Genomic DNA, 48,413 nt, shown 5'->3' with positions numbered 1-48,413 from the left:
GGCTTCGGCCTGCTTGAGGATGGCGATGATTTGGCTGTCGGTAAAGCGGGACGTCTTCATGTAGAGCTTTCTGTTCGTAAGTAGAAAATTCTACTTCTAAACACGCTCTTTTTGCGGGGGGATTACCCAGCTGCGTCATCACGTGTTCGTCATCCTCGTCCATCCCCACATACGTAATGTTCGCATCGGACTCGCCGATTTCGGCCGCCACGCGCGCCAGGATGCCTTTTTCGTTGTTGATCAACAGGCGGATGCGGCAATCGAAGCGGCGGTTCAGTTCCGTGCCCCACTGGACCGGGATCCAGCGGTCCGGTTCCTTGGCGCGCAGGCGCTTGGCCGGGATGCAGTCGGTGGTGTGCACCACCAGTCCCTGGTCGCGGCGCAGCTGGCCCATGACCTGGTCGCCCGGGATCGGCAGGCAGCATGCGGCCAGCTGGACCGACACGCCTTCGCTGCCGTAGATCGTCACCGGTTCCAGTCCGGTCGCGCCAAGGCTGGCGGCCGGCTGCATGCCGCTGAATTCGTCGATCAGGCCGAAGATATGGCGTGCCACCAGCGCGGCGACGCGCTTGCCGATGCCGATGTCGGCATACAGTTCTTCCATCGACTTGGCCGACGACTCGTTGAGCAGCTTTTCGATGGTCGGATCGGGCAGGTCGGGATTGATGTTCAGCTGCGTCAGCGCCTGCGCCAGCAGTTCCTGGCCCAGTTCGACCGACTCGGTCAGGTTAATCGTGCGCAGGTGGTGGCGGATCGCCGAACGCGCCTTGCCGGTGCGGACGAACGCCAGCCAGGTCGGGCTGGGCTGCGAATCCGGATCGGTGGCGATTTCGACGATGTCGCCGTTGCGCAGTTCGGTGCGCAGCGCCGCCGCTTCGTTGTTGATCTTGACCGAGACCGTATGGTCGCCGATGCCGGTGTGGATGGTGTAGGCGAAATCGAGCGCGGTGGCGCCGCGCGGCAGCGCGATGATCTTCGACTTCGGCGTGAACACGTAGACGGAATCGGGGAACAGGTCGACCTTGACGTGCTCGAGGAATTCGGCCGAGTCGCCGGTCTGCTGCTGGATGTCGAGCAGCGACTGCAGCCACGCGTGCGTCTTCTGCTGCAGGTCCGACATGTTCGAGTCGCCGGTCTTGTACAGCCAGTGCGCGGCCACGCCCGATTCGGCGGTGCGGTGCATTTCCTGGGTGCGGATCTGGAATTCGACCGGGGTGCCGTACGGGCCGATCAGGGTGGTGTGCAGCGACTGGTAGCCATTGAGCTTGCGGATCGCGATGTAGTCCTTGAACTTGCCCGGCATCGGCTTGTACAGGCCATGCAGGGTGCCGAGCGCCACATAACAGTTGGCGAAATTGTCGACCACCACGCGGAATCCGTACACGTCGAGCACCTGCGAGAACGACAGGTGCTTGTTGCGCATTTTCTTGTAGATGCCGTACAGGGTCTTTTCGCGGCCGTAGACTTCGGCCTGGATGCCCGCGCCGTTCAAGGTGGCCTTGACCGATTCGAGAATTTTCTTGACCACTTCGCGGCGGTTGCCGCGCGCCGACTTGACCGCTTTCGCCAGCGTGCGGTAGCGCAGCGGATACAGGTGCGAGAACGCCAGGTCCTGCAGCTCGCGGTAGATGTTGTTCAGGCCGAGGCGGTGCGCGATCGGCACATACACTTCCATGGTCTCGGCGGCGATGCGGCGCTTCTTGGAAGGCGCCATGTGCTCGAGCGTGCGCATGTTGTGCAGGCGGTCGGCCAGCTTGATCAGGATGACGCGCACATCCGACGCCATCGCCAGCAGCATCTTGCGGAAGTTCTCCGCCTGCGCTTCGATCAGGCTCTGGAATTCGATTTTTTCAAGCTTGGACAGGCCGTCGACGAGGGACGCGACCGGCGCGCCGAAGCGTTCGATCAGCTCGTCCTTCTTGACGTCCTGGTCTTCCATCACGTCGTGCAGCAGCGCGGCCATGATGGCCTGGACGTCGAGCTTCCAGTCGGCGCAGATTTCTGCGACCGCGATCGGATGGGAGATATACGGTTCGCCCGACTTGCGGACCTGGCCGAGATGCATCTCGTCTGAAAAACGATATGCTTCCTTGACCTTCTTCAGTTCGGAGGGGTTGAGGTACTCGGCCAGTTTGGCCGACAGCTGGGTAACCGATGCAACGCCGGGCGCGGGGGCGGGCGTTGCAGGTTCGTGCTGCTTGGAGCCCGGGCGCGGAGCCCGGGTAGTGGGAGTGCTGGTTTGTGTCGAATCCGGTGTAGTCAGGCTCATACGCAAGTTCAATCAGCCGCGATAGTGATAAATGGATAACATGATGGCGGTTGACGATGTCCAGGCACGCCCAGAGACTTACATTGGGACTTTCTTCAGCATTTCGATACCGACTTTGCCGGCAGCGATTTCGCGCAGTGCGACGACGGTCGGCTTGTCCTTGGCGTCGACTTTTGGAGTGTGGCCTTGCAACAACTGACGAGCGCGATAGGTCGCGGCCAGGGTCAGCTGGAAGCGGTTAGGGATATTTTTCAAGCAATCTTCGATAGTAATGCGGGCCATGATAACTCCTAGATTTCGGTCTGTACGGGGGGTGTGCTGCCGTGTCACGCTTGCTGCGCGTGGATGCCGAGTTGGGCAAACAGCGAGGCGTTGCGCGCCGCTTGCTGGGCAAATCGGCTGCGGGTGGCTTTGACGATCGCGCTTATCTCTGCCAGGGCGACGTTGAACTCTTCATTGATAATAACATACTCGAACTCGGGAGCGTGAGCGATCTCGCCGCCGGCGGCCAGCAGGCGGCGCGTGATGATGTGGGGTTCGTCGGTGCCGCGCTTGTGCAGGCGCTCCTCCAAAGCGGCAATCGATGGCGGCAAAATGAAGATGCCGGCCGCGTCGGGGAACTGCTTGCGCACCTGGCGCGCGCCTTGCCAGTCGATCTCCAGCAGGATGTCGGTGCCGGTCTTCATTTCCTTCTCGACCAGCAGGCGCGAGGTGCCGTAGTAATTGCCATGCACTTCGGCCCATTCGAGGAACTCGTCGCGCGCGGTGCGTTCGACGAAGTCTTCCGGGGTGGTGAAATGGTACTCGCGGCCATCCACTTCGCCCGGGCGGGGCGGGCGGGTGGTGGTCGAGATCGACAGCTTGATGCCCGGCTCCTGCGCCAGCAGCGCGTTGACCAGGGTAGATTTGCCGGCGCCGGAAGGCGCTGCGACCACGAACAGGCTGCCGGAGAAGCCGGAGGAAGCTTGCATGGGGATCCTTTGAGTATTCCAGGGGTTAATGCCTAGTATACCGTTTCCGCCCGATTGCGACGATGATCTTTTTGCCACTGGTCAAATGTTGATGGGTTTTGTCGGTGCGTCGTCCCGGTTTTTGCAGAGTTGTCTTGTCCGGTGTCACATCTGCTTGACGACGTGCTTGCAACGCATATCATGCGATGATACGCTTTGACATGGATGCCAATTCCCCAGCCAATCAAGACCTATCGGGACAAGATACTGGGCTGGATTATCTTTTGGCACTCGATGGCGAAATTCAGGGAAGAGGTTTGCCTTCGATCACCGGCATCGACATGCAACCGATGAGGGTGTGCTGTATGAGTTCGACACAGCGTATAAGCTTGTCGAGGACTTCTATCTCGAAGTAGATCGCGTATTAAAGGAAATACTGTGTTGAAGCAGCTTAAATTTGGTATTGCCTCGGTTGCCAAACAGCGTGCTCGATCACTGGCCATCGCCGCGGGCACCTTGCAGCGCGCCGAAGATGATCCCAATGTATGGTTCCCCTCGGTCAGCGCGGCGATGCGCGTGCTTTCAGATGAAAACATGGCCTTACTAAAGTACATCCGCGAGGAGCGCCCTGAATCCGTCAGCAAACTCGCGATCGCATTAGGCAAACAACCACCGAATGTCTCGCGTTCGCTGCACACGATGGAGCAATTCGGTCTCGTTCGAATGGTGAAACATGGACGCGTAGTGAAACCAGAGGCGCTGGCCGAGCGCGTTCTGGTGGCATTTGCTTAGTGTGTCGAGCCTATCCGCAGTGGCCTTAGAAAAATGGCCGCAAATCATGCGGCCATCAACTTAGGATTACTCCAGATTCTGGACTTGCTCGCGCATCTGCTCGATCAGCAGCTTCAGCTCCATCGACGCATCGGCCAGTTCCTTGACCGACGCTTTCGCGCCTAATGTATTGGCTTCGCGGTTCAGCTCCTGCATCATGAAGTCGAGGCGCTTGCCGACCTGGCCGCCTTTTTTCAGGATGTGACGGGTCTCCGTCAGGTGCGCGGACAGGCGCGACAATTCTTCGGACACGTCGATGCGGATGCCGTACAAGGTCACTTCCTGGCGGATGCGCTCGAATACTTCCTGGCGCGTCAGGGTCGGCGGGTTGCAGTGGCCGGCCATGCCCAGCGCATCCTGCATGCGCTCGATCGCTTTTTGCTGGAACTGCGAGATCACTTGCGGGATCAGCGGCGTGATGCGCTTGACGATGACGTCCATTGAATCGATGCGCGACACCAGCATCGCTTCCAGCGCGGCGCCTTCGCGGCGGCGGCTGTCGACGAAGGCGGCGACCGTCTTCGCGGTCAGCACGGCGACGTCGGCCTGCAGCGATTCCTGGCCAACCTGGGCTTCTTCGATGACGCCCGGCCAGCGCAGCAGCTCGGCGACCGTCATCTGCGACGCCGCGGCAAAGTGCTGGCTCACTTCCGACTGAAGCCGCGCGAGGTCGGCCAGCAGGGAGGCATTGAGCACTTGCGAGCCGCCCGCGACCTTGCGGCCGAACGACAGGCGCGCTTCGACCTTGCCGCGCGTGATCGCGCCCATGATCGCGGCGCGCAGGTCCGGCTCGAGCGCGCGCAGCTCGTCGTTGATGCGGAATTGAAGATCGAGGAAGCGCGAGTTGACGCTCTTGATTTCGATCGTCAGGGTGCCTGCTGCGCACTCACTCGTCGCGACTGCGTAACCTGTCATGCTTGAAATGCTCAATGGAGTCCCCGTTTTTTTATCTTTTCTTTACAAAGCAGTGATTTATCCACACAATCGCCGTGTTAAGCAAGGAACTCTATGGCTGCACAAAATAACGCACCCTTGCCGGAAGGGATGGAAATTGCGGGATATCGCATTGTAAAGAAAATTGCGTCCGGCGGGTTCAGTATTGTTTATCTGGCATACGACGCCGATGGCAGCGCAGTCGCCATCAAGGAATACCTCCCCAGCGCCCTCGCATTACGCCAGCCCGGCGAGCTGGTACCGGTCATTTCAACCCCAAACCTGCCCGTTTTCCGCATCGGCCTGAAGTGCTTTTTCGAGGAAGGGCGCGCGCTGGCGCTGATCTCCCATCCGAATGTGGTGCGCGTGCTGAATTTTTTCAGGGCGAACGACACTGTATATATGGTGATGGGCTACGAGTCCGGCCAGTCGCTGCAGGAGCACATCGCGCGCCTCAAGGCCAGGGACAACCGCCTCGGCGAAGCCGCCATCCGCCAGATATTTACGGGTGTATGCGGCGGACTGCGCGAGGTCCATGCCAACAAGCTGCTGCACCTCGACCTGAAGCCGGCCAATATCTACCTGCGTACCGACGGCACGCCGATCCTGCTCGATTTCGGCGCCGCGCGCCAGACGATTAATAAGGATGTACCCAAGCTGACGCCGATGTACACCCCTGGCTTTGCGCCGCCCGACCTCTATTCGAAGTCCGCGACGCTGGGGCCGTGGTCGGATATTTACAGCATCGGCGCCAGCATATACGCCTGCATGGCCGGCGCGCCGCCGCAGCCGGCCGACCAGCGCCGCTCCGAAGACAAGATGGAAAACCAGTTCGCCAGGCTGGCCGACTATTCGCCGCAGCTGGTCAACCTGGTGCGCTGGTGCCTGGAACTCGATCCGCTGGCGCGGCCGCAAAGCGTGTTCGCGGTGCAGAAGGAGCTCCGGTCGCCAATGCCTGCGCCCGTGGTGGAACCCGCCGGTCCGATCGACACGCTGCGCGGCCTGGTGGGACGTCTTGGTGGCCTCGGGCGCAAGAAATTCGCCGGCAAGAGCTAACAGGAGCAGGGCATGCAATTTTCGGTGTACCAGGAAAGCCATATCGGCGGGCGCAAGGTCAACCAGGACCGCATGGGCTACAGCTTCACGCGCGACGCGCTGCTGCTGGTGCTGGCCGACGGCATGGGCGGCCACCTGAGCGGCGAGGTCGCCTCGTCGATCACGCTGCGTACGATGTCGACGCTGTTCCAGAAACACGCCACGCCCTACGTCAGGAAGCCCGAGCGCTTTCTGGAAGAAGCGCTGCTGGCCGCGCACCAGGAGATCCACGCGTACAGCGCGGCCAACAAGCTGCCGGAAACGCCGCGCACCACGGTGGTGGCCTGCCTGATCCAGCATAACAGCGCGATCTGGGCGCATTGCGGCGATTCGCGCCTGTACTGGCTGCGCCGCGGCCAGGTCCTCGGGCGCACGCGCGACCACTCGCACGTCGAGCACCTGATCGCCAAGGGACTGGCCGACCCGTCGGAACGCGCCACCCACCCGGACCGCAACAAGCTGTATAACTGCCTGGGCGCGTCGTCGCTGCCGAAGGTCGACGTATCGCGCCCGGCCAGCCTGCAGTTGGGCGACGTCGTGATGCTGTGTTCCGACGGCCTGTGGTCGATGCTGCCGGACGAGGAAATCACGCACCGGCTGTCGACTCAGACGGTGGTGAGCGCAGTGCCCGACATGATCGCGATGGCTACCGAGATCGCCGGCAAAGGGAGCGACAACACCACGGCACTGGCGATCATGTGGCAAGGCTCCGCCGATGGCGATGGGTTTGACGTCGACGAATCCATGATCTCGACTATGATGCTGCCCGAGAACGCAGTCAGCACCACCATTCTGGCCGTACCTGAACCGGAAGCGGTGCGGGAGGTGGACGCTTTCAGCGACGACGAGATTGAAAAAGCGATTGCCGAAATTCGCGGCGCGATAGAAAAATCATCCCAAATACTAAAGTAAAGGTTAACCATGACATTTGAAACCCGCCCGAGCGGCCGTGCCGTCGACCAACTGCGCAACATCATCCTGACCCGCGAGTACACCAGGCACGCCGAGGGTTCGGTGCTGATCGAATGCGGAGACACCAAGGTGATCTGCACGGCCAGCATCGAAGACAAGGTACCTGGCTTCCTGAAAGGTAAAGGGCAGGGCTGGATGACGGCCGAATACGGCATGCTGCCGCGTTCGACCCACACCCGCATGGACCGCGAAGCGGCGCGCGGCAAGCAGTCCGGCCGCACGCAGGAGATCCAGCGCCTGATCGGCCGCTCGCTGCGCGCGGCGTTCGACCTGGAAGCGTTCGGCGAACGCACCTTGAACATCGACTGCGATGTGATCCAGGCCGATGGCGGCACGCGTACCGCGTCGATCACCGGCGCAATGGTCGCGGCCTACGACGCGTTCTCGAAACTGGTCGCACGCGGCGATATCGGCGCGGTCCCGGTCAAGCATTTCGTCGCCGCGATTTCGGTCGGCGTGTACAAGGGCATGCCGGTGCTGGATCTCGATTACGTCGAGGATTCGGGCTGCGACACTGATATGAATGTGGTGATGACCGATGCAGGCCATTTCATCGAAGTCCAGGGCACGGCTGAAGGCGCGGCATTCGACCGCGACGGCATGAACCGATTGCTCGACCTGGCGCATGCGGGTATCAATGACCTGGTTATGCTGCAGAAGAAGGCGCTCGGGCTGCTCTGAATGAAAACGGCGAATGCGTGACAGCTATCGGATAGTGATCTTATAGCGATTCGGCGAACTACAACATCAAGCGGGTGACGCCGTCCGGCCAGATCGACATCGTCGCCGAAAAAATTGGGCCGGGAATGACCAACTATGTCATGGAACTGGGAATGCTCGGTACGGACACGCTTGTCGTCGCGACGAACACCAGCGTCGACAAAGGCATCCTTTCGGCAGAGCCGTCAACAATGCGAGACTATCACGTCACCCTGGTCACAGCCTGACCACGACGCTCTGGAAGGTCTGCTCCTTCTCGGGGATATCCTTGCAGTGATCGCCGCCGTCGTCGCTCAGTATCTGCACCATGTGCGTCCCCGGAATCGCAAACAGCGCTTCCGGCCGCGCCTCCCTGAAGTCCACGTGGCCCAGCTCCAGCGGCGCCTCCGCCGGGTCGCCCGACCAGCGGTACAGCGCGAAGTCGCCCGTTTTCCCGGGCGGTCCCGCCACGATCATGTATGCCAGTCCCACCAGCTCGATGCTGCGAATGGCGCGCCCGGCCAGGTCCAGTTCCGTCACTTGTCCGAACCGCGCCTTCGCCCCTTCGATCACTTCCGTCGGATTGCGCAGGTGGATCACCAGCGCCTTGCCTTGCGGCGCAGGGTTGCGCATGCCGATCAGGAGGTCGCCCTCCGGCGTCGCCGACAGTCCTTCAATATTGAAGGCGCCGTCTGATTTCGGGCTGCGCATCGCCGCCTCGGAGAGCTGGTACGGCGCCAGTTCCTCGGAGGCGATCAGGTCTTCGAGCATTCCCGTGTATGGCTGCGCGACTGGCGTGACCCACGGCCTGCGCTTGTGCGCATCGGTCGCGAAGAACCGGTAACGCCGTTCCCGCTCTTCGCCCTTGCTGTTGCGGCCGTGCGAGGAAATCCAGTAAATCCGGTTGCCGATGGCGGCGGCGCCTTCGAGGTCGGATTCCTTGTGCGGTTTGGTGCCGAGGAACGGCGCGAGGTCGACGACATCGACCGGATCGGGCGTGCCGCGCCTGTAGACCTTGAGCTGGTTGCGCTCGTCGTTGGCGACCACGAAATGATGCTCGTCGAGCGCCGCGGCGGCAGAGGCGTCGCACATGCCGCGGTAGATAAAGTCTTCCTCAACGTGCGAGTGGGGGAGGTGCGCTACCAGTCCGGCGGCACCCGTTAGCGGCGTATGATTGTGCATTGTTGTTGGATTAGTGAGTAGTCGGTGTTGTCGATGTAACACCGATCTGTCGGATTTTGTCGCACGCTTGCTGGATTGGCGACAAAGCTTGCTGACCGCTATGTCAGAACGCTCCGTAAGTGTAGAATCACGAACATAAAAAATTTCCCAAGGGAAAGAGGTGAGACATGGGTTGGATCGGTAAATTGTTCAATGGCGACGAGGCGAAGGAAGCGCCGGGCGTGACGGCAGCACCGGTCGCGGAGAGCGCGGGTGAACCGGCCAGCGCCGCTGAAGTGGATGCGGCTTACTACCGCTGGCTGGCTGCGGCCGGGTCGCAGCAGGCGACGGCCGACACCGAAAAGCAGATCCTCGACGAGCTGACGCGCCTGGCGCAGTCGCCGGTTGACGGCGCCGCGCTCGTGCCACGCGTGCCGGCGATTATTCCGCAGCTGATGCGCACCTTGCGCGACGACGACATGAACGCGGCCGAGCTGTCGCGCCAGTTGGCGCAGGACGTGGTGCTGGTCGCCGAGGTCTACCGCGAAGCGAACAAGCCCTGCTACCGCCCGCGCTACCATTCCAGCCCGCCGGTCGATACCATCGAAGGCGCGATCATGCTGCTTGGCCAAAACGGCATGCGCATGCTGCTCGCGCGGGTCGCGTTCCGACCGATTATCAGCATGCAGAGCGGGGTGTTGGCCAAGCGGACCGCCCCGCTGATCTGGCGCCAGTCGGAGAAATGCGCACAGGCCGCGAGCCTGCTGGCCCCGTCGATGCGCGCGAATGCGTTCGAGGCCTATCTCGCGGGCCTGATGGCCAACGTCGGTATCGTGGTCGCGTTCCGCCTGATCGACCAGATGTACAAGGACGAGGCGCTGCCGCAATCGGATGAATTCATCGCCGGGCTGTTCGCACAGGGCCGCATCCTGTCGGCCCGCATCGCCGAACTGTGGGAGTTCCCGGCCGCCGTCACCGAGGCAATCGCGGACGCAGGCCAGCCCGATGCACCCGCGCTGGCGCAGACCCTGGCGCTCAGCGACCGCGTGAGCAAGCTGCGCATGCTGGTCGACGCCAGCAAGTTCGTGCACGACGATCCGTTCGTCGTAGATGGCCTGGGCAAGGCCGCGCTGGCATGCTTCGACAAGCTCGAGGACGACGAGGACGAGTGATGGCGCCGGGGTTCAAGTAAAATGAGGGTCTTCGCCTCATCACTTTCCAATCCCCATGACCCAGCGCCTCGTCCTCGCGTCCAATAACGCGGGCAAACTCAAAGAATTCAGCGAAATCCTCGGACCGATCGGCTTCGCCCTGCACGCGCAGGGCGAATTCAACGTTCCGGAAGCCGAGGAACCGTACGCGACTTTCGTCGAGAACGCGCTGGAAAAAGCACGCCACGCATCGCGTCTCACCGGTTTGCCGGCGCTGGCGGATGACTCGGGCGTTTGCGTCAACGCGCTGGGCGGCGCGCCTGGGGTCTGGTCGGCGCGCTATGCCGGCGAGCCGAAGTCGGATGCACGCAATAACGAAAAACTCATCGCGGACCTGGCGCAGCATGCCGACAAGTCGGCCTATTATTACTGCGTGCTGGTCTACGTCCGCCACGCTGACGACCCCCAGCCCGTGATCGCCGACGGCGTCTGGGCCGGCGAAATTGTCGCTGAAGCGCGCGGCAACGGCGGCTTCGGCTACGACCCGCACTTCTGGATTCCATCGCTGGGCAAGTGCACCGCCGAACTGGCGCCATCCGAGAAGAACGCCTTGTCGCACCGCGGCCAGGCCTTGCGCGCACTGGTAGAGAAACTGAAATGATCCCGATTAAAGTCGTCAGCGGCGATACGAAGCCGGCGCCGCGTTCACCGGCCGCCAGCGCGCTGCAATACCTGAAGCCCGGCGCGCTGAACCTCGCCGCGCTGCCGCCGCTGTCGCTGTACATCCACTATCCATGGTGCGTGCGCAAATGCCCGTACTGCGATTTCAACTCGCATGAGGCGAAGGGCGAGCTGCCGGAAGAAGAATACCTGGCCGCCGTCCGGCTCGACCTCGAACAATCGCTGCCGCTGATCTGGGGCCGCAAGATCTACACGATTTTCATCGGCGGCGGTACGCCGAGCCTGATGTCGGCCAGGGGCCTGGACCGGCTGATGTCCGATGTGCGTTCGCTGCTGCCGCTCGACGGCGACTGCGAAATCACGATGGAAGCCAATCCCGGAACGTTTGAAGCCGAGAAGTTCCGGTCGTACCGCGAGAGCGGAATCAACCGGCTGTCGATTGGCATCCAGAGCTTCAACGCCCAGCACCTGAAGGCGCTGGGCCGCATCCATGACGACGGCGAAGCACGCCGCGCGGTCGAGATCGCGCACGCCAATTTCGATAATTTCAACCTCGACCTGATGTACGCGTTGCCGACCCAGACGCTGGCTGAGGCGAAGCAGGATCTCGACACCGCGCTGTCGTTCGCGCCGCCGCACCTGTCGCTGTATCACCTGACGATGGAGCCGAATACGGTGTTCGCCAAATATCCTCCGGCGCTGCCGGACGATGACGCCAGCGCCGACATGCAGGACATGATCGCGCAGGTGATGCCGGCCGCCGGATACGAGCACTACGAGGTGTCGGCGTATGCGCAGCGGGGCCGCAAGGCGCGGCATAACCTGAACTACTGGGAGTTTGGCGACTACCTCGGCATCGGCGCAGGTGCGCACTCGAAGATATCGTTCCCGCACCGCGTGCTGCGGCAGGCGAGGTTCAAGCAGCCGAAGTCGTTCATGGAAGCGGCGCGCAACGGCAATCCGGTGCAGGAAGAATACGAGATCGCGCGCGAAGACATGGGGTTCGAGTTCATGCTTAACGCGCTCAGGCTGACCGGCGGGTTTGAACCGAATTTGTTCGGCGAACGGACGGGGATGGGGATTAACGCGATCGAGAAGCAGCTTAATGCGGCGGAAGCGAAGGGGCTGATCTACCGCGATCACAAGCTGATCAAACCAACCGAATTGGGGATGCGGTTCCTGAACGATCTGCAGCAAATGTTCCTGTAGCCGCTAATACGTAGGGTGGAATGCGCCTTCGCTTTTCCACCCTACGGTTTACTGGGTAGTAGTCCAGCCGCCACCAAGCACGCGATACAAGGTCACCTGGTTCTGCAAGCGCTGCAGGTTCGCCTGCACCGCGGCCTGCTGCGCCGCGAACAGCGAGCGCTGCGCGTCGAGCAAATCGAGGTAGCTGGACGCGCCGCTGCGGTATCGCAAATCCGACAGGTTGAAGCGCTCGGCTTCAGCCGCCGCCACCGCACGCTGCGCGCGCAGCTGCTCGCTGAAGGTCGCCTGTCCCGCCAGTCCGTCCGCCACTTCGCGGAATGCCGTCTGGATCGACTTCTCATACTGGGCTACCGCAATCTCGCGGCCCGCCTTTGCGCTGCCCAGGGTGGCGCTGTTACGGCCATAGTCGAAGATCGGCAGCACCATCTGCGGCGCAAACGACCATCCGAACGAACCGCTCTTGAACAAGCCGCTCAGCTCCGAACTGACGCTGCCCGCGCTGCCAGTCAGCGATATGCGCGGGAAGAAGTTGGCGCGCGCGGCGCCGATGTTGGCGTTGGCGGCGACCAGCTGCTGCTCCGCCGCGCGGATGTCGGGGCGCACCGCCAACCGATCGGACGGCAGTCCGCCCGGCAGTTCGCTGAGCATCGTCTCGGCCAGGGTCGTGCCCGGTGCTAGCGTCTCGGGAAGCGTCTGGCCAACCAGCAGCGTCAGCAAGTTGGTGTCCTGCGCGCGCAGGCGCTGTTGCTGCGCCAGCGTGACGCGGGCGCTGTCGACCAGCGACAGCGACTGCTGCAGGTCGAGCTTCGACACCACGCCGTTGTCGTACTTGAGCTGGACCAGCTTGAGCGATTCGAGGCGTGCATCGAGCGTCTTTTGCGTCAGCGCCAGCAGTTCTTCGTCGGCCAGCAGTTGCAGGTAGGCGTTGGCGACCGAGGCCACCAGGCTGATATGCGTGGCCTTGCGCGCTTCCTCGGTGGCAAGGAACTGCGCCAGCGCGGCGTCCGACAGGCTGCGCACGCGGCCGAACAGGTCTAGCTCGAAGGCCGATACCACCAGGCCAGCCGAATAGGTGCTGCGGATGCTGTCCTCGCTCTCGACCGCGCGGCTGCCGCTGACGCCGGCGCTCACGCTTGGCAGCGTGTCGGCGCGGCGGATCTGGTACTGGGCGCGCGCCTGCTCGATGTTCAGGATGGCGACGCGCAGGTCGCGGTTGTTGGCCAGCGCCAGTTCGATCAGCTGTTTCAGGCGTGCGTCGGCGAAGAACTGCTGCCATGCGATGGACGACGCCGCGGCGCCGGTGGCGGCGCCTGGCGTCAGTTCAGGGAAGCTTGCGGCCACCGGCGCGGCCGGACGCTCGTACTTCGGCGCGAGCGACATGCAGCCTGCCAGCGCCAGTGCGAGCGCCAGCGGCGTGGCGGTTCGTGTGAATCGTTTAATCATGTTTTACCTCGATTGCTGCAGGGGGAGCGTCGTCTTCATGCGCATATTTCTTGCGCTGGCGCTCGCTGCCTGCGAATAGTTTTCGCACCACGACGAAGAACACGGGCACGAAGAACACGCCCAGTGCCGTCGCGAAGATCATCCCGCCCATCACGCCGGTGCCGATGGCGCGCTGGCTGGCCGATCCGGCGCCGCTTGCGATCACCAGCGGCAGCACGCCGAGGATGAAGGCGAGCGACGTCATGATGATCGGGCGGAAGCGCAGGTGCGCAGCTTCCAGCGCCGCTTCAACCAGCGGCTTGCCCTTCGCTTGCAGGTCCTTTGCGAATTCGATGATCAGCACCGCGTTCTTCGCTCCCAGGCCGATAATCGTAATCAGGCCGACTTTGAAGTAGACGTCGTTCTCAAGACCGCGCAGCGATGCGGCGATCAGGGAGCCCAGCACGCCCAGCGGGACGACCAGTAGCACGGCGAACGGAATCGACCAGCTTTCGTACAGGGCCGCCAGCGACAGGAACACCGCCAGCAGTGCGAACGCGAGCAGGATGCCGACGGTCGAACCGGACAGCTTTTCCTCACGCGACTGGCCGGTCCATTCGAAGGCGAAGCCTTGCGGCAGCTGGCCGGCGAGGCGCTCCATCTCGTCCAGCGCTTCACCGGTACTGTGGCCAGGGGCTGCGTCGCCGGAGATACGGACGGTAGGGTAGCCGTTGTAGCGTACGGTCTGCATCGGACCCGTCACCCACTTCGTGCTGGCGAATGCCGACAGCGGCACTTGCTGGCCTTTGTTATTGGCCGCGTTCAGCTTGAGCAGGTCGTCCGGCTGCATGCGCGACGGCGCATCGGCCTGGACCACCACGCGCTGCAGGCGGCCGGCGTTCGGAAAGTCGTTGATGTACGCCGAGCCGAGCGAGGTCGAGATGGCGGTGTTGATCGCATCGAAGCTGACGCCCAGGGCGTTTGCTTTGTCGCGGTCGATCTGCAGCTCCACCTGCGGCGCGTCTTCCAGGCCTTCCGGACGCACGCCGGCCAGCACTTTGCTCTGCCCGGCCATGCCGAGCAGCTGGTTACGCGCGGCCAGCAGGGCCTCGCGGCCGTTACCGCCACGGTCCTGCAGGCGGAACGAGAAGCCGGTTCCGCGGCCTAGCTCGGGGATCGGGGGCGGGCTGACGGCGAAGATGAACGCGTCACGCACCTTCGACAGCTGACCGGTGATGCGGCCCGCGAGGTCCGCTGCGCCATGGCCTTCGCCTTTGCGCTCATCCCATGGTTTCAGCGTGATGAATCCGAGCGCCATGTTCTGGCCCTGGCCCGAGAAGCTGAAGCCCTGGACTCCCACTATGCTGGCCACTTCCGGCTGCTTGAGAATGTATTCCTCCGCTTCCTTCAGGGCGGCGCCGGTGCGTTCCAGCGTCGCGCCAGGCGGTAGCTGGAAGTTGGCGATGATCGAGCCCTGGTCTTCGTTCGGCAGGAACGACGACGGCATGCGCATGAAGAACAGCGCGACGACGGCGATCAGCGCGGTGAACACGACCAGCGCGCGGCCGGTGCGGCGCAGGATGCGGGCGACCCATCCTTCGTAGTTCTTGGCGGTCTTGGAGAAGCCGCGGTTGAACCAGCCGAAGAAGCCGGTCTTGACGTGGTGGTGGCCCGCTTCGACAGGCTTGAGCAGGTGCGCGCACAGTGCCGGCGTCAGGGACAGCGCCATGAAGGCCGAAAAGAAGATCGACGACACCATCACCGCCGAGAACTGGCGGTAGATGTTGCCGACCGCACCGGCGAAGAACGCCAGCGGCACGAATACCGAGATCAGCACCACGGTCACGCCGATAATTGCGCCGGAGATCTGGCTCATCGCCTTGCGGGTCGCTTCGAGGGGCGGCAGGCCTTCCTCGCTCATGATGCGTTCGACGTTTTCGACCACGATGATCGCATCGTCGACGACGATACCGATCACCAGCACCATGCCGAACATGGTCAGCACGTTGATCGAGAAGCCCAGCGCAAGCAGCGTGCCGAGGGAGCCGAGCAGCGCCACCGGAACAACGATGGTCGGGATGATCGTGTAGCGGAAGTTCTGGAGGAACAGGTACATCACCAGGAACACCAGGATCACCGCTTCAATCAGCGTGGTGACGACCTGCTTGATCGAGATGTCGATGAAGGCCGAGCTGTCGTAAGGGATGGCGTACTTGGTCCCGGGCGGGAAGTAGGGCGCCAGTTCGTCCATGCGCTGGCGTACCAGCTGCGCGGTTTCGAGCGCATTGCCGGTGGCGGACAGCTGGACGCCGATACCGGTCGACGGCTTGCCGTTCAGGCGCGCCGAGGTAGCGTAGCTCTGGCCGCCGATTTCAATGCGGGCCACGTCCTTCAGGCGCACGGTCGATCCATCGGGATTCGCGCGCAGGATGATGTTGCCGAACTGTTCGATGCTGCTCAGCTGGCCCGATACGACCACGGTCGCCGTGATCGCGGTGCCGCCAATGTTCGGCAGGTCGCCGATGGTGCCCGATGCTACCTGTGCGTTCTGCGAGCGGATCGCGCTGTTGACGTCTGCCGGCGACAGGTTGTAGCCAACCAGCTTGGCCGGGTCGATCCAGATGCGCATCGCCTTTTCGGTGCCGAACAGCTGCGCCTGGCCCACGCCAGGGATACGCTGGATTTCAGGCAGCACGGTGCGCGAGGCGTAGTCGCCCAGCGCGATCGGGTCCCACTTCGGATCGTCCGACGACAGGATGGTAAACATCAGGAAGTTCGAACGGGCCTGGTCGACGCGCACGCCCTGCTGCACCACCGCCTGCGGCAGGCGCGGGGTAGCGCGGCTCAGACGGTTCTGCACGTCCACCTGCGCCAGTGCAGGGTCGGTGCCGGTCTCAAAAGTAAGCGTGATCGAGCCGGTGCCATTGGCCTGGCTGACGGACTCCATGTAGATCAGGCCAGGGGAGCCGTTCATCTCGCGTTCGATGACGCTGATGACGCTGTCCTCCAGTGTTTGTGCGGACGCGCCAGGGTAGGCGGCGTTGACGACAATCGATGGCGGCGCGACGGCCGGGTATTGGGCGATCGGCAATTGGGTAATTGCCACCGCACCGATCACCATGATGAATAAGGCGATCACCCACGCAAAAATGGGGCGGTCAATAAAAAAACGAGCCATGAATTATTCCTGTTTCTATTAGCGGCTGGCGGCGGGAGCGGCAGGCTGCGGTGCCTGGAACGGCACCGGCTTGACCGGTGCGCCCGGCACCATCATTTTCTGGAAGCCGTCGACGACGACTTTTTCGCCTTCTTTCAGGCCGTCGAGGACAATCCAGTTGCCGCTTTGCTGGGAACCGATCTTGACAGGGCGCGGCGCAGGCTTGCCGTCGGCGCCGACCACGATGACGGTGTCGCCCTGGGTGCCGCGCGTTACCGCCTGTTGCGGAACCAGGATCCCGGCCGGCAGTTCGGCCTGCGACAGGCGCACGCGGACGTACTGGCCAGGGAGCAGGGCGTTGTCGGGGTTCGGCACTTCCGCGCGCAGCGTGACCTGGCCCGACGTTGGGTCGACCGTCACGTCGGAGAACAGCAGCTTGCCGCGTTGCGCCAGTTCGGAGCCGTCGTCCAGCAGCACGGTGACCGGAACGGCGCCATTGCCGCGGACCTTGCCGCCGACGGCCTTGCGCAGACGCTGCAGGTCGGAGGCGGACTGGGTGAAGTTCACGTAGACGGTATTGGTCTGCTGGACCACGGCGAGCTGGGTCGCTTCCGTGGCCGAGACCAGCGCGCCTTCGGTGACCAGGGCGCGGCCGATGCGGCCGGAGATCGGCGCGGCCACATTGGCGTAGCCCGAATTGATCTGGGCGACCTGCAGCGACGCGCGCGCTGCGGCGACGTCGGCTTCGGCCTGCTTCTGGGCCGCGACCACGTTGACGTATTCCTGCTTGCTGACGGCGTTCGCTTCGACCAGCGGCTTGTAACGGTCGGCCTGGGTGCTGGCCTGCGTCAGGTTGGCTTGCGCCTTGCCGAGCGACGCGCGCGCGCTGTTCAGCGCCGCCTCGTACGGGGCAGGGTCGATGCGGAACAGGACCTGGCCGGCCTTGACTTCGCTGCCCTCGGTGAATTCGCGCTTGAGTACCACGCCGTTGACCCGCGCGCGCACCTGGGCGACGCGCACCGGCTCGACGCGGCCTGGCAGTTCGGTCTGCAGCGCGACCGGCTGGAATTTGGTGACGATAACGCCGACTTCAGGCGGCGGGCGGTTGCCGGCGGCAGGTGCCTTGTCCTTGTCGCCACAAGCTGACAACAACGTCAGCGCGGCAAGGGTGCAGGTAGCGATCCGCTTCATGGGTGGTGAGAACGACTGGGTGTGGCGCATGCGTGTGCATCCTTAAAATGGGTCATACTGAAACAAAGATACTTTTAATTTATTTGTTCAATGTTGCCCGGGCTTCGAGATTTTGGAATATACTATCACGAATGTATGTTTAATGTTTGCCCCCCCCTAAAATTCGGAGTATCCATGGTTCGCAAGACTAAGGAAGACGCGCTCGCGACCCGCGACAGCATCCTTGACGCCGCCGAGCAACTGTTCGTCACGCAGGGCGTGGCGCACACCACGCTGCAGCACATCGCCACCACCGCGGGCCTGACGCGCGGCGCGATTTACTGGCATTTCGAGGACAAGGCCGCCTTGTTCAACGCGCTGATGGAACGCGCGAAGATGCCGCTGGAGTCGGCGCTGTACCTGCTCGAGAAGCAGTGCCCGGATGATCCGCTGGCCGACCTGCACGAGTATATTGTGTGCGTGTTCAGGCTGACGGTGGACGACCAGAGGGCGCGGCGCGCTTTTGAAATCGCCACGCTGAAGATGGAACTGGTGGAGGAGATGAACGCGGTGCGCCGGCGGCGCGCGGAGTGGAAGGAGCAGTGGATGGCGACGTGCGAAGGCAGGATCAAGATCGGCGTCGAACATGGCTTGTTAAAACCCGACGTCGATCCGGCATTAGTGGCGTTGGGCTTGTTCGCGCTGATCGACGGGCTGTTGCGGGCGTGGCTGCTCGAGCCGCAGTCGTTCGACCTGGTGAAGGTAGGGGAGCAGATCGTCGATACGCACCTCGAATGCCTCCGAGTGGTCCAATAATTATTGGTAGCAAGACTACACGCTCCTGCGCTTCGCGTCGCTATTTTTTGATCACCGATTCGACCTGCTGCGTCGTTTCCGGCATTGCCGGAAACGACGTTGTTGATGGCGCGGCTGGTTAGCGCATCCCGGCGATCATCTGTTTCAGCTTGGCCGAGTCCACGCAGAACGCGCGGATACCTTCGGCCAGCTTCTCGGTCGCCATCGCGTCTTCATTCAGCATGAAGCGGAAGGTCTTTTCGTCGACCGACAGCTTTTCCATATCCACGGGCGCCGCATCGGCGTCGAGCTTGCGCTCGACCGCGCCTTCGGTATCGGCCAGCTTTTGCAGCAGGTCCGGGCTGATGGTCAGCAGGTCGCAACCGGCCAGTTCGAGGATCTGCGACGTGTTACGGAAGCTCGCACCCATCACTTCGGTGTTGTAGCCGAACTTGCGGTAGTAGTCGTAGATGCGCTTGACCGACTGGACGCCCGGGTCGTCCGCACCGGTGTATTCCTGGCCGGTCGACTTCTTGTACCAGTCGTAGATGCGGCCGACGAAAGGCGAAATCAGCTGGGAACCCGCTTCGGCGCAGGCGATGGCCTGGCACAGCGAGAACAGCAGCGTCATGTTGGTGCGGATGCCTTCCTTCTCCAGGATCTCCGACGCGCGGATGCCTTCCCAGGTCGACGCGATCTTGATCAGCACGCGCTCGCGCGACACGCCGGCCGCCTGGTACAGGGCGATCAGCTCACGGCCCTTGGCCACGGTCGCTTCGGTATCGAACGACAGGGCGGCGTCGATCTCGGTCGAGACGCGGCCCGGGACAAACTTCAGGATTTCGGTGCCGAACGCGATTAGCAGGCGGTCGACCACTTCGTCGATCGACAGGCCAGGGTTGTCCTGCACGGCTTTATCCAGCAGCGGGCGGTATTCAGGCTTCTGGACCGCCTTCAGGATCAGCGAAGGGTTGGTGGTGGCGTCGAGCGGGGTGTACTGCTTGATCGACTGGAAGTCGCCGGTGTCGGCGACAACCTTGGTAAATTGTTTAAGTTGTTCGAGTTGATTCATGGCTGGCCAATTGTGTAGAAAAATCAGCCGCTATTGTACAACCACGCTCGATATGCGCGCCTTAAGCGCAGTCGGTCGCGTCGAGGAAGGCCGCCACCATCGCTTCCAGTCCCGCGCGGTCTTCGTCGGAAAAACGGTTCAGCGCCGGGCTGTCGATATCGAACACGCCGATCAGTTTGCCGTCCTTGACCAGCGGGATCACGATCTCCGCATTCGAGGCCGAGTCGCACGCGATATGTCCGGGGAACGCATGCACGTCCGCCACCACGATCGTGCGCCGCTCCACGGCGGAGGCGCCACACACGCCGCGTCCGAAGGGAATGCGCGCACAAGCCACTTTGCCCTGGAACGGCCCGACCAGCAGGTCCTGGACGTCGCCTTTTTTCGACGGGACCGTCAGGTAGAAGCCGGCCCAGTTCAATTCGGCGATGGTGTCGTAAACAAATGCGGAAAACTGCGAAGCGTTCGCGGTCAGGTCTCGTTCGCCTTCGAGGATGCTGGTCACCTGGCGGGTGAGCATGGCGTAATCGGGGCGGGTGCTGGATTCGGGGGTGGTGTACATGGCGGGTCGGGTCGACGGTCAAAACGTCGATTTTAGCCGATGAACGAGTCGAACTGCATGTCGAACTCCTGCAGCGCCTTCTGGGCGTTCTGCATCTTGCGGCGGAATTCAGGGCCGCGCTGCAGCGCGAGGCCGACTGCGAGCACGTCGATGACGACCAGGTAGGCAAGGCGCGCCGAGATCGGCGTGTACGGGTCGATATTGAAAACCAGGTCGATCGGGATCAGCACCGTCGCCATGTCGGCCAGCGGCGTGCCCGATGGGGCCAGCACGATCACGTCGGCGCCGCCGCGGCGCGCCAGCTTGGCCGAGCGCACCAGCGCCGAGTTGTTGCCTCGCTGCGAAATCGCCACCACCGCGTCGCCCGCGTGCAGCAGCGACGCGGCGATGCTGTGGATGGCCGGGTCGGCGTAGGCCACGGTCGGCACGCCCGAGCGGAAGAACTTGTGCTGGGCGTCGGTGGCGACGATGCCCGACGTGCCCTGGCCGTAGAATTCGATCTTGTTGGCGCGCGAGAGGATGTCGAGCGCGCGCTGGATCGCCTCGGGATTGAGATTGTTGCGCAGGTCGAGCAGGGTGTTGATCGAGCGACTGCAGATCTTGTTGACCAGGTCCGCCGCCAGGTCGTCCTGGGCTGGCTGCTCGTTCGCACCGGGCAGCGCAAGCGCGAGGCCCTGCGCCAGCTTCAGCTTGAACTCGTGCCAGCCGTCGTAGCCGAGCGTGCGGCAAAAGCGCACGACCGTCGGCTCGGACACCTGCGCGGCCTTGGCCAGCGCCGTGATGTTCTGGCTGACGGTGCCGCCCGGGTTGTCGAGCACCGCCAGCGCAACCTTGCGCTCGGAGCGCGACAGCGAGTCGAGCTGGGTGCGGATCGAATCGAGCAGCATTGGGCTTAGTCCTCAGGCAACGGTGAAGCAGGGGTTTCGTGGCGCAACGCGCCGCGCCTGCGGAACGGGCTGGCCATGCATGGCCAGGCTCCTTGCGTTTCCATTTTTAGTCCTCAGGTAACGCTTCTTCGCGCCACTGGAGTCCATCGCGGCCGATCAGCGCCGACGACGCGGCAGGGCCCCAGGTGCCGGCGGTGTACGGCACCGGCATGCTGTCTTCCTGCTCCCAGTGGTTCAGGATCGGTTCGACCCATTCCCATGCCGCTTCCAGCTCGTCGCCGCGCATGAACAGGGTCAGCTGGCCGCGCAGGACGTCGAGCAGCAGGCGTTCGTAGGCTTCCATGCGCGGCGCCTTGAACTGTTCGCGGAAATCGAGTTCGAGTTCGGCCTGTTTCAGGCGCATGCCGTCGCCGGGGGTCTTCGCCATCAGGTTCATGCGCAGGCCTTCGTCAGGCTGCAGGCGGATGACCAGGCTGTTCGGCTGGAAGCTGTTGTTCGGCTGGTTGAAGATCGAATGCGGGATCGGCTTGAAGCGCACCACGATTTCGGCGAGGCGGTCGGCCATGCGCTTGCCGGTGCGCAGGTAGAACGGCACGCCGGCCCAGCGCCAGGTATCGATTTCCGCCTTCAGCGCGACGAAGGTCTCGGTGCGCGACTGCTGCGGCGCATCCGGTTCGTCGCGGTAGCTCGGCACCGCGGTGCCGTCGACGTGGCCGGCGCGGTACTGGCCGCGCACGATATTCTGCGACAGCGTGGTCGGCGTGAAGCGTTTGAGCGAGCGCAGGACCTGCAGCTTCGCGTCACGCACGGCGTCAGGCGCGATCGAGGTCGGCGGCTCCATCGCGACGATACACAGCAGCTGCAGCAAGTGATTCTGCAGCATGTCGCGCAGCGCGCCCGAGGTGTCGTAGTAGCCCATGCGGTTGCCGACGCCGATCTTCTCGGCGATGGTGATCTGAACGTCCGAGATCCATTCGCGCCGCCACAGCGGCTCGAACAGGATGTTCCCGAAGCGCAGGGCCAGCAGGTTCTGCACGGTCTCCTTGCCGAGATAGTGGTCGATCCGGTAGATCTGGTTTTCGGCGAACACCTTGCCCACGTCGGCGTTGATCTGCTTGGCGCTGGCGAGGTCGCGGCCGAGCGGCTTTTCCAGCACCACGCGCGAGTTCGGCGTGGCCAGGCCGGTCGCGGCGAGATTGTCGCAGATGCGCGCGAACAGGTGCGGCGGCGTGGCGAGGTAATAGACGCGGGTCAGCGCATCGTCCTTGCGCAGCGCCTCGACCAGCGGCCCGTAGGTTGAAGATTCGGTCGCATTCAGCGACACATACACGATACGTTTGGTGAACTTGGCCCACACCGCTTCGTCGACCTGCTTCAGGTGCGGCTTCGAGGTGCTCTCGATCGTGGCCAGGAATTCGTCCTGCGACCACTCGTGGCGGCCCACGCAGATGATGCGCGCGGTCGGCGGAAGGTCGTTGCATACGTCGCGGGCGTACATCGCCGGCAGCAGCTTGCGCATCGCCAGATCGCCGCTGCCGCCAAAGAGAACGAGGTCGAAATCGGTAAGAGCCATAGTATTTGATCGCAGAAAGTAAATGCCGAGGGAAGATGACGCAGCGTTCAAGCCCGCGCTGGCGCATGCAAGTGCAGGATGCCGCAGTGTTTATGTAAATTTACTACATCAATATTTGCTTTGCAAGTAAATCTACTACATTCCCACGTCGGGGCCATTCGTGACCCGGTCCGTCCCCGGGGACAGACCCCAAGGACGCGGTCCGTCCCCGGGGACAGACCCCAAGGACGTTCGGTCCGTCCCCGGGGACAGACCCCATGGACGTTCGGTCCGTCCCCGGGGACAGACCCCAGGGACGTTCAGTCGATCCGGCCGGCCCGGCGGGGTAAATCAGTCAGCCCTTGCCTCCAGCGACAACGACTCGATGCGTCCTGCAGCGCTGGCGACATACAAAGTACGATGTTCGCAGGTCAGTTCTAGCCTGGCAGGCAATGGCTGCGGCAGGTTCAATTGCTGCGCCACGCTGTCGTGCGTCCACCCGCGTGCGGCGATGTGGCGACGCTCCATGACGGAACTGACAACCCAGGGCCGGCCGTCGGCCGTCACGCGGTAGTCGATCCTCGCGTCGCGCGCATCGTACCGGTAGGTCGAACCTTTCCCTCCCTTGCCGATGAACCGGTCCGGCGGCGCTCCAGTGCGGCCTTCGACCTGCGCGGCGAGGTGCGCGTCTTCCTGCTGGATGAACGCGCAGATTCCTTTGTCGCCTTCAGGCGCTGCGTTCGCGTGGGCGGTGAGGCAGAGGACGGTGGCAGCAGCCAGCGTCCGGAGGGGGAGGTTTGGTTTGGTCATGGCTGATAGGCATTCTCTACGCGGCCTGCGACGTCCACGCGCAACGACAGCAGGCGGCCGGTTAGTGGGAACTGCGCGATTTCCTCGGCCGGACGGTGGCCAAGGCTGGTGATGAAAAGCGTACGCATGTCGTCGCCGCCGAAGGCCATCATGGTCGGGCAGCGAACCGGGAGCTTCAGTTCATCCAGCAGTTCGCCGTCCGGCGCAAAGCGCAGCAGGCGCGCGCCTTCGATCATGGCGACCCAGTACGCGCCCTCGCTGTCGACCGCTGCGCCATCCGGGCGGCCGCCATAGTTGCGGGTTTTGTCGGCCGAGAACTGCTGGAAGCGCGATGGGTGGGCGACAGTGCCGGTGGCGCTGTCGAACTGGTAGCGGTCGACGCGGTGGGTGGTGGTGTCCGCGTGGTACATCGAAGTGGCATCGAGCGAGAAGGCGAGGCCGTTCGATACCGTCATGCCGCCCGACCATTTGAGTTCGACCTTGCCTTTCTCGAGGCAGAACATCTGCGCGGCCTGCTGGTCGCGCGGTTCGTAGATGGTGCCGACCCAGAATCGGCCCGCCGGATCGACGCGGCCATCGTTGAAGCGCGTTGTCGTCATGTCGTACGGCGCCGGCGCAATCTCGGCGATGCTGCCGTCCTGCGGATTAAACGTGAAAAAACCCGCGCGCATCGCCACCACCAGGCCGCCGGTGGCGTTCAGCGCGAGCGCCGAGGGCTCGGTCGGCATGCGCCATTCATCGTGCGTGCCGGTCGATGGATGGAGGCGGTGGATCGTGAAGCCGCCGATGTCGACCCAGTACAGGCACGATTCGGCCGGATGCCAGAGCGGGCATTCGCCCACGTTCATCGGCGCGTCCCAGGCGACCGTGATGTCGTTAGTGTCCATGGTCGTCATGTCAGGTGGCTGCCTTGGCCATCGCAATGAGGCCATTGGTCGAGCTGTCGTGGCGTTCTGGTTTGGCTTCGCCGGTCAGCTCCGTTTCGATGTTCTTCGCCAGTACCTTGCCGAGTTCGACGCCCCACTGGTCGAAACTGTTCACGTTCCAGATCACGCCCTGCACGAACGTTTTATGCTCGTACAGCGCAACCAGGGCGCCAAGCGTGAATGGGTTCAGGTACTCCATCAGGATGGTGTTGCTCGGACGGTTGCCGGGGAAGGTCTTGTGCGGCGCCAGGCGCTCGATCTCGGCAAGCGACAGGCCTTGCTGCCGCAGGTCGGCGCGCACTTCGTCCAGCGTTTTCCCCTTCATGAAGGCTTCCGACTGGGCGAAGCAGTTCGCCAGCAGTGCCGCGTGGTGGTTCTCGTACTCGTGCGCAGGGCGTAGCGCGGCGATGAAGTCGATCGGCGTCACGTCGGTGCCCTGGTGGAGCAGCTGGAAGTACGCATGCTGGCCGTTGGTGCCGCAGTCGCCCCAGATCACCGGGCAGGTGGCCACGTCGAGCGGCTGGCCGTCGCGCGTCACGCGCTTGCCGTTGCTCTCCATGTCCAGCTGCTGCAGGTAGGCCGGGAAGCGGTTGAGGTCCTGGTGGTAGGGCGCGATCGATACCGACGAGCAGCCGAGGAACTGGCGGTTCCAGAAGCCGATCAGGCCAAGCAGTACCGGCATGTTCTTGTCGAGCGGCGCTTCCTTGAAGTGCAGGTCCATCGCGTGGGCGCCGGCCAGCAGGTCGCTGAAGTAGCCGAAGCCGACTGCCAGCGCTACCGGCAGGCCGATCGCCGACCATACCGAATAACGTCCGCCGACCCAGTCCCAGAACGGGAACATGTTGGCCGGGTCGATGCCGAAGGTCTTGATCGCTTCGGTGTTGGTCGATACGGCGACGAAGTGGCGCGACAGCTCCGACTCCTGCGCGTGCTGCAGAAACCATGCGCGCGCGGTCTGCGCGTTCATCATGGTTTCTGCGGTGGTGAAGGTTTTGGATGCGATGATGAACAGCGTCGTTTCCGGGTTCACTTTGGCGAGCGCGGCGTCGATGTCGTGACCGTCGACGTTGGAGACGAAGTGCATGGTCAGGCGCGGGTGCGTGTACTGGCGCAGCGCGAGGCAGATCATTTTCGGGCCGAGGTCGGAGCCGCCGATGCCGATGTTGACGATGTCGGTGATCGGCTTGCCGGTGTAGCCCAGCCACGTACCGGCGCGCACCGTATCGGAGAACGCGCGTACGCGGTCGAGCACTGCGTGGACGTCGGCGATGACGTCCTGGCCGTCGACCGTCAGCTCGGCGGTGCGCGGCGCGCGCAGCGCGGTATGCAGCACGGCGCGGCCTTCGGTCAGGTTGATCTTCTCGCCTGCGAACATAGCGTCGCGGCGAGCCTCCAGGCCACGCTCGCGCGCCAGGTCGGCCAGCAGTTCAAGCGTGCGCCCGTCAAGCCGGTTTTTTGAATAGTCTAAGAACAGGCCTGCGGCGTCGACGGTCAGCTTCGGGAAGCGCTCCGGATCGGCGGAAAACAGGCCGCGCAATTGCCAGTCTTCGGCTTCGACAGCGTGGGTTTCAAGAGCCTGGAAGCTGGCGGTATGGGTAAGGGCTGGCTGGCGCATGGATGTCGTACGTTAGATAGGTTGAAGACGAGTCGCGCATCGCGCGTAAGATTATCGAATAATACATGATGTATACGTAAATTCACTACAAACCGATGTGGCAGGAGATGGCGTAGGGCGGGTAAGCGCGCAGCGCGCACCCGCCAATGCATGTCCAAGACGGAACCCGGCGGGTGCGCGCAAGCGCTTACCCGCCCGACGGTCCGCGAAATGCGCATCCGGATCCGATTTGTAGTAAAATTTCAGAAAATTAATTCAAAAGGAATGACCATGGCCTTGCATCCTGTAGTTGACGCGGTAACGCAGCGGATTATCAAGCGCAGCAAATCTTCACGGACGGCTTACCTCGCGCACCTCGATGCGGCCCGCATGCAGGGCGTGCAGCGCGGCGCGCTGTCGTGCACCAACCTGGCGCACGGCTTCGCTGCTTTCCCCGCCAGCGACAAGCTGAAGCTGAAGGAATTCAAGAAGCCTTCGGTCGCCATCATCTCCTCCTACAACGACATGCTGTCCGCGCACCAGCCCTTCGAGTCCTTCCCGGCGATTATCAAGGACGCCGTGCGCAAGGCCGACGCGGTCGCCCAGTTCGCCGGCGGCGTGCCTGCGATGTGCGACGGCGTCACGCAAGGCCAGCCGGGCATGGAGCTGTCGCTGTTCTCGCGCGATACGATCGCGATGTCGACCGCGGTGGCGCTGTCCCACAATATGTTCGACTCCGTCCTGTACCTCGGCGTATGCGACAAGATCGTCCCGGGCCTGTTGATCGGCGCGCTGCACTTCGGCCACTTGCCGGCGGTGTTCGTGCCGGCCGGCCCGATGACGACGGGTATCTCGAACAAGGAAAAGGCGCGCATCCGCCAGCTGTACGCACAGGGCAAGGCCACGCGCGAAGAGCTGCTCGAGAACGAAGCGGCGTCGTATCACGGCGCCGGCACCTGCACCTTCTACGGCACCGCCAACAGCAACCAGATGCTGATGGAGATCATGGGCCTGCACCTGCCGGGCGCCGCCTTCATCACGCCGGGCACGCCGCTGCGCGATGCGCTGACTGCGGCAGCTGCGCAGCGCGCGGTCGCGATCAGCGAGCAGGGCAACTACACGCCGGTCGGCCAGGTGGTCGACGAGAAGTGCATGGTCAACGGCATCATCGGCCTGCTGGCTACCGGTGGTTCGACCAATCACACGCTGCACCTGGTGGCGATCGCGCGCGCCGCCGGTATCGTCATCGACTGGAACGACTTCAATGAGCTGTCGGCGGTCATCCCGATGCTGACCCGGATCTACCCGAACGGCGACGCCGACGTGAACCACTTCCACGCCGCCGGCGGCACCGGCTTCGTGATCCGCGAACTGCTCGACGCCGGCCTGCTGCACGACGACGTTACCACCATCCTCGGCAAAGGCCTGCGCGCCCACTGCACCGAGCCTTTCCTCGACGGCGAGCAGGTGATCTGGAAGCCGGCGCCGAAAACCACCGGCGACGACAGCGTGCTGCGTCCAGCCAGCGCACCGTTCTCACCGGACGGCGGCATGGTGCTGGTCGACGGTAACCTGGGCCGCGCCGTGATGAAGGTGTCGGCCGTGAAGATCGAGCATCGCGTGGTGGAAGCGCCCGCGCTGACCTTCGATTCGCAGGAAGACTTCATGCACGCCTATAAAGCAGGACGCCTCGACCGTGATTTCGTCGCGGTGCTGCGCTTCCAGGGACCGCGCGCGAACGGCATGCCGGAACTGCACGCGCTGACCCCGGCGCTGGCAAACCTGCAGGACGCCGGCCGCAAGGTCGCGCTGGTCACCGACGGCCGCATGTCCGGCGCGTCGGGCAAGGTGCCGGCGGCGATCCACGTGTCGCCTGAAATTCTCGCCGGCGGCCCGCTTGGCCTGGTGCGCGACGGCGACATCATCCGCCTCGACGCCGGTACCGGCACCCTTGAGGCGCTGGTGCCTGCCGAAGTCTGGGCGGCGCGATCGCACGCCACCGCGGATTTGGGCTCCTGCCAGGTTGGCATGGGCCGCGAACTGTTCGCGATGTTCCGCAGTACGATCAGCGAAGCGGAGCAGGGCGCCGCGACATTCCCGCTGCCATCGCCGATTCCAAGTACCCTCAACGTGCATGAAGGCGCCGATATCGGCAACACGGTGCCGGGCTCCGATGAAGACTTTTTGATCAAGAACCCAAAATGACCATGACCCTACTCGACATCATGCGCTCGGCGAGCGTAATCCCGGTAATCGCCATCGACGATCCTGAGCACGCCGTGCCGCTGGCGCAAGCGCTGGTCGCGGGCGGCATCCGCGTTCTGGAAGTGACGCTGCGCACCGAGCATGGCCTCGGCGCGATCCGCGCGATGGCGCAGGTGCCGGGCGCGATCGTTGGCGTCGGTACGCTGACCCAGGGCGACGAATTCGCCGCGGCGCGCGATGCGGGCGCCGTGTTCGGCGTGTCGCCCGGCCTGACGCAGGCGCTGATCGAAGCGTCGCGCAAGAGCGGCCTGCCGCTGCTGCCGGGCGTGATGACGCCGTCCGAAGTGATGGCTGCGCGCGAAGCCGGCTTCCGCCAGCTGAAGCTGTTCCCGGCGGTGCCGGCGGGCGGCGTCGGCATGCTCAACGCGATCGGCGGTCCGCTGCCGGACGTGACTTTTTGCCCGACCGGCGGCATCTCGATCGAGACCGCTGCGCAGTTCCTCGCATGTAAAAACGTGGCCTGCGTCGGCGGTTCCTGGCTGACGCCAAAAGATGCGATCAGGGCGGGCAACTGGGCGCACATTACAGAACTGGCCCGCGCGGCCGCCGCACTGCGCTAACGCAATTGAACGCGGCGCGTGCGAATCACGCGCCGCGCTAGAATGGGCGGATGTCACATGAACCGCCGCACATCCTCATCACGCCGGCAGCGCGCCCGGCGGCGCTACCTCACCGTCCGATGACGGAGGGCGAGGTCCGCATGGCCTCGGCCATTTTCGGCGACGCCATCGACTACGCGCTTGTGCGCATCTTCGGCCGCCGCTACCTGCCGTTCGGCCTCCAGCCGCGCAACTGCGCGATGTCTCCCAACGGAAGCATCTACTTCCACCGTTCCTGCTGCCTGACCGATTTCTCGCGCGGCGACGATCATGCCAGGCACTGGTTCATGCACGAGATGGTGCACGTGTGGCAGCACCAGCTGGGTTATCCGGTACGCCTGCGCGGTGCGATCCGGATCGGGCTCGGATACCGCTACGAACTCGCGGCTGGCAAGACGCTCGCCGACTACAACATGGAAGCGCAGGGCGATTTATTGGCGGACTATTTCGTGCTCAGGCACCTTCGGTCGCCGCGCACGATGCGCCAGCCGCGGTACGCGGACAGCGGCCGCCTGTTTGAAACGGTCCTCGCCGGATTCCTTGCCAACCCACGCGACAAAAAAAACCTGCCGCGGCGGCTGTTGCGGCTTTAACGGCCGTCAGGCGGCCTGGCGCTGCGTGACGGCGCGCAGGTAGCACAGCGCGGTGGCGCGCAGGTCGATCAGGATATGCACGATGATCGGCGCAAGCAGGCTGCCGGTGGCGATGTACAGGTAGCCCAGGAACAGTCCGATCGTACCGGTCAGCAGCATCCCCTTCAGACCTTGACCGAAATGGGCGATGCCGAACATTGCCGATGCCAGCAACAGCGTCGTCACCGGGTCGAGATTCCATGGCGCGGACTGCAGGTAGGCGAACAGGAAGCCGCGGTACAGCACTTCTTCGCAAATGCCGGCCGTTACAGAGACCCCTGCGAACAGCGCGATTTCAGTTCGCGTCTGCGGGAGCAGGTAATCGATCTCCGCCAACTGGGCGAAAATCTTCTGGCGCATGGCCTGGCTGAAGACCGCCAGTATCAGCGGCAGCATCAGGGCCACTAGCAGCGCCGGTAGAACGCCCAGCATGAAATCGGACGAGACCGCGCCGGCAAGCTGGCGCAGGCCAGGCGGCACATTCCACCAGCCCTGGAGCGGCATCATGGCCATCACCGCAAACGTGGACAGCCAAAGCACGGCGCAGCAGCGGATATAGCATTGGGTACGGGCCAGCGGGTGCCGCGCCGTGCGCAGGCGTTTCGCCTCCCAGTAGTCCCAGGCCGGGAACGCGAGCGCCATCAAGGCTGCCATCAGGTGAAATGCAATCATCATCAGTACCGTTCAGTCGAATTTACTCGTAGCGCAGCGCCTCGATCGGGTCGAGTTTAGCCGCTTTGCTGGCGGGGAAAACGCCGAAGACAACGCCGACGCCGCCCGAGAACAGCAGCGATACCGCAATCGCCCACCATGGCACGAAGGCGGTCGGGAAGTTCGGGATCAGCGCCGCGGCGCCTGTTCCGATCGCATAGCCGAGCGCGACGCCAATCAGGCCGCCGAACAGCGCGAGGATGACCGCCTCGATCAGGAACTGCAGCATGATGTCACGGCTGCGCGCGCCTATGGCCTTGCAGATGCCGATCTCGCGCGTGCGCTCGGTGACCGACACCAGCATGATGTTCATGATGCCGATGCCGCCGACCAGCAGCGCGATGCCGACGATGCCGCCCATGACCATCGTGACCATGGTGCTGATCTCGCCGAAGCTTTTGGACAGCTGGTCGGATGCGACCAGTTCGAAGTCGTCCTTGTCATCCGCCTTCAGCTTGTGCGACGAGCGCATCGCGGCGGTGATCTGGCGCTTTACCTCATCGGCCGGGGTCGCGCTGTCGCTGCTGACGTTGATCCTCATGTTCGGCTTCTGGTTATTTCCGATCATGCTGCGGCCGGTCTTGTACGGGATGATCAGGTAATCGTCCTGCGACATGCCGAACAACTCGCCGCGGGTTTCCATGACGCCGACAACCTTGAACCACTCTCCTGAATACTGGATGAACTGACCGAGAGGTTCGCCTTTGAGGTGCAGCTCGTCGACCAGTTTCGAACCTATTACCGCGACGCGGCGCGCATTCGTCTCGTCGGCGCTGCTGAGGAAGCGGCCGGACTGCACATAACGCTGGTGCACGTCCTGATAGCTCGGCGTGGTCGCGATCACATGTGCGAAGGCCTTGTTGTTGGCGACACGGACGTCGCCGCCTCCCGGCGAAAATACCGGGCACAGGTCGCGAATGCCGTCGACGTGGGCGCGCAGCTGTTCGACGTCCTCGAAGCGCAGCGTGTTGATCTTGCCGCGCAGGACATCCTTGAAATCGTTCTTGGCGCTGATGGTGATGGCGTTGCTGCCCAGGCCCTCGAACTGCTTGCTGATGCTTTGCGACATACCCTGGATCAGCGACACCACGGCGATGACCGAGGCGACGCCGATGATGACGCCGAGCGAAGTCAGGAAGCTGCGCAGGCGATGAGCGCGAATGGCAGCGATCGCGGAGCGCAGCGCTTCGATGAATACGTACATGCTGGCCTTTCCAGGAATTAGTTGATGCGGTCGAGCGTCACATGGGCAGCTGTCCGGCTCTGCGCCGGAGATATCGGATTGAGAATGTCGCTGACGACGGCGCCGTCATGCAGCCGCACTACGCGGTGGCATTGGGCCGCGATCTCGGGTTCGTGCGTGACCATCACCACGGTCTGTCCCGCCGCGTGTACTTCGCGGATCAGCGCAAGGATATCGCGGCTGGTCGCCGAATCGAGGTTGCCGGTCGGTTCATCGGCCAGCAGGATGGACGGCTTTCCGACCAGTGCGCGTGCAATCGCCACGCGCTGGCGCTGGCCGCCTGAAAGCTCGTTGGGACGGTGGTGCATGCGCTCGCCCAGCCCGACATGACGCAGCGCTTCTTCGGCCATGCGCACACGCTCCTTCAGGCCAACGCCGCGGTAGATCAGCGGCTGCGCCACGTTGGCCAGCGCGGTGGAACGCGGCAGCAGGTGGAAGCTCTGGAAGATGAACCCGATTTCGGCATTGCGCACCAGCGCCAGTTCGTCGCTCTCCATCGACGCCACGTCCCGCCCATTGAGCAGGTAAGTGCCGGAAGTGGGGCGGTCGAGGCAGCCGAGAATGCTCATCATGGTCGACTTGCCGGAACCGGAAGCGCCGATGAAAGCGATGTATTCGTTGCGCCCGATATTCAGCTCCACGCCCTGCAGTGCGCGTACTTCCTGGTCGCCCATCCGATAGGTTTTCGTCAGGCCGGACAATCGGATCACAGGCTGTCCTTCGCGGCAGGGGCCTGTGCGCTGCGGCTTTGCTTCGGGTCGGCCTTGAGTGCGCCGACGGCGTCGCCGTCACGAAGCTCACGCAGCAGGCGCGCCGGGCCGATTGCAACGGTATCGCCCTTGACTACGCCTTTCAGCACTTCCTGGTTGTTGTCGTCGGCCAGTCCCAGTTCTACCGTGCGCTTGCTTACAACGCCGTCCACCACGGCCAGCACGTAGCTGGCGGACTTCTCCTTTGTCCCTGCCGGCTGCTCGGTCAGTACCGCCTGCAGCGGCACGGCAGGGCGGGCGGTGCCGCCGCCCAGCACGATTTCGACGCGCGCGGTCATGCCGGTGCGCAGTGCCAGGGGGCTGTCGTCGAGGCGCACCTTGACGATGTAGTTGCGGCCCTGGGTGCTGACCTTCGGCGTGAGCGAAACGCTTTCGACCTTGCCGCTGACCGGCTTGTCGGCGTATGCGGACGGGTACACACGCGCACCCTGGCCTGCCGCCACGCCGGCGATATCGGCTTCGTCGACGCTCACTTCGGCCATGATCCCCGAAACATCGGCAATTGTCATCAGGCTGGAGCCGGCGATGCCGGTGGCGCTGGCGACGGCGGTCTCGCCGACCTTGATCTGGACCGCAGTTGCGGTGCCGCTGATCGGCGCCCGCACTTCGGTCTTGGCCAGGCGCTCCTTCGACAGAGACAGCATCGCCTCGGCCTGCTGGAACGCTTCGCGGCTGGCGCGCAACTCGACTGCGGCCAGGTCGGCTTTGTGGCGCGCATCTTCGAAAGCGCTGGCGCCGATGAATTTGGCGTTTGCCAGGCTGGCGCTGCGCTCAAGGCTGCGCTTCTGGTTGGCGAGGTTCAGCTGGGCGCGCTCGATCGAAATCGCAGCACTGCGCCGGCTGGCGTCCTGCTGCGCCACTTCGGCGCGGTAGGTGTCGGATCGAGCCTGAGCAGCACCTGGCCGCGCTCGATCTTGTCGCCTTCCTTGACCAGCACCTCGCTGACTTTCCCGATTACTTCGCTCGACAGCTGGACCTCCTGGCGAAACACGAGGTTGCCCGAGGCGAGGATGGTTGGCTGGATCTGGCGCAGTTCGACCTTGGCCAGTTCCGCTTCCTTTACCGTCTTATTCTTCGACAGCTTGACCGCAACCGGCACACCGATGAATGCCAGTACGACGGCCGCCGCAATGATTTTTCGTTTCATTTTTCTTCAGGCGTTATCCGAACATGACGATCTTGGCGGCCCACAGGCCGAAGATCACAAGCAGCGGCAAGACGCTGACGGTGATGCAGGTAGCCAGGCTGCGGCCGGTCCATACGCGAAGCCCGATCACGGTCAGCACGGCGGACCACAGCAGCGGCAGGTCGAGGCTGTTGAAGAATCCGCCCCATGGGTGGCCGACCGGCAGGTGGAGCAACAGGAAGTTCAGCGACACCATCGACAAGTCTTCCATGGCCACGCGCCCGCCCGACGTCATGATTTGCAGCGCCATCAGCGGCAGCACCAGCAGGCGCGGAAGCGCGGTCCAGGCGGTCAGCGCAAACCATTTTCCGTAGCTGATATCGCTGCCAAGGAATTTACCGGCAAGCAGGTAATACAACGCGTACAGCGCATATGCGATCGGCGTGCCGATCAGGATGCCGCCCAGCGCAGACCACGTCATCACCGTCGGCGACATCATCTTGTGCATCGCTTCGCGCTCGTCGCCGGTCATGTCCGGTTTGGCAGCGATGGCCTGGTCGACCATCCACGGGAAATCCACCGTCTGGAAGTACCAGTACATCATCGCGGCACTGCTGATCATCAGCGCCAGCAGCGGAAGCCAGGTGTGCGACTTGTCGCGCAGCGCGGCGAATGCCTTGCCCGGTTCATAGAATATTTGGAATGGAATTGCGGCTACGTTGTTCGACATGTCAGGTTCACTGATTGTTTAGTAGTCGAACAATATCCTTTGCAGACGTGAACGTCTATTCATGGCGGGTAAGGCCGGGGCGATTAGCGTGTGTGTCTTAGTTGTCATCCCGGACCTGTCGGCAAAATTGCCCGGCACCGGCGCAGTGCGATCCGGTAAAATGGCATATTCCTCATTTTTACTCACATCATGACTCAAGACGAACTCAAACAAGCCGTGGCGCGTTCCGCCATCGACTACGTCGTTGACGGCGAAATCATCGGCGTCGGCACTGGCTCGACCGCCAATTTCTTCATCGACGAACTGGCCAAAATCAAGCACCGCATCAAGGGCACGGTAGCCTCGTCCGAAGCGACCGCGGCGCGCCTGCGCGGCCACGGCATCGAGGTATTCGACCTGAATGAGGTCACCTCGATCGCCGTCTACATTGACGGCGCCGATGAAATCAACGCGGCCGGCGCGATGATCAAGGGCGGCGGCGCCGCGCTGACGCGCGAGAAAATCGTCGCTTCGGTGTCGCAGCAGTTCGTCTGCATCGCCGACGGCTCCAAGCTGGTCGACGTGCTTGGCAAGTTCGCGCTGCCGGTGGAAGTGCTGCCGATGGCGCGCGCCGCTGTCATGCGCAAACTGGCGGAACTGGGCGGCCAGCCGCGCCTGCGCACCAAGCCGGGCGCCGATGAAGCGTTCATCACCGACAACGGCGGTGAACTGATCGACGTGGCCGGCCTGCAGATCACCGATCCGGCGGCGCTGGAAACGCACATCAACCAGATCGTCGGCGTGGTGGCAGTGGGCCTGTTCGCCCAGCGCGGCGCGGACGTTTGCCTGCTCGGCACCAGCGAAGGCGTACGGAAGCTGACGTTCTGACCGCCCAAGGGGAATCCATGAAGCTGTATGTGCTGACCTTCTGCGCGCTGCTTGCCAGCGGCTGTTCGATGTTCCAAGCCGAACCGGTCGCCGTCGCGCCTGTGGCGGTTAAGGCTGCGCGCCAGCCGGGGCTGGTCGATGCGAATGGCGCGCCGATCGAGCGCGTGCCGTTCGTGCCGGGCCGGTCGTCGGCGACGGTGGAGAAGATGGCGAAGCTGAAGGGATGTACGGGCGGACAGGGCGCCGGGCTGATGACGCCGGAAGGGCCGGTCGAGGTTTATCGCATGATGTGCCAGGAGGGCAGGACCTTCATGGCGCGGTGTGAACTACGCCAGTGCAAGGCGATGTAGACGGTAAAACGCAGGGCGGATGCGCTTTCGCTTATCCGCCCTACGGTTCTCGACGGATTTTAATCCGCTGGCGGCACGTAACCCACAGCCGCATCGGCGCCTTCGCCGAAGAAATGCTTTTCCATCTGCGCCGCCAGGTACTTGCGCGCACGCAGGTCAGCCAGGTTCAGGCGGTTCTCATTGACCAGCATGGTCTGGTGCTTCAGCCATGCGGCCCAGGCTTCCTTCGATACCGATTCGTAAATCTTCTTGCCCAGCTCGCCAGGATACGGCGGGAAATCCAGCCCTTCGGCTTCTTTGTTGAGTTTGATGCAATGGACGGTGCGGGCCATTTCTGCTCCTGATGCGATGTGTGAAACTACAATTATAAAGATTTGACCAGCACCTGCGACTTGCGCTGCCAGTTGTACATGCGCTGGCGGTCTTTTGGCAGCGCATCGATGGTCGCGGGCTTGAAGCCGCGCTTCTGGAACCAGTGCGAAGTGCGGGTGGTCAGGACGAACAGTTGTTTGAGTCCGGCGGCGCGCGCGCGGTTCTCCATGTGGCGCAGGATGCGCTCGCCGTCGCCCTGGGTCTGCACCTCGGGATTGACGGTCAGGCATGCCATCTCGGCCATTTTCTCTTCCGGGAACGGATACAGCGCCGCGCAGCCGAAAATCACGCCGTCGTGCTCGATCACCGAGAACTGGTCGATTTCGCGTTCGATCAGCTCGCGGCCGCGCTTGACCAGGGTGCCGTCGGCTTCCAGCGGTTCGATCAGCTTGATAATTCCGCCGACGTCCTCAATTGTGGCCTTTCGCAGGCTTTCGAGGTTCTCGTAGCTGATCATGGTGCCTACGCCGTCGTGGGTAAACAGTTCGAGCAGCGCCGAGCCGTCCATCTCGAACGGCACGATGTGGGCGCGCGAGACGCCGCTGTTGCATGCCTTGATCGCGTGCTGCAGGTAGAACGACGAGTCGGTCGCAAGGAAGGCCGCTTCCAGAACGGCTTCGGCCTGGTGCGAGGACAGTTCGCGGATCTCGGCGCCGCCTTCGTCAAGCATCATCGCCGTTTCGGTGATGAAGATGATTTTGTCGGCGTGCAGCGCGATGGCGGCCGATACGGCGACGTCTTCCATCGTCAGGTTGAACGCTTCGCCGGTCGGCGAGAACCCGAGCGGCGAGAGCAGCACCAGGCTGTCGGTGCCGAGGATCGCGTGGATTCGTTCGGCGTCGACCTTGCGGGTGATGCCGGTCAGCTCGAGGTCGACGCCGTCGATAACGCCAAGCGGACGCGCGGTGACGAAGTTACCTGAGATGATGCGGATCGAGGCATGGGCCATCGGCGTGTTCGGCAAACCCTGGCTGAACGCGGCTTCGATATCGAGCCGCAGTTCGCCCGCGGCCTCCTTCGCGCATTCGAGTGCGGCGGTGTCGGTGATGCGGAGGCCGTTGTGGAAGCGGCCTTCGACGTTACGCAGCGCGAGCTGTTCGGCCACCTGCGGGCGCGAGCCGTACACGATGACGACGCGGATGCCGAGTGCGACCAGCAGCGACAGGTCCTGCGCCAGGACCGACAGTGCGCCGGCGGCGACAAGTTCGCCCGGGAATGCGACCACGAAGGTCTTTCCACGGAAAGCGTGGATGTACGGCGCGACTGAGCGCAGCCATTGGACGAATTGGGTAGGAGTTTCCATTTGCCGCATTATAATTCGCTGCGCGACTTGCGCGCCAAATTCATGCAAAAAACGATGTCAGAACAGAGTAACAAGCCCGAAGTACCCGCAACGCAGGCGCAGCAAGCGCGCAAGGCTCCCCAGCAGCGCGACGGCGGCCAGCCGCGCAAGGCGCAGGACCAGCGCCAGGGACAGCCGCGTCCCGCGCGCGAAGCGGGTGAGCGCAGGCCGAAGGAGCAGGGCCCGCGGGCGCCGCGCGAGCCGCGTGAAGTGGTGCGCAATCCGCTGCCGCCGATTACCTTCCCCGAAGACCTGCCGGTCTCGGGCCGCCGCGGCGACATCGCCAAGGCGCTGACCGAGAACCAGGTGATCATCGTCTCGGGCGAAACCGGCTCGGGCAAGACTACCCAGCTGCCGAAGATCTGCCTTGAACTTGGCCGCGGCCAGAAAGGCCTGATCGGCCACACGCAGCCGCGCAGGATCGCGGCGTCGTCGACCGCCAAGCGCATCGCGCAGGAACTGGGCTCGCCGCTGGGCGAGCACGTGGGCTTCAAGGTCCGCTTCAACGATACGCTGTCGAAGGGCGCGTCGGTCAAGCTGATGACCGACGGTATCCTGCTGGCCGAAACCCAGACCGACCCGCTGCTCAAAGCCTACGACACGATCATCATCGATGAGGCGCACGAGCGCAGCCTGAACATCGATTTCCTGCTTGGCTACCTTAAGCAGCTGCTGCCGCGCCGTCCCGACCTGAAGGTGATCATCACGTCCGCGACCATCGACGCGGACCGCTTCTCGCGCCACTTCGGCCAGCCGGGCAAGCCGGCGCCTGTGATCGAGGTGTCGGGCCGCCTGTACAAGGTGGAAGTGCGCTACCGTCCGATCGACCGCGACCCGGTGACTGCCAGTGCTCCCGAGGGGAAGCCGCAGCCGAAGGCGCAGGCAGCGCGTGAAAAGCGCGACCTGCTCGACGGCGTCATCGACGCGGTCGACGAGTTGAGCCGCATCGGTTCGGGCGACGTGCTGGTGTTCCTGCCTGGCGAGCGCGAGATCCGCGATTGCGCCGAGGCGCTGCGCAAGCATCACCCGCCGCACGTCGAGATCCTGCCGCTGTTCGCCCGCCTGTCGGTCGAAGAGCAGGACCGCGTCTTCAAGATCAGCAATGCGCGCCGCATCGTATTGGCCACCAACGTGGCCGAGACCTCGCTGACCGTGCCCGGCATCCGCTTCGTGGTGGACGCCGGCCTGGCGCGCGTGAAGCGCTACAGCTTCCGCAACAAGGTTGAACAGCTGCAGGTCGAGCCGATCGCGCAATCGGCGGCCAACCAGCGCGCCGGCCGCTGCGGCCGCGTGGCCGATGGCGTCTGCGTCCGCCTGTATGAGGAAGACGATTTCCTGCAGCGGCCGAAATTCACCGAGCCGGAGATCCTGCGTTCGTCGCTGGCCGCCGTCATCCTGCGCATGAAGGCCCTGCACCTGACGGACGTGGAGACCTTCCCGTTCATCGAACCGCCGCAGGGCCGCGCGATCGCCGACGGCTACCAGCTGCTGCAGGAAGTCGGCGCTGTCGATGAAGCCAACCAGCTGACGCCCCTCGGCCACAAGCTGGCCAAGCTGCCGCTCGATCCGCGCGTCGGCCGCATGATCCTTGCCGCGTTGGATAACGCCTGCCTGACCGAGATGCTGATCGTGGCGTCCGCACTGTCGGTGCAGGACCCGCGCGACCGGCCGATGGAATACCAGCAGGCCGCTGATGAAGCGCACAAAAAATTCGCCGACGAGAAATCGGAGTTCCTGTCCTTCATAAAAATCTGGAGCTGGTTCGAGCAGGCGATCGAGCATAAGAAGTCGAACCGCCTGCTGCAGGAAACCTGCCGCAGCAATTTCCTGTCGCAGGTTCGCCTGCGCGAGTGGCGCGACGTGCATTCGCAGCTGCTGACGATCGTGCGCGAGCAGGGCTGGCGCCTGAACGACGCGCCGGCGACGTACGAGAACCTTCATACGGCGCTGCTGACTGGCTTGCTGGGTAACGTCGGCTTCAAGGCCGAGGACGAACCGGGCGGCGCTTACCTCGGCGCGCGCGGGATCAAGTTCCACATCTGGCCAGGATCGTCGCTGCTGAAAAAACCGGGCAAGTGGGTGATGGCGGCAGAACTGGTCGAGACCACGCGCTTGTATGCGCGCTGCGTGGCGCAGATACAGCCCGAGTGGGTGGAGCGCGTCGGCAGCCACCTGCTGAGGAAATCGTGGGGCGAGCCGCGCTGGGAGAAGCGTTCCGCGCAGGTAACCGCGTCGGAGAAGGCAACGCTGTATGGCCTGACGGTGTACAGCCAGCGCCGCATCAACTACGGCCAGAAGAATCCGGCCGAGGCGCGCGAGATTTTCATTCGCGATGGCCTGGTGGCGGGCGACTACGACACGCGCGCGCCGTTCTTCGCACATAACCAGAAGCTGATACGCGAGATCGAAAACCTCGAACACAAGTCGCGCCGCCTCGACGTGCTGGTGGACGACCACCTGATCGCGGCCTTCTACGAGAAGATCATTCCGCTCGATGTGGTCAACGGCGCAGGGTTCGAGAAGTGGCACAAGGACGCCACGCTGGACAATCCGAAGCTGCTGTTCCTGGTGCGCGAAGAACTGATGCGCCATGAAGCGGCCGGCGTGACGACAGAGCTGTTCCCGAAAACGATGTCGGTGACCGGCATCGAGATGCAGCTTGCTTATCACTTCGAGCCGGGCAGCATGCGCGATGGCGTGACTTTGTCGGTGCCGCTGTTTGCGCTGAACCAGTTGCCGCGCGAGCGCGCCGGATGGCTGGTGCCTGGCATGCTGAAGGAGAAGGTGCACCTGCTGCTTAAATCGCTGCCGCAAAAACTGCGCCGCCATTGCGTGCCGCTGCCGGATTACGCGGCGAAGTTCTGCGAGCGTGTGCACGATGCCGGAAAGTTCGGCCGCGGTGACCTGGTCGATGCAATCATCGCCGACATCCGCGCCCAGACCGGCATTGCGGTGCTGACCACCGACTTCAAGGCGGAGACCCTGCCGGCGCACCACTTCATGAACTTCAAGGTGGTCGACGAGCATGGCCGCCAGCTGGAAATGGGCCGCAACTTGTCCGCGCTGCAGGACGAGTTCGGCCGCCTGGCGCGCGAGAGTTTCCAGAAGATGGCCGAAGGTAAAGCGCAAGCGGCGCCCCTTTCGGCTGCTTCGCTGCAGCAACTGTCGGGATTAAAGGGGGGCGTTCCTGCTGCGGCGAAAGGGAACGCGCCTGTCAAGGATGGCAATGCGGCGCCTGCCGCTGCACCGTCCGCGCCTGCGGTCAGCCAGCATACCGGCATGACCAGCTGGAGCTTCGGAGAATTGCCGGAGTTGCTCGAGATCGTGCAGGGCAAGCTGACCTTGATCGGCTTCCCGGCGCTGGTCGACAAGGGCACGCATTGCGACCTGGAAGTGTTCGACGATCCTGCCGTTGCGGCGCGCACCCATCGCATCGGCTTGCGCCGCCTGTTCGCGCTGCAATTTCGCGAGCAGCTTAAGTTTGCGGAAAAGAATATTCCGGGCATGCAGCAGATGGGCATGCAGTTCATGGCGCTCGGGTCGCAGGAGGAATTGCGCGACCAGATTGTCCAGAAGGCGATCGATATCGCTTGCCTGCAGGATCCGCTGCCGGCCGATGCGGCATCGTTCAACAAACGCAAGGAAGAGGGCAAGTCGCGGCTGGGTTTGCTGGTAAACGAGATCGCGCGCCTGGTTGGGCAGGTGCTGGCCGAGTACCACGGCCTGCCGAAGAAGTTGCAGAACGTGCAGCAGCAAGTCGCCGCCGATATCCAGGGGCAGTTGCAAGGCCTGGTGCACAAGCGCTTCGTTGCCGATACCGATTATGCGCAGCTGGCGCATTTCCCGCGTTATCTGAAGGCAATCAACGTCCGGCTTGAGAAGCTGCGTGGCGATCCGACCCGTGATACACGCCTGATGGCGGAGTGGAACCAGTCCGCCAGCCATTTCCTGCGCGCGGCGAAGGACCGGCTGGCCGGCAAGAACAGTGATCCGAAAATGGTCGAGTTCCGCTGGATGCTCGAAGAGCTGCGCGTGTCGCTGTATGCGCAGGAACTGCGTACGCCGATGCCGGTTTCGGCAAAGCGGCTTCAGAAAGTGTGGGAATCGATGCAGCGCTAGGCATGTCCGGGATAGTCCGCCTTGCGCCGCGGATGCGATTGGCGCGCGCGTTATTGTTGTGTTTCCGCCTTATGAGTGATAACGCACAGAACGCGTGTTTCCCGGTTGCTACTCTAATTAAAAATTGGAGGCATTAAAATGATGTTCCTTACCGCACGCTGCAACAACGCCGGCCCGCTGGGCAAACCTATTCCTACCCGTTCCCTGGCCGCGACCCTGCTGGCTCGCCTCCCGGGACTGTCAAGGCTTCGATGGTAAAACCGGTACGGCCGTGGCTGCGCAGCTTGCTGCGCAACGCCAAGAAACAGCAGCGTACGACCGCTCGCGCGGTAAAGACGCTGCTGGCTGTTCCAAAAGTTAAAACCAAGCTTACCGCTACGCCGGCCGCGCGCAAAACGCGGGCGAAAACCGTTACCGGTGCTCCGGCGGGCGTCAGTTTGACCGGCATGTGGCTGGGCGACCATTACACGGGTGTCGGCGCGCGTGGCGCATTGCGCACCATGCTGTACTGGCTGTATCTTCCCCCTGCCGTTCCGCAGCAGGGCATCCCCCTGGTCATCATGCTGCACGGCTGCGACCAGACCGCGAATGAGTTTGCCCAGGGTACACGCATGAACCTGGTCGCTGAAAAGCAGGGTTACGCTGTGGTCTACCCCCAGCGGTCCAAGGTAAGCCATCCCCAGGCTTGCTGGAAATGGTATGACCGGGCAACCCAGGAAGGCGGCGGCGACGTTGGCCTCATTGTCGGGATCGTCAATACGGTCGCCGCTTCCCATCCCATCGACCGTTCCCGCATTTATATATGCGGCTTGTCCGCCGGCGGGGCGATGGCGCATATTGTCGCGCTTAACCATCCCGGCCTGATTGCTGCGCTGGGCGTGCATTCGTCGCCGCTGTTCGGGGCCGCAGGCGGCGCCGTCGCTGCCATGAAGGTGATGCTGCAGGGCGACGCCCGCCGCGCCGCGGCGGCGATACAGGAAGTGCTTGACCGGCAGCCGGGTTTTCCCGCGATGCCTACCATCCTGTTCCACGGCGAGTCCGACCGGATTGTTCGTCCAATTAACCAAGTCCACCTGGAGCAACAGGCGCTGCTGCTCAATCGCGTGCCAATCGGAACACCGGTCGATATCACCACCCGCGAGCGCACCAGCCGCACGCTTGCCTACCGCTTGCGCGACGTGCGCCTGCAACGCAAACTCCTGCTACGGGTCGTGCAAATTTCTGAACTCAAGCATGCCTGGAGCGGCGGCGACGCCAGCCTGGCCTTCAACTCCGGCCCCGGGCCAGTCTCCAGCAAGCTCCTGCTCGACTTCTTTTCACGTCACAGCCGGGCCGGCAGCGCCTGAATCCAAAGTCAAGGGCGCGCCGCAAAAAGATAGGTATTGCCAAACCGGCCTTCGAATAGTACTGTATATCCATCCAGTATTCAGGCGGTTTGACCATGACTTCTCTACACTCCATTGCCGCCCCGGAAAGTTTGCATCCTTCCTTGTGGCTGGCTTCGCAACTGGCGCATTCCAGCGCCCGCTGCGTCGACACGGGGCATCCGACCCTGTCGGCACAGCTGCCGGGCGGGGGCTGGCCCACAGGCACGCTCAACGAATTGTTGCTCCAGCAAGCAGGCATCGGTGAGATGCGCCTGTTGCGCCCATCCCTGCAAACGGTGGCCCGGCGCCGCATCGTCTTGCTGCAGCCGCCGCACCCGCCCCAGGCGCTGGCGCTGGCTGCCCTGGGCATCAAACCATCGCAACTGCTGTGGGTGCGCACCAGCCGCAGCGCCGACGCGCTGTGGGCTGCCGAACAGGTATTGCGCAGCGGTAGTTGCGGTGCGCTCTTGTTCTGGCACAGCCATGCGCGCGGCGAGGCGCTGCGCCGCCTGAACCTTGCCGCGCAATGCGGCGAAACCCTGTTCTTCATGCTGCGGCCGCTGGCTGCCGGCCAGGATGCCTCGCCCGCGCCGCTGCGCCTCAGCTTGCGTCCGGCGGCGGGCGGCATGGAAATCGGTTTCGTCAAACGCCGGGGGCCGCAGCGTGACGCGCCGCTGTTCCTCCCACTCACACCTTCTTTACTGCAACGCCATGCGCCTCTGGATCGGCCTGTACCTGCCCCAGCTACCGCTCGAAGTCTTCTGCCCGAACTGGTCCAGTGACGACGCCGGCAGCGTCGTCCTGGAGCAGGAGCGCGTGCTGGCCGTCTCGCCACTGGCGCGGGCGGCCGGGGTGCAGCCGGGCATGCGGCGCGGCGGCGTGCTCATGCTCATGCCCGAGGCGCGCCTGTACGAGCGCACCGCCGAGCGCGAAGCCGACGCCCTGCATGCGGTCGCGATGGCGCTGCTGCAGTACACACCGCTGGTAGCGCAAGCCGAGGAATCGACGCTGCTGATCGATATCGGCGCCAGTCTGCGCCTGTTCGGCGGCATCCGTGCGCTGTGCCGGCGCATACGCGACAACATGCGCGCGCTCGGCTTCACCGCCGTGCTCAGTTGCGCGCCCACGGCGCGCGGCGCCTGGCTGCTGGCGCGCCACCGGGGTGGCAGGGCGCTCGGCATGCCGTCGCTGGTGCGGCGGCTCGACCGCCTGCCGTGCGGCCTGCTGCCGCCGGCGCGTCCGTTCGCATCGTGGATCGAAGGCATCGGCTGTTTCAGCCTGGGCGACATGCGGCGCTTGCCGCGGCCCGGTCTGCAGCGCCGCTGCGGCCGCGCGCTGCTCGACCTGCTCGACGCCGCGTATGGCATGACGCCCGAACTGTTCGACTGGATCGAGGCGCCCACCACGTTCCGCGCCCATCTTGAATTGTTCGACCGGGTCGAGAATGCCGAGGCGCTGCTGTTCGGCGCCCACCGTTTGCTGCTGCAGCTGACAGGCTGGCTGTGTGCGCGCCAGCTCGCCGTCGAACGCATCACCTTGCAGCTCGAGCACGAACGCGGGCGGGTGGCGCGCGCGCCCACCATCATCGAAATCGTATTGGCCGAACCGACATGGCGCGATGAACACCTGGTGCGGCTGCTGAAGGAAAGGCTGGCCAGGCAGGTGCTGGAAGCGCACGTGATCGGCCTGTGCCTTGAAGCGCTGCAGGTGCAGCCGATGGCGCCGCCGAGCGAGTCGCTGTTTCCGGAGCCGGGCGGCAGCGAGGAAGACCAGCTGCGCATGCTTGAACTGCTGGTAGCGCGGCTGGGACCCGATAACGTGTTGCAGGCGGCGCCGCAAGCGGACTACCGGCCCGAACTGGCCAATGCCTGGCTGCCGGTGCAGAAAAAAATCCGCCAGGCGGCGCTGGACGCGCAGATGCCGCCCGATGTGCTCAGCCTGCCGCGCCCGGTGTGGCTGCTGGCCAAGCCGATCGCGCTACTGATGCGCAACCACCGTCCGTTTTATGGCTCGCCGTTGAAGATGGCGTCGACGCCCGAACGCATCGAAGCGGGGTGGTGGAGCCAGGCGCATGCGAGGGATTATTTCATCGCCGAGGGGCAGGACAATGCGCACTACTGGGTGTACCGCGAACGCATCGCGGGCATGGCGGAAGACGCCGAGCCGCGCTGGTACTTGCATGGCTTGTTTGCGTGACTTGACATTGTAACGGAGTGGATTACTGCCCGCACTCAAGATGACGCAAACCGAACGGGCCCAATTGCTGGGCGTAAGCCGCCTCACGGTCTCCGAACTAATCAATGAAAAACGATCGATGACGCCCGCGATGGCAGTCAGGATCGCAACGTTGCTCAATACGTCCGCCGAAAGCTGGTTGCAGATGCAGCAAGCTCTTGATTTGTGGGAGGTGCGGCAGGATTACACCGCTTTGGATACAGTAAAGCCGTTATCCGAATCGCGGCTGGCAGGGTTGTCGATACACGGCGAATCGTAGATGTTACGCCGTCCACCCAACGCGGCCAGCAGTGGTCTTACTCGTCGTCGAATTCCTCAGCCAAATTCTTCCAGCCTTTGCTCTTGGCAAACGCGCTGAACTCTTCCGGCGCCTCAAGCACGATCAGCTTGCGGTCCTGCAAGCCGGGATCGCTGGGGCCGAAGTCCGGGCCCTTGTAGCCCAGCGTGCGCAGCTGGGCGATGACTTTGCCGGCCAGTACCTGGTCCTTGTACAGGCCAGGCTCGACCGGTGCGGCGAAGTCCACGTACACGTCGATAATCCCGTAACCCTCGTCGAAGATGCGAATGCCCTTGATGTCATGGGAACGGCCGGTGCTGTCCACGGCCTTGAACGGTCCGCTCAGCTGGATGTCGGTATCTGTAGTCATGGAAGAAGCATACACCATCGATGCGCGCGGCATCTGCCGAACCCTTCCGTGCGCAGCAAGCCGCAACGCAAAATTTCTTTCTGCAGGCGGCCGCAAAAATCATATTTTTTTTTGCCCTTGAAATGAGCGAGCCCTGCCATTAGATGGGGACCAACGGATGCTCCAGCTCGCGGTCGCGCCGCTCGCCCTGTTTGGGGATCTGCACCTGCTTGTCCTGCGACAGGTCGTAGTAGAGCGCCGAAATCAAGGTGGCCAGCTTGATGCTGTGCTTCTCTACTGAAATCGATTTGGCGACGGACACGCGGTTTTCCTTTTCAGGATCTGCTGCAGGCGGCGCAGCGTGACAGTCTTGCCGCTGCCCACGACGCCGCAGACGGCGATCAGACGTCCCTGCATGACCGCGCCCTTGATGTCCTTGATGAGCTGCTGGTGGTGCTCGGTCTCGTAGTAGCCGGTCTGGCTGAGCGCTTGCGTCAGCCCGTAGTACTGCATAACCTCAACCCGCATGGTCCCCTCCTGATTGTTTGCTTCGGAAATAGTCCCGCACGCGCGCCAGTACGACGTTGCGGTTGAGTGTCTCGGCCAGCACCTGGTCGATGAAGGTCCGGTCCTCCGGCGCGAGCTTGGCCAGCGGCCGCGCCAGGTCGGCGGCGATGGCCAGCTTGGCGGCGATGGGGCCGGCGAAGTGGTATTCGTGCGCAGCGGCGTCGAACGGCTGGTGCGGCAGTGGCATGGCGGCGGCCGGCGGCGCAAGGTGCATGTCGCTTCCGGCCAAAGCGCTGATCGGCAGATCGAGCTGGTCGGCGAGCGCACGGATGCGGTCGGCGCGCTCGTCCGCCTTGCCGCGCTTGAACGCGCGGTAGCGATGCAAAGGGATCGGGCCGGACACCGGACGGTAGGGCCCGAATTTCTCGGCGTCGAACTCGACGTATAGTTCGTCGTCGAACAAGCCCCACAGCAGGACGACGGTCTCGCCGGCCATGTCCGGCTACCACTTGGTAGGCGGTGCCGCCGATGGTGATGCGCGCGTCGACGCCGACCTTGCGGCGCTCCGGTTCGCGCGCGAACCGGCAGAACTGCTCCCACGCGCACATGTCGCGCACGCCGTCGGCCGGCAGATTGGCCAGCCAATCGTCCAGCCGGGAATGCTTCTCTGAGCGATGGCTCTGGTCGTTGTAACGCAGCAGGTAGCGCATCAGCCAGTCGTTGGCCTGGCGCTCCGTTTCCGGTTTGTGGAAGTGGTAAAGGGTTTCATGCGCTTCCTTCACCGTCCTGAACGGGCGCTCGACCTTGCCCTTCGACCTGGCAGTTGTTCGGGTGCCGTCCTTGCCGGCCGGGATATGGGTGAGCCACGCGATATCGAGGGCCAGCATGACGTTCTGGAAAACCCTGCTTTTGGCCACAGGACCGTTGTCCAGATAGATCATCTTCGGGCGGCCCTGGAACGGAAACGCGGGGTCGGCCTTGGCGGCCATGGCGTTGTACAGGAAGCGCAGCGCGGACTCGGCGTCCTCGCCGTACACGCACTGGTACTCCTGGTAGCCGACGCCGCTACGGTCATCCACCACGCTGAACAGCATCAAGGTTGGCACGCCCTTCGAAGGATCGATCCAATCGGGCTTGTCGATGTGCTTGAGGTCGGACGGCGACATGTCGAATTGCCAGCAGTCGTTGCTGTGCTCTGCCTGAAAACGCACTGCCGGCGGTTCGCGCAACAGGTGAGGCTGATCGAGGCGCAACAGGGAAAGATGGCGATTGACGGTCGGGCGCCGCAGCAGGCCCTTGGGCGCCTTGACCAAGCCCTGCGCCGTTTCCACGCCGTAGTCCTCCATCAGCTCGATGGCCCGCCCGGTGGAAAGGTGGCGCCCGGCCTTGTTGGTGGTGCGCAGTTTGAGCGCCGCGATCAGCTCGCAATAGCGTTCCAACTCCGCTTGCGGCAACAATCGCGGCTTGCCGTAGTCGGCGCGGTGCGCAGCGTGTGGCTTCTGAACCGCTTGCAGCGCCCGATAGACGGTCGTCGCGGAGACGCCGTACAAGCCGGCCGCCGCGGCGATCTGGGCCGCCCGCTCTTGGCTCTTGGACGGCAGGCGGTCCAGCCGCTGCCGTAGTTGCAGCAGCGAATCGACGGGAATCGCCTTACGCTGGCCGCTCATGGCGGGCCAGCGCGCGGTACACCGAGGCGCGGCCGACGCCGAGCCGCCGCGCGATCTCCGTCGCGCCGAGTTTCTCTTCAACGTGCAGGCGCTGGACCTCGGCGGAATCGACCGATGGCTTGCGCCCATGGTAGGCGCCGCGCGCCTTCGCGGCGGCGATGCCTTCGAGCTGGCGCTCTCGCCGGAGGTTGGTTTCGAACTCCGCGAACACGCCCAGCATGTCCAGGAATGCCTTACCCGCCGCGCTGCGGGTGTCGATGGGCTGCTCAGTCGCCTTGAGGGTGACGCCGCGCTCCTTTAGCGTGTACACGATGTCCTGCAAATCTTTGATGCTGCGCGCCAAGCGATCTATCCTCGTCACGACCAGCGTGTCGCCACGCCGCAGAAATTCGAGTAGCGTCGCCAGCTCAGTACGGCCGGCGCGGCTGGTACCGCTCGCCTTCTCCGCCCGGACCACATCGCAGCCCGCAGCGCGCAGTGCCTGCTCTTGCAAGGCTGAGACAAAAAAATTGTCTCGCTCCCGTGGTCCGATAAGGTGTACCCATACGGCACAAAACTTTTTTTTGGGAATTGATTTTTGTTAAAATTGCGCATGTCATGTGGAGCAACACAGGCAATAGCGTAGATCGCTCAACAATGCACCGCAGAACCGACCTGAACAAAGGCGGCTGTTGTTAACCAAAGGGCAGTAAAAATGAACGACTCTCACCGCGCCGCCGCGCGCGAAGCGCAGCCTGCGCTCCTGAAGCATGGCGCCGTGCAGGACGCCATCTTTAACAGCCCCTATTTTTCCTGCATCGCCACCGATGCTAAGGGAATGATCCAATTATTTAACGTCGGCGCCGAGCGGATGCTCGGTTACCAGTCCGAGGACATAGTGGACCAGATTACCCCAGCCGGCATTTCCGACCCAGTCGAGGTGATCGCCCGCGCTGCCGCGCTCACGTTAGAGTTGGGCACGCCGATCGCGCCCGGTTTCGAGGCGCT

47 protein-coding genes and 1 pseudogene (1 of these 48 only partly in view) are annotated in these 48,413 nt (G+C 63.5%); 20 read left to right on the top strand and 28 right to left on the bottom strand.

The genetic code is table 11. The features are described from left to right. From HHL21_RS15650 to gmk, 3 genes are all read right to left on the bottom strand, one after another. A partial coding sequence (locus HHL21_RS15650) for a RelA/SpoT family protein (RefSeq protein ID WP_229496469.1) occupies positions 1–2,269 on the bottom strand: 2,269 nt, incomplete at its 3' end. 78 nt (positions 2,270–2,347) lie between these two features. Further along, positions 2,348–2,551: a DNA-directed RNA polymerase subunit omega gene (gene rpoZ / locus HHL21_RS15645; protein WP_017878950.1), complete on the bottom strand. Its 204-nt coding sequence runs from the start codon at positions 2,549–2,551 to the stop codon at positions 2,348–2,350. 44 nt (positions 2,552–2,595) lie between these two features. Further along, on the bottom strand, positions 2,596–3,240 hold the full coding sequence (gene gmk / locus HHL21_RS15640) for a guanylate kinase (RefSeq protein ID WP_169467494.1): 645 nt from the start codon (positions 3,238–3,240) through the stop codon (positions 2,596–2,598). A 420-nt stretch (positions 3,241–3,660) separates the two neighbouring features. Between gmk and HHL21_RS15635 the strand changes: the two genes are divergently transcribed. After that, positions 3,661–4,011 (top strand): HVO_A0114 family putative DNA-binding protein, encoded by a 351-nt coding sequence (locus HHL21_RS15635; protein WP_169467492.1) that lies wholly within the window; start codon positions 3,661–3,663, stop codon positions 4,009–4,011. A gap of 66 nt (positions 4,012–4,077) precedes the next feature. Here HHL21_RS15635 and HHL21_RS15630 read toward each other — a convergent pair whose 3' ends face one another. Further along, positions 4,078–4,965, bottom strand: a complete 888-nt coding sequence (locus HHL21_RS15630; RefSeq protein ID WP_169467490.1) for a YicC/YloC family endoribonuclease — start codon at positions 4,963–4,965, stop codon at positions 4,078–4,080. Positions 4,966–5,058: 93 nt separating this feature from the next. Here HHL21_RS15630 and HHL21_RS15625 point away from each other — a divergent pair, with 93 nt between their 5' ends. The 4 genes from HHL21_RS15625 to HHL21_RS15610 all read left to right on the top strand — a co-directional run bounded on the left by HHL21_RS15625 (position 5,059) and on the right by HHL21_RS15610 (position 7,997). Beyond that, positions 5,059–6,039: a serine/threonine protein kinase gene (locus HHL21_RS15625; RefSeq protein WP_169467488.1), complete on the top strand. Its 981-nt coding sequence runs from the start codon at positions 5,059–5,061 to the stop codon at positions 6,037–6,039. A 12-nt stretch (positions 6,040–6,051) separates the two neighbouring features. Beyond that, on the top strand, positions 6,052–6,990 hold the full coding sequence (locus HHL21_RS15620; protein ID WP_169467486.1) for a PP2C family protein-serine/threonine phosphatase: 939 nt from the start codon (positions 6,052–6,054) through the stop codon (positions 6,988–6,990). Between the two features lie 9 nt (positions 6,991–6,999). Then, on the top strand, positions 7,000–7,731 hold the full coding sequence (gene rph / locus HHL21_RS15615; RefSeq protein WP_169467484.1) for a ribonuclease PH: 732 nt from the start codon (positions 7,000–7,002) through the stop codon (positions 7,729–7,731). A gap of 74 nt (positions 7,732–7,805) precedes the next feature. Further along, positions 7,806–7,997, top strand: coding sequence for a hypothetical protein (locus HHL21_RS15610; protein ID WP_169467482.1), 192 nt, complete (start codon positions 7,806–7,808; stop codon positions 7,995–7,997). On the opposite strand, the gene HHL21_RS15605 is transcribed toward HHL21_RS15610, so the two are convergent. After that, positions 7,987–8,931 carry a DUF3616 domain-containing protein gene (locus HHL21_RS15605; RefSeq protein ID WP_169467480.1) on the bottom strand — a complete coding sequence of 315 codons (945 nt, stop codon included), beginning with the start codon at positions 8,929–8,931 and terminating at the stop codon, positions 7,987–7,989. The two genes, HHL21_RS15610 and HHL21_RS15605, sit on opposite strands and share 11 nt — an antisense overlap. Positions 8,932–9,098: 167 nt before the next feature. On the opposite strand from HHL21_RS15605, the gene HHL21_RS15600 reads away from it, so the two are divergent. Genes HHL21_RS15600 through hemW form a run of 3 tightly spaced genes read left to right on the top strand, consistent with a single transcriptional unit; the run spans position 9,099 to position 11,951 of the window. Then, positions 9,099–10,082 (top strand): HDOD domain-containing protein, encoded by a 984-nt coding sequence (locus tag HHL21_RS15600; protein WP_169467478.1) that lies wholly within the window; start codon positions 9,099–9,101, stop codon positions 10,080–10,082. A 55-nt stretch (positions 10,083–10,137) separates the two neighbouring features. Beyond that, complete coding sequence (rdgB, locus tag HHL21_RS15595; RefSeq protein ID WP_169467476.1) at positions 10,138–10,722, top strand: RdgB/HAM1 family non-canonical purine NTP pyrophosphatase; 585 nt, start codon at positions 10,138–10,140, stop codon at positions 10,720–10,722. Continuing rightward, complete coding sequence (gene hemW, locus HHL21_RS15590; protein WP_169467474.1) at positions 10,719–11,951, top strand: radical SAM family heme chaperone HemW; 1,233 nt, start codon at positions 10,719–10,721, stop codon at positions 11,949–11,951. Before rdgB ends, hemW begins: the two co-directional genes overlap by 4 nt. 48 nt (positions 11,952–11,999) lie before the next feature. On the opposite strand, the gene HHL21_RS15585 is transcribed toward hemW, so the two are convergent. The 3 genes from HHL21_RS15585 to HHL21_RS15575 are packed head-to-tail and all read right to left on the bottom strand — an operon-like array spanning position 12,000 to position 17,751. Continuing rightward, positions 12,000–13,394 carry an efflux transporter outer membrane subunit gene (locus tag HHL21_RS15585; RefSeq protein ID WP_169467472.1) on the bottom strand — a complete coding sequence of 465 codons (1,395 nt, stop codon included), beginning with the start codon at positions 13,392–13,394 and terminating at the stop codon, positions 12,000–12,002. Then, entirely contained in the window at positions 13,387–16,551 is a 3,165-nt protein-coding gene (locus HHL21_RS15580) for an efflux RND transporter permease subunit (protein ID WP_169467470.1), read from the bottom strand. Before HHL21_RS15580 ends, HHL21_RS15585 begins: the two co-directional genes overlap by 8 nt. Positions 16,552–16,569: 18 nt before the next feature. Next, on the bottom strand, positions 16,570–17,751 hold the full coding sequence (locus HHL21_RS15575) for an efflux RND transporter periplasmic adaptor subunit (protein WP_169467468.1): 1,182 nt from the start codon (positions 17,749–17,751) through the stop codon (positions 16,570–16,572). Between the two features lie 144 nt (positions 17,752–17,895). Between HHL21_RS15575 and HHL21_RS15570 the strand changes: the two genes are divergently transcribed. Continuing rightward, positions 17,896–18,516 (top strand): TetR family transcriptional regulator, encoded by a 621-nt coding sequence (locus HHL21_RS15570; RefSeq protein WP_169467466.1) that lies wholly within the window; start codon positions 17,896–17,898, stop codon positions 18,514–18,516. A gap of 118 nt (positions 18,517–18,634) precedes the next feature. Here the strand turns inward: HHL21_RS15570 and tal are convergent, their stop codons facing one another. The 7 genes from tal to pgi all read right to left on the bottom strand — a co-directional run bounded on the left by tal (position 18,635) and on the right by pgi (position 25,919). Further along, complete coding sequence (tal, locus tag HHL21_RS15565; RefSeq protein ID WP_169467464.1) at positions 18,635–19,567, bottom strand: transaldolase; 933 nt, start codon at positions 19,565–19,567, stop codon at positions 18,635–18,637. Between the two features lie 61 nt (positions 19,568–19,628). Beyond that, complete coding sequence (gene msrC, locus HHL21_RS15560) at positions 19,629–20,129, bottom strand: free L-methionine (R)-S-oxide reductase MsrC (protein WP_169467462.1); 501 nt, start codon at positions 20,127–20,129, stop codon at positions 19,629–19,631. Between the two features lie 32 nt (positions 20,130–20,161). Continuing rightward, positions 20,162–21,016 (bottom strand): SIS domain-containing protein, encoded by an 855-nt coding sequence (locus tag HHL21_RS15555; protein ID WP_131429445.1) that lies wholly within the window; start codon positions 21,014–21,016, stop codon positions 20,162–20,164. A gap of 106 nt (positions 21,017–21,122) precedes the next feature. Further along, positions 21,123–22,589: a glucose-6-phosphate dehydrogenase gene (gene zwf / locus HHL21_RS15550; RefSeq protein ID WP_169467460.1), complete on the bottom strand. Its 1,467-nt coding sequence runs from the start codon at positions 22,587–22,589 to the stop codon at positions 21,123–21,125. A gap of 330 nt (positions 22,590–22,919) precedes the next feature. Then, the gene (locus tag HHL21_RS15545) at positions 22,920–23,378 is read right to left on the bottom strand and encodes a hypothetical protein (protein WP_169467458.1); all 459 of its coding nucleotides are present in this window, start codon (positions 23,376–23,378) and stop codon (positions 22,920–22,922) included. Next, the gene (locus HHL21_RS15540) at positions 23,375–24,265 is read right to left on the bottom strand and encodes an SMP-30/gluconolactonase/LRE family protein (RefSeq protein WP_169467522.1); all 891 of its coding nucleotides are present in this window, start codon (positions 24,263–24,265) and stop codon (positions 23,375–23,377) included. Before HHL21_RS15540 ends, HHL21_RS15545 begins: the two co-directional genes overlap by 4 nt. Positions 24,266–24,275: 10 nt before the next feature. Next, a complete protein-coding gene (gene pgi, locus HHL21_RS15535) occupies positions 24,276–25,919 on the bottom strand; it encodes a glucose-6-phosphate isomerase (RefSeq protein WP_169467456.1) in 1,644 nt (547 codons plus the stop codon). Between the two features lie 270 nt (positions 25,920–26,189). On the opposite strand from pgi, the gene edd reads away from it, so the two are divergent. Genes edd through HHL21_RS15520 form a run of 3 tightly spaced genes read left to right on the top strand, consistent with a single transcriptional unit; the run spans position 26,190 to position 29,355 of the window. After that, positions 26,190–28,103, top strand: a complete 1,914-nt coding sequence (gene edd / locus HHL21_RS15530) for a phosphogluconate dehydratase (RefSeq protein WP_169467454.1) — start codon at positions 26,190–26,192, stop codon at positions 28,101–28,103. Then, entirely contained in the window at positions 28,100–28,723 is a 624-nt protein-coding gene (gene eda, locus HHL21_RS15525; protein WP_169467452.1) for a bifunctional 4-hydroxy-2-oxoglutarate aldolase/2-dehydro-3-deoxy-phosphogluconate aldolase, read from the top strand. Before edd ends, eda begins: the two co-directional genes overlap by 4 nt. Positions 28,724–28,773: 50 nt before the next feature. Beyond that, entirely contained in the window at positions 28,774–29,355 is a 582-nt protein-coding gene (locus HHL21_RS15520) for a Rhs element Vgr protein (RefSeq protein ID WP_229496468.1), read from the top strand. Positions 29,356–29,361: 6 nt separating this feature from the next. Here the strand turns inward: HHL21_RS15520 and HHL21_RS15515 are convergent, their stop codons facing one another. From HHL21_RS15515 to HHL21_RS15490, 6 genes are read right to left on the bottom strand one after another with little or no spacing between them, the layout of a single operon-like run. Further along, the gene (locus tag HHL21_RS15515; RefSeq protein WP_169467450.1) at positions 29,362–30,069 is read right to left on the bottom strand and encodes a CPBP family intramembrane glutamic endopeptidase; all 708 of its coding nucleotides are present in this window, start codon (positions 30,067–30,069) and stop codon (positions 29,362–29,364) included. Positions 30,070–30,088: 19 nt separating this feature from the next. Continuing rightward, a complete protein-coding gene (locus tag HHL21_RS15510) occupies positions 30,089–31,309 on the bottom strand; it encodes an ABC transporter permease (protein ID WP_169467449.1) in 1,221 nt (406 codons plus the stop codon). Positions 31,310–31,326: 17 nt separating this feature from the next. Then, positions 31,327–32,058: an ABC transporter ATP-binding protein gene (locus tag HHL21_RS15505; RefSeq protein WP_169467447.1), complete on the bottom strand. Its 732-nt coding sequence runs from the start codon at positions 32,056–32,058 to the stop codon at positions 31,327–31,329. Further along, entirely contained in the window at positions 32,055–32,978 is a 924-nt protein-coding gene (locus HHL21_RS15500) for an efflux RND transporter periplasmic adaptor subunit (protein ID WP_169467445.1), read from the bottom strand. Before HHL21_RS15500 ends, HHL21_RS15505 begins: the two co-directional genes overlap by 4 nt. Next, positions 32,918–33,265, bottom strand: a complete 348-nt coding sequence (locus tag HHL21_RS15495) for a biotin/lipoyl-containing protein (protein ID WP_169467443.1) — start codon at positions 33,263–33,265, stop codon at positions 32,918–32,920. The genes HHL21_RS15500 and HHL21_RS15495 overlap by 61 nt, the downstream gene beginning before the upstream one ends. Positions 33,266–33,278: 13 nt before the next feature. Further along, the gene (locus HHL21_RS15490) at positions 33,279–33,974 is read right to left on the bottom strand and encodes a YIP1 family protein (protein WP_169467441.1); all 696 of its coding nucleotides are present in this window, start codon (positions 33,972–33,974) and stop codon (positions 33,279–33,281) included. 189 nt (positions 33,975–34,163) lie between these two features. Here HHL21_RS15490 and rpiA point away from each other — a divergent pair, with 189 nt between their 5' ends. Together rpiA and HHL21_RS15480 are read left to right on the top strand one after the other, a co-directional pair. Beyond that, complete coding sequence (gene rpiA, locus HHL21_RS15485) at positions 34,164–34,841, top strand: ribose-5-phosphate isomerase RpiA (RefSeq protein WP_169467439.1); 678 nt, start codon at positions 34,164–34,166, stop codon at positions 34,839–34,841. A 17-nt stretch (positions 34,842–34,858) separates the two neighbouring features. Further along, positions 34,859–35,191 carry a hypothetical protein gene (locus HHL21_RS15480; protein ID WP_169467437.1) on the top strand — a complete coding sequence of 111 codons (333 nt, stop codon included), beginning with the start codon at positions 34,859–34,861 and terminating at the stop codon, positions 35,189–35,191. A 59-nt stretch (positions 35,192–35,250) separates the two neighbouring features. Here the strand turns inward: HHL21_RS15480 and HHL21_RS15475 are convergent, their stop codons facing one another. Together HHL21_RS15475 and argA are read right to left on the bottom strand one after the other, a co-directional pair. Then, the gene (locus HHL21_RS15475; RefSeq protein ID WP_169467435.1) at positions 35,251–35,523 is read right to left on the bottom strand and encodes an oxidative damage protection protein; all 273 of its coding nucleotides are present in this window, start codon (positions 35,521–35,523) and stop codon (positions 35,251–35,253) included. A 32-nt stretch (positions 35,524–35,555) separates the two neighbouring features. Next, positions 35,556–36,866: an amino-acid N-acetyltransferase gene (gene argA / locus HHL21_RS15470; protein WP_169467433.1), complete on the bottom strand. Its 1,311-nt coding sequence runs from the start codon at positions 36,864–36,866 to the stop codon at positions 35,556–35,558. A gap of 54 nt (positions 36,867–36,920) precedes the next feature. Between argA and hrpA the strand changes: the two genes are divergently transcribed. The 5 genes from hrpA (at position 36,921) to HHL21_RS15445 (ending at position 44,885) form a co-directional block, all read left to right on the top strand. Next, positions 36,921–41,024, top strand: coding sequence for an ATP-dependent RNA helicase HrpA (gene hrpA, locus HHL21_RS15465; RefSeq protein ID WP_169467431.1), 4,104 nt, complete (start codon positions 36,921–36,923; stop codon positions 41,022–41,024). A gap of 284 nt (positions 41,025–41,308) precedes the next feature. Beyond that, positions 41,309–42,370, top strand: coding sequence for an extracellular catalytic domain type 1 short-chain-length polyhydroxyalkanoate depolymerase (locus HHL21_RS15460; protein WP_229496467.1), 1,062 nt, complete (start codon positions 41,309–41,311; stop codon positions 42,368–42,370). A 95-nt stretch (positions 42,371–42,465) separates the two neighbouring features. After that, entirely contained in the window at positions 42,466–43,173 is a 708-nt protein-coding gene (gene imuA / locus HHL21_RS15455) for a translesion DNA synthesis-associated protein ImuA (protein ID WP_169467427.1), read from the top strand. After that, positions 43,103–44,587, top strand: coding sequence for a Y-family DNA polymerase (locus HHL21_RS15450; protein ID WP_169467425.1), 1,485 nt, complete (start codon positions 43,103–43,105; stop codon positions 44,585–44,587). The genes imuA and HHL21_RS15450 overlap by 71 nt, the downstream gene beginning before the upstream one ends. Positions 44,588–44,612: 25 nt before the next feature. Beyond that, a complete protein-coding gene (locus tag HHL21_RS15445) occupies positions 44,613–44,885 on the top strand; it encodes a HigA family addiction module antitoxin (RefSeq protein WP_267874087.1) in 273 nt (90 codons plus the stop codon). Between the two features lie 37 nt (positions 44,886–44,922). On the opposite strand, the gene HHL21_RS15440 is transcribed toward HHL21_RS15445, so the two are convergent. The 5 genes and pseudogenes from HHL21_RS15440 to HHL21_RS15425 form a co-directional block, all read right to left on the bottom strand. Next, positions 44,923–45,273: a hypothetical protein gene (locus tag HHL21_RS15440; protein WP_169467421.1), complete on the bottom strand. Its 351-nt coding sequence runs from the start codon at positions 45,271–45,273 to the stop codon at positions 44,923–44,925. 139 nt (positions 45,274–45,412) lie between these two features. Continuing rightward, positions 45,413–45,574 (bottom strand): hypothetical protein, encoded by a 162-nt coding sequence (locus HHL21_RS21435; protein ID WP_206085801.1) that lies wholly within the window; start codon positions 45,572–45,574, stop codon positions 45,413–45,415. Continuing rightward, on the bottom strand, positions 45,547–45,780 hold the full coding sequence (locus tag HHL21_RS15435; RefSeq protein WP_206085800.1) for a hypothetical protein: 234 nt from the start codon (positions 45,778–45,780) through the stop codon (positions 45,547–45,549). The genes HHL21_RS21435 and HHL21_RS15435 overlap by 28 nt, the downstream gene beginning before the upstream one ends. Beyond that, a pseudogene (locus HHL21_RS15430) lies at positions 45,770–47,405 on the bottom strand (transposase family protein). The gene HHL21_RS15435 and the pseudogene HHL21_RS15430 overlap by 11 nt, the downstream one beginning before the upstream one ends. Positions 47,406–47,409: 4 nt before the next feature. Further along, a complete protein-coding gene (locus HHL21_RS15425) occupies positions 47,410–47,919 on the bottom strand; it encodes a recombinase family protein (RefSeq protein ID WP_206085799.1) in 510 nt (169 codons plus the stop codon). A 201-nt stretch (positions 47,920–48,120) separates the two neighbouring features. Between HHL21_RS15425 and HHL21_RS15420 the strand changes: the two genes are divergently transcribed. Then, on the top strand, positions 48,121–48,413 hold the start of the coding sequence (locus HHL21_RS15420) for a PAS domain-containing hybrid sensor histidine kinase/response regulator (RefSeq protein WP_169467419.1). The gene runs 1,390 nt beyond the window's last position; the window shows 293 of its 1,683 coding nt (coding positions 1–293); its start codon is at positions 48,121–48,123; its stop codon lies off the right edge, out of view.

This window comes from Massilia polaris (assembly GCF_012927275.1).
Taxonomy (GTDB): Bacteria; Pseudomonadota; Gammaproteobacteria; order Burkholderiales; family Burkholderiaceae_D; genus Telluria_A; species Telluria_A polaris.
The sequence above is the reverse complement of the archived record's forward strand: the minus strand, read 5'-3'. Positions and strand labels throughout refer to the sequence as shown.

Coding starts and splice junctions, on each gene's coding strand:
- zwf (WP_169467460.1), bottom strand. CDS start 22,589: ATGGCTCTTACCGATTTCGACCTCGTTCTCTTTGGCGGCAGCGGCGAT.
- rdgB (WP_169467476.1), top strand. CDS start 10,138: ATGACCCAGCGCCTCGTCCTCGCGTCCAATAACGCGGGCAAACTCAAA.
- gmk (WP_169467494.1), bottom strand. CDS start 3,240: ATGCAAGCTTCCTCCGGCTTCTCCGGCAGCCTGTTCGTGGTCGCAGCG.
- HHL21_RS15490 (WP_169467441.1), bottom strand. CDS start 33,974: ATGTCGAACAACGTAGCCGCAATTCCATTCCAAATATTCTATGAACCG.
- pgi (WP_169467456.1), bottom strand. CDS start 25,919: ATGCGCCAGCCAGCCCTTACCCATACCGCCAGCTTCCAGGCTCTTGAA.
- HHL21_RS15630 (WP_169467490.1), bottom strand. CDS start 4,965: ATGACAGGTTACGCAGTCGCGACGAGTGAGTGCGCAGCAGGCACCCTG.
- imuA (WP_169467427.1), top strand. CDS start 42,466: ATGACTTCTCTACACTCCATTGCCGCCCCGGAAAGTTTGCATCCTTCC.
- HHL21_RS15545 (WP_169467458.1), bottom strand. CDS start 23,378: ATGACCAAACCAAACCTCCCCCTCCGGACGCTGGCTGCTGCCACCGTC.
- HHL21_RS15555 (WP_131429445.1), bottom strand. CDS start 21,016: ATGCTGCTCGATTCGATCCGCACCCAGCTCGACTCGCTGTCGCGCTCC.
- HHL21_RS15435 (WP_206085800.1), bottom strand. CDS start 45,780: ATGCGGGTTGAGGTTATGCAGTACTACGGGCTGACGCAAGCGCTCAGC.
- rph (WP_169467484.1), top strand. CDS start 7,000: ATGACATTTGAAACCCGCCCGAGCGGCCGTGCCGTCGACCAACTGCGC.
- argA (WP_169467433.1), bottom strand. CDS start 36,866: ATGGAAACTCCTACCCAATTCGTCCAATGGCTGCGCTCAGTCGCGCCG.
- rpiA (WP_169467439.1), top strand. CDS start 34,164: ATGACTCAAGACGAACTCAAACAAGCCGTGGCGCGTTCCGCCATCGAC.
- HHL21_RS15605 (WP_169467480.1), bottom strand. CDS start 8,931: ATGCACAATCATACGCCGCTAACGGGTGCCGCCGGACTGGTAGCGCAC.
- eda (WP_169467452.1), top strand. CDS start 28,100: ATGACCATGACCCTACTCGACATCATGCGCTCGGCGAGCGTAATCCCG.
- HHL21_RS15540 (WP_169467522.1), bottom strand. CDS start 24,265: ATGGACACTAACGACATCACGGTCGCCTGGGACGCGCCGATGAACGTG.
- HHL21_RS15575 (WP_169467468.1), bottom strand. CDS start 17,751: ATGCGCCACACCCAGTCGTTCTCACCACCCATGAAGCGGATCGCTACC.
- HHL21_RS15570 (WP_169467466.1), top strand. CDS start 17,896: ATGGTTCGCAAGACTAAGGAAGACGCGCTCGCGACCCGCGACAGCATC.
- HHL21_RS15625 (WP_169467488.1), top strand. CDS start 5,059: ATGGCTGCACAAAATAACGCACCCTTGCCGGAAGGGATGGAAATTGCG.
- HHL21_RS15475 (WP_169467435.1), bottom strand. CDS start 35,523: ATGGCCCGCACCGTCCATTGCATCAAACTCAACAAAGAAGCCGAAGGG.
- HHL21_RS15495 (WP_169467443.1), bottom strand. CDS start 33,265: ATGAAACGAAAAATCATTGCGGCGGCCGTCGTACTGGCATTCATCGGT.
- HHL21_RS15515 (WP_169467450.1), bottom strand. CDS start 30,069: ATGATGATTGCATTTCACCTGATGGCAGCCTTGATGGCGCTCGCGTTC.
- msrC (WP_169467462.1), bottom strand. CDS start 20,129: ATGTACACCACCCCCGAATCCAGCACCCGCCCCGATTACGCCATGCTC.
- rpoZ (WP_017878950.1), bottom strand. CDS start 2,551: ATGGCCCGCATTACTATCGAAGATTGCTTGAAAAATATCCCTAACCGC.
- hemW (WP_169467474.1), top strand. CDS start 10,719: ATGATCCCGATTAAAGTCGTCAGCGGCGATACGAAGCCGGCGCCGCGT.
- HHL21_RS15520 (WP_229496468.1), top strand. CDS start 28,774: ATGTCACATGAACCGCCGCACATCCTCATCACGCCGGCAGCGCGCCCG.
- HHL21_RS15580 (WP_169467470.1), bottom strand. CDS start 16,551: ATGGCTCGTTTTTTTATTGACCGCCCCATTTTTGCGTGGGTGATCGCC.
- HHL21_RS15480 (WP_169467437.1), top strand. CDS start 34,859: ATGAAGCTGTATGTGCTGACCTTCTGCGCGCTGCTTGCCAGCGGCTGT.
- HHL21_RS15510 (WP_169467449.1), bottom strand. CDS start 31,309: ATGTACGTATTCATCGAAGCGCTGCGCTCCGCGATCGCTGCCATTCGC.
- HHL21_RS15585 (WP_169467472.1), bottom strand. CDS start 13,394: ATGATTAAACGATTCACACGAACCGCCACGCCGCTGGCGCTCGCACTG.
- hrpA (WP_169467431.1), top strand. CDS start 36,921: ATGTCAGAACAGAGTAACAAGCCCGAAGTACCCGCAACGCAGGCGCAG.
- HHL21_RS15600 (WP_169467478.1), top strand. CDS start 9,099: ATGGGTTGGATCGGTAAATTGTTCAATGGCGACGAGGCGAAGGAAGCG.
- HHL21_RS15440 (WP_169467421.1), bottom strand. CDS start 45,273: ATGACTACAGATACCGACATCCAGCTGAGCGGACCGTTCAAGGCCGTG.
- tal (WP_169467464.1), bottom strand. CDS start 19,567: ATGAATCAACTCGAACAACTTAAACAATTTACCAAGGTTGTCGCCGAC.
- HHL21_RS15620 (WP_169467486.1), top strand. CDS start 6,052: ATGCAATTTTCGGTGTACCAGGAAAGCCATATCGGCGGGCGCAAGGTC.
- edd (WP_169467454.1), top strand. CDS start 26,190: ATGGCCTTGCATCCTGTAGTTGACGCGGTAACGCAGCGGATTATCAAG.
- HHL21_RS15450 (WP_169467425.1), top strand. CDS start 43,103: ATGCGCCTCTGGATCGGCCTGTACCTGCCCCAGCTACCGCTCGAAGTC.